57 protein-coding genes, 4 tRNA genes and 1 pseudogene are annotated in these 46,918 nt (G+C 55.3%); 6 read left to right on the top strand and 56 right to left on the bottom strand.

Features of this window, described 5'->3' with window-relative positions; genetic code table 11:
* Positions 1-151: 151 nt before the first annotated feature.
* From DYL59_RS26255 to DYL59_RS26240, 4 genes are read right to left on the bottom strand one after another with little or no spacing between them, the layout of a single operon-like run.
* Positions 152-427: a type II toxin-antitoxin system RelE/ParE family toxin gene (locus tag DYL59_RS26255; protein WP_016502317.1), complete on the bottom strand. Its 276-nt coding sequence runs from the start codon at positions 425-427 to the stop codon at positions 152-154.
* The gene (locus DYL59_RS26250; protein WP_016502318.1) at positions 427-699 is read right to left on the bottom strand and encodes a CopG family ribbon-helix-helix protein; all 273 of its coding nucleotides are present in this window, start codon (positions 697-699) and stop codon (positions 427-429) included. Before DYL59_RS26250 ends, DYL59_RS26255 begins: the two co-directional genes overlap by 1 nt.
* A 13-nt stretch (positions 700-712) precedes the next feature.
* Positions 713-1,126 (bottom strand): hypothetical protein, encoded by a 414-nt coding sequence (locus DYL59_RS26245; RefSeq protein WP_033901201.1) that lies wholly within the window; start codon positions 1,124-1,126, stop codon positions 713-715.
* Between the two features lie 6 nt (positions 1,127-1,132).
* Positions 1,133-1,873, bottom strand: coding sequence for a GIN domain-containing protein (locus DYL59_RS26240; protein WP_019334897.1), 741 nt, complete (start codon positions 1,871-1,873; stop codon positions 1,133-1,135).
* A gap of 230 nt (positions 1,874-2,103) precedes the next feature.
* Here DYL59_RS26240 and DYL59_RS26235 point away from each other — a divergent pair, with 230 nt between their 5' ends.
* The 5 genes and pseudogenes from DYL59_RS26235 to tnpC form a co-directional block, all read left to right on the top strand.
* Positions 2,104-2,667 (top strand): recombinase family protein, encoded by a 564-nt coding sequence (locus tag DYL59_RS26235; protein WP_019334898.1) that lies wholly within the window; start codon positions 2,104-2,106, stop codon positions 2,665-2,667.
* Positions 2,668-2,700: 33 nt separating this feature from the next.
* On the top strand, positions 2,701-3,165 hold the full coding sequence (locus DYL59_RS26230) for a hypothetical protein (protein ID WP_033901202.1): 465 nt from the start codon (positions 2,701-2,703) through the stop codon (positions 3,163-3,165).
* A gap of 10 nt (positions 3,166-3,175) precedes the next feature.
* The gene (locus DYL59_RS26225) at positions 3,176-3,520 is read left to right on the top strand and encodes a hypothetical protein (RefSeq protein ID WP_033901203.1); all 345 of its coding nucleotides are present in this window, start codon (positions 3,176-3,178) and stop codon (positions 3,518-3,520) included.
* An 85-nt stretch (positions 3,521-3,605) separates the two neighbouring features.
* Positions 3,606-3,761 carry a hypothetical protein gene (locus DYL59_RS31450; protein ID WP_156717506.1) on the top strand — a complete coding sequence of 52 codons (156 nt, stop codon included), beginning with the start codon at positions 3,606-3,608 and terminating at the stop codon, positions 3,759-3,761.
* A pseudogene (tnpC, locus tag DYL59_RS26220) lies at positions 3,749-4,515 on the top strand (IS66 family transposase); the annotation flags it as partial. The gene DYL59_RS31450 and the pseudogene tnpC, both read left to right, overlap by 13 nt.
* Before the next feature lie 51 nt (positions 4,516-4,566).
* On the opposite strand, the gene DYL59_RS26215 reads toward tnpC, so the two are convergent.
* The 3 genes from DYL59_RS26215 to DYL59_RS26200 all read right to left on the bottom strand — a co-directional run bounded on the left by DYL59_RS26215 (position 4,567) and on the right by DYL59_RS26200 (position 8,303).
* Entirely contained in the window at positions 4,567-5,004 is a 438-nt protein-coding gene (locus tag DYL59_RS26215) for an acetyltransferase (RefSeq protein WP_014717580.1), read from the bottom strand.
* Between the two features lie 450 nt (positions 5,005-5,454).
* Positions 5,455-6,219 carry an SIR2 family NAD-dependent protein deacylase gene (locus tag DYL59_RS26210; RefSeq protein ID WP_135291765.1) on the bottom strand — a complete coding sequence of 255 codons (765 nt, stop codon included), beginning with the start codon at positions 6,217-6,219 and terminating at the stop codon, positions 5,455-5,457.
* 683 nt (positions 6,220-6,902) lie between these two features.
* On the bottom strand, positions 6,903-8,303 hold the full coding sequence (locus DYL59_RS26200) for an MFS transporter (RefSeq protein WP_135291764.1): 1,401 nt from the start codon (positions 8,301-8,303) through the stop codon (positions 6,903-6,905).
* Between the two features lie 178 nt (positions 8,304-8,481).
* Here DYL59_RS26200 and uvrA point away from each other — a divergent pair, with 178 nt between their 5' ends.
* Positions 8,482-11,316: an excinuclease ABC subunit UvrA gene (uvrA, locus tag DYL59_RS26195; RefSeq protein ID WP_135291763.1), complete on the top strand. Its 2,835-nt coding sequence runs from the start codon at positions 8,482-8,484 to the stop codon at positions 11,314-11,316.
* Between the two features lie 64 nt (positions 11,317-11,380).
* Here the strand turns inward: uvrA and bfr are convergent, their stop codons facing one another.
* The 49 genes from bfr to birA all read right to left on the bottom strand — a co-directional run bounded on the left by bfr (position 11,381) and on the right by birA (position 46,801).
* Complete coding sequence (bfr, locus tag DYL59_RS26190; RefSeq protein ID WP_029299402.1) at positions 11,381-11,845, bottom strand: bacterioferritin; 465 nt, start codon at positions 11,843-11,845, stop codon at positions 11,381-11,383.
* 155 nt (positions 11,846-12,000) lie between these two features.
* Positions 12,001-13,449: a catalase gene (locus DYL59_RS26185; RefSeq protein WP_135291762.1), complete on the bottom strand. Its 1,449-nt coding sequence runs from the start codon at positions 13,447-13,449 to the stop codon at positions 12,001-12,003.
* Between the two features lie 238 nt (positions 13,450-13,687).
* Positions 13,688-14,074, bottom strand: coding sequence for a 50S ribosomal protein L17 (rplQ, locus tag DYL59_RS26180; RefSeq protein ID WP_003176402.1), 387 nt, complete (start codon positions 14,072-14,074; stop codon positions 13,688-13,690).
* Between the two features lie 41 nt (positions 14,075-14,115).
* Positions 14,116-15,117: a DNA-directed RNA polymerase subunit alpha gene (locus DYL59_RS26175; protein ID WP_003176403.1), complete on the bottom strand. Its 1,002-nt coding sequence runs from the start codon at positions 15,115-15,117 to the stop codon at positions 14,116-14,118.
* A 22-nt stretch (positions 15,118-15,139) separates the two neighbouring features.
* The gene (gene rpsD / locus DYL59_RS26170; protein WP_003176404.1) at positions 15,140-15,760 is read right to left on the bottom strand and encodes a 30S ribosomal protein S4; all 621 of its coding nucleotides are present in this window, start codon (positions 15,758-15,760) and stop codon (positions 15,140-15,142) included.
* An 18-nt stretch (positions 15,761-15,778) separates the two neighbouring features.
* Positions 15,779-16,168 (bottom strand): 30S ribosomal protein S11, encoded by a 390-nt coding sequence (gene rpsK / locus DYL59_RS26165; protein WP_002555466.1) that lies wholly within the window; start codon positions 16,166-16,168, stop codon positions 15,779-15,781.
* A gap of 30 nt (positions 16,169-16,198) precedes the next feature.
* Entirely contained in the window at positions 16,199-16,555 is a 357-nt protein-coding gene (rpsM, locus tag DYL59_RS26160; RefSeq protein WP_003194635.1) for a 30S ribosomal protein S13, read from the bottom strand.
* A gap of 129 nt (positions 16,556-16,684) precedes the next feature.
* Complete coding sequence (gene rpmJ, locus DYL59_RS26155) at positions 16,685-16,801, bottom strand: 50S ribosomal protein L36 (protein WP_002555468.1); 117 nt, start codon at positions 16,799-16,801, stop codon at positions 16,685-16,687.
* Between the two features lie 28 nt (positions 16,802-16,829).
* Positions 16,830-18,158 carry a preprotein translocase subunit SecY gene (secY, locus tag DYL59_RS26150; RefSeq protein WP_003176406.1) on the bottom strand — a complete coding sequence of 443 codons (1,329 nt, stop codon included), beginning with the start codon at positions 18,156-18,158 and terminating at the stop codon, positions 16,830-16,832.
* Positions 18,159-18,596 carry a 50S ribosomal protein L15 gene (gene rplO, locus DYL59_RS26145; RefSeq protein ID WP_003176407.1) on the bottom strand — a complete coding sequence of 146 codons (438 nt, stop codon included), beginning with the start codon at positions 18,594-18,596 and terminating at the stop codon, positions 18,159-18,161.
* Positions 18,597-18,599: 3 nt separating this feature from the next.
* The gene (rpmD, locus tag DYL59_RS26140) at positions 18,600-18,776 is read right to left on the bottom strand and encodes a 50S ribosomal protein L30 (RefSeq protein ID WP_003176408.1); all 177 of its coding nucleotides are present in this window, start codon (positions 18,774-18,776) and stop codon (positions 18,600-18,602) included.
* 2 nt (positions 18,777-18,778) lie between these two features.
* Positions 18,779-19,279 carry a 30S ribosomal protein S5 gene (gene rpsE, locus DYL59_RS26135; RefSeq protein WP_003176409.1) on the bottom strand — a complete coding sequence of 167 codons (501 nt, stop codon included), beginning with the start codon at positions 19,277-19,279 and terminating at the stop codon, positions 18,779-18,781.
* 3 nt (positions 19,280-19,282) lie between these two features.
* Entirely contained in the window at positions 19,283-19,633 is a 351-nt protein-coding gene (rplR, locus tag DYL59_RS26130; RefSeq protein WP_003186037.1) for a 50S ribosomal protein L18, read from the bottom strand.
* A gap of 10 nt (positions 19,634-19,643) precedes the next feature.
* Positions 19,644-20,177, bottom strand: coding sequence for a 50S ribosomal protein L6 (gene rplF / locus DYL59_RS26125; RefSeq protein ID WP_003176412.1), 534 nt, complete (start codon positions 20,175-20,177; stop codon positions 19,644-19,646).
* A 12-nt stretch (positions 20,178-20,189) separates the two neighbouring features.
* A complete protein-coding gene (gene rpsH, locus DYL59_RS26120) occupies positions 20,190-20,582 on the bottom strand; it encodes a 30S ribosomal protein S8 (RefSeq protein ID WP_010206883.1) in 393 nt (130 codons plus the stop codon).
* A 206-nt stretch (positions 20,583-20,788) separates the two neighbouring features.
* Positions 20,789-21,094 carry a 30S ribosomal protein S14 gene (rpsN, locus tag DYL59_RS26115; RefSeq protein WP_003176414.1) on the bottom strand — a complete coding sequence of 102 codons (306 nt, stop codon included), beginning with the start codon at positions 21,092-21,094 and terminating at the stop codon, positions 20,789-20,791.
* Between the two features lie 13 nt (positions 21,095-21,107).
* Positions 21,108-21,647, bottom strand: a complete 540-nt coding sequence (gene rplE / locus DYL59_RS26110; RefSeq protein ID WP_003194642.1) for a 50S ribosomal protein L5 — start codon at positions 21,645-21,647, stop codon at positions 21,108-21,110.
* A gap of 22 nt (positions 21,648-21,669) precedes the next feature.
* A complete protein-coding gene (gene rplX, locus DYL59_RS26105) occupies positions 21,670-21,984 on the bottom strand; it encodes a 50S ribosomal protein L24 (RefSeq protein WP_003176416.1) in 315 nt (104 codons plus the stop codon).
* 11 nt (positions 21,985-21,995) lie between these two features.
* Positions 21,996-22,364, bottom strand: a complete 369-nt coding sequence (gene rplN, locus DYL59_RS26100; protein ID WP_002555479.1) for a 50S ribosomal protein L14 — start codon at positions 22,362-22,364, stop codon at positions 21,996-21,998.
* Between the two features lie 23 nt (positions 22,365-22,387).
* Positions 22,388-22,654 carry a 30S ribosomal protein S17 gene (gene rpsQ / locus DYL59_RS26095; RefSeq protein ID WP_003176419.1) on the bottom strand — a complete coding sequence of 89 codons (267 nt, stop codon included), beginning with the start codon at positions 22,652-22,654 and terminating at the stop codon, positions 22,388-22,390.
* Between the two features lie 2 nt (positions 22,655-22,656).
* Entirely contained in the window at positions 22,657-22,848 is a 192-nt protein-coding gene (gene rpmC, locus DYL59_RS26090; RefSeq protein WP_002555481.1) for a 50S ribosomal protein L29, read from the bottom strand.
* Complete coding sequence (gene rplP, locus DYL59_RS26085) at positions 22,848-23,261, bottom strand: 50S ribosomal protein L16 (protein ID WP_003176421.1); 414 nt, start codon at positions 23,259-23,261, stop codon at positions 22,848-22,850. The genes rpmC and rplP overlap by 1 nt, the downstream gene beginning before the upstream one ends.
* A 12-nt stretch (positions 23,262-23,273) precedes the next feature.
* Positions 23,274-23,960 (bottom strand): 30S ribosomal protein S3, encoded by a 687-nt coding sequence (gene rpsC, locus DYL59_RS26080; RefSeq protein ID WP_003176422.1) that lies wholly within the window; start codon positions 23,958-23,960, stop codon positions 23,274-23,276.
* Positions 23,961-23,973: 13 nt separating this feature from the next.
* Positions 23,974-24,306 (bottom strand): 50S ribosomal protein L22, encoded by a 333-nt coding sequence (gene rplV, locus DYL59_RS26075; protein WP_003103908.1) that lies wholly within the window; start codon positions 24,304-24,306, stop codon positions 23,974-23,976.
* 11 nt (positions 24,307-24,317) lie between these two features.
* The gene (gene rpsS, locus DYL59_RS26070; RefSeq protein ID WP_002555486.1) at positions 24,318-24,593 is read right to left on the bottom strand and encodes a 30S ribosomal protein S19; all 276 of its coding nucleotides are present in this window, start codon (positions 24,591-24,593) and stop codon (positions 24,318-24,320) included.
* A 16-nt stretch (positions 24,594-24,609) separates the two neighbouring features.
* Positions 24,610-25,434 carry a 50S ribosomal protein L2 gene (gene rplB / locus DYL59_RS26065; RefSeq protein ID WP_003186055.1) on the bottom strand — a complete coding sequence of 275 codons (825 nt, stop codon included), beginning with the start codon at positions 25,432-25,434 and terminating at the stop codon, positions 24,610-24,612.
* A 14-nt stretch (positions 25,435-25,448) separates the two neighbouring features.
* Positions 25,449-25,748: a 50S ribosomal protein L23 gene (gene rplW / locus DYL59_RS26060; protein WP_002555488.1), complete on the bottom strand. Its 300-nt coding sequence runs from the start codon at positions 25,746-25,748 to the stop codon at positions 25,449-25,451.
* Complete coding sequence (gene rplD, locus DYL59_RS26055; RefSeq protein ID WP_003176424.1) at positions 25,745-26,347, bottom strand: 50S ribosomal protein L4; 603 nt, start codon at positions 26,345-26,347, stop codon at positions 25,745-25,747. Before rplD ends, rplW begins: the two co-directional genes overlap by 4 nt.
* A 12-nt stretch (positions 26,348-26,359) precedes the next feature.
* Positions 26,360-26,995: a 50S ribosomal protein L3 gene (rplC, locus tag DYL59_RS26050; RefSeq protein WP_003194649.1), complete on the bottom strand. Its 636-nt coding sequence runs from the start codon at positions 26,993-26,995 to the stop codon at positions 26,360-26,362.
* An 81-nt stretch (positions 26,996-27,076) separates the two neighbouring features.
* On the bottom strand, positions 27,077-27,388 hold the full coding sequence (rpsJ, locus tag DYL59_RS26045; RefSeq protein ID WP_003186070.1) for a 30S ribosomal protein S10: 312 nt from the start codon (positions 27,386-27,388) through the stop codon (positions 27,077-27,079).
* A 156-nt stretch (positions 27,389-27,544) separates the two neighbouring features.
* Positions 27,545-28,738 carry an elongation factor Tu gene (tuf, locus tag DYL59_RS26040; protein WP_135291761.1) on the bottom strand — a complete coding sequence of 398 codons (1,194 nt, stop codon included), beginning with the start codon at positions 28,736-28,738 and terminating at the stop codon, positions 27,545-27,547.
* 30 nt (positions 28,739-28,768) lie between these two features.
* The gene (fusA, locus tag DYL59_RS26035) at positions 28,769-30,874 is read right to left on the bottom strand and encodes an elongation factor G (protein WP_135291760.1); all 2,106 of its coding nucleotides are present in this window, start codon (positions 30,872-30,874) and stop codon (positions 28,769-28,771) included.
* A gap of 30 nt (positions 30,875-30,904) precedes the next feature.
* Positions 30,905-31,375 (bottom strand): 30S ribosomal protein S7, encoded by a 471-nt coding sequence (gene rpsG / locus DYL59_RS26030; protein WP_002555493.1) that lies wholly within the window; start codon positions 31,373-31,375, stop codon positions 30,905-30,907.
* 118 nt (positions 31,376-31,493) lie between these two features.
* Positions 31,494-31,865, bottom strand: coding sequence for a 30S ribosomal protein S12 (rpsL, locus tag DYL59_RS26025; protein WP_002555494.1), 372 nt, complete (start codon positions 31,863-31,865; stop codon positions 31,494-31,496).
* A 216-nt stretch (positions 31,866-32,081) separates the two neighbouring features.
* The gene (gene rpoC / locus DYL59_RS26020; protein ID WP_135291759.1) at positions 32,082-36,281 is read right to left on the bottom strand and encodes a DNA-directed RNA polymerase subunit beta'; all 4,200 of its coding nucleotides are present in this window, start codon (positions 36,279-36,281) and stop codon (positions 32,082-32,084) included.
* A 64-nt stretch (positions 36,282-36,345) separates the two neighbouring features.
* A complete protein-coding gene (rpoB, locus tag DYL59_RS26015; protein ID WP_135291758.1) occupies positions 36,346-40,419 on the bottom strand; it encodes a DNA-directed RNA polymerase subunit beta in 4,074 nt (1,357 codons plus the stop codon).
* 219 nt (positions 40,420-40,638) lie between these two features.
* Positions 40,639-41,004, bottom strand: coding sequence for a 50S ribosomal protein L7/L12 (gene rplL, locus DYL59_RS26010; RefSeq protein WP_017736673.1), 366 nt, complete (start codon positions 41,002-41,004; stop codon positions 40,639-40,641).
* A gap of 78 nt (positions 41,005-41,082) precedes the next feature.
* Positions 41,083-41,583, bottom strand: coding sequence for a 50S ribosomal protein L10 (rplJ, locus tag DYL59_RS26005; RefSeq protein WP_003232405.1), 501 nt, complete (start codon positions 41,581-41,583; stop codon positions 41,083-41,085).
* A 199-nt stretch (positions 41,584-41,782) separates the two neighbouring features.
* A complete protein-coding gene (rplA, locus tag DYL59_RS26000) occupies positions 41,783-42,478 on the bottom strand; it encodes a 50S ribosomal protein L1 (RefSeq protein WP_003232403.1) in 696 nt (231 codons plus the stop codon).
* A complete protein-coding gene (gene rplK, locus DYL59_RS25995; protein ID WP_003176435.1) occupies positions 42,478-42,909 on the bottom strand; it encodes a 50S ribosomal protein L11 in 432 nt (143 codons plus the stop codon). The genes rplA and rplK overlap by 1 nt, the downstream gene beginning before the upstream one ends.
* 117 nt (positions 42,910-43,026) lie before the next feature.
* On the bottom strand, positions 43,027-43,560 hold the full coding sequence (nusG, locus tag DYL59_RS25990; protein WP_003176436.1) for a transcription termination/antitermination protein NusG: 534 nt from the start codon (positions 43,558-43,560) through the stop codon (positions 43,027-43,029).
* A 9-nt stretch (positions 43,561-43,569) separates the two neighbouring features.
* Positions 43,570-43,938 (bottom strand): preprotein translocase subunit SecE, encoded by a 369-nt coding sequence (gene secE, locus DYL59_RS25985; protein WP_003194658.1) that lies wholly within the window; start codon positions 43,936-43,938, stop codon positions 43,570-43,572.
* A 45-nt stretch (positions 43,939-43,983) separates the two neighbouring features.
* A tRNA-Trp gene (locus DYL59_RS25980) sits at positions 43,984-44,059 on the bottom strand.
* Positions 44,060-44,220: 161 nt separating this feature from the next.
* Positions 44,221-44,296 (bottom strand) — tRNA-Thr (locus DYL59_RS25975).
* Between the two features lie 26 nt (positions 44,297-44,322).
* Positions 44,323-44,396: transfer RNA gene (locus DYL59_RS25970), tRNA-Gly, on the bottom strand.
* A 24-nt stretch (positions 44,397-44,420) separates the two neighbouring features.
* Positions 44,421-44,505, bottom strand: a tRNA-Tyr gene (locus DYL59_RS25965).
* Positions 44,506-44,647: 142 nt separating this feature from the next.
* Complete coding sequence (locus tag DYL59_RS25960) at positions 44,648-45,094, bottom strand: hypothetical protein (RefSeq protein WP_135291757.1); 447 nt, start codon at positions 45,092-45,094, stop codon at positions 44,648-44,650.
* A gap of 8 nt (positions 45,095-45,102) precedes the next feature.
* Positions 45,103-45,852 (bottom strand): pantothenate kinase, encoded by a 750-nt coding sequence (locus tag DYL59_RS25955; RefSeq protein ID WP_135291756.1) that lies wholly within the window; start codon positions 45,850-45,852, stop codon positions 45,103-45,105.
* A complete protein-coding gene (gene birA / locus DYL59_RS25950) occupies positions 45,842-46,801 on the bottom strand; it encodes a bifunctional biotin--[acetyl-CoA-carboxylase] ligase/biotin operon repressor BirA (RefSeq protein WP_135291755.1) in 960 nt (319 codons plus the stop codon). The genes DYL59_RS25955 and birA overlap by 11 nt, the downstream gene beginning before the upstream one ends.
* Between the last annotated feature and the right edge of the window lie 117 nt (positions 46,802-46,918).

Below are 46,918 nucleotides of genomic sequence, written 5' to 3'. Positions count from 1 at the left end.
ATCTATAGCCCCCTAGACTGGGCGAATTAGCACAGGAGGTTGGCCTTGGATTAGGGGAGCCTACAGAATTCGGAAAAAATCGTACGCTAAGGTTTTCTGATCAGTCGTAGGCTCGCCAGTTTGATGTATTCCGTTCCTGGCCCAGCCAAACCTATCGGTCTTCGCGGGTGTGCCACAGGCGCAGTAGGTAGATAGTGGAATCCACTATCTCGTAACGCATCTCGTAATGGCCGATCTGAATTCGGCGCACATCCCGTGGATCGAATTCTTCCAGGCGTTCGCCAATGCGCGGGTTGGCCAGCAGCGTGGAAGGTGCGGCTGTGAGTTGCTGCACTGTTCGTGCGGCGGCAGGCTGATTCACCGACGCCAGAAACTCATACAACCGGGCAATGTCGGAAAGCGCCTTGCTTGTCCACTTCAACTCCATCAGCGCGGTACCGGCAACGGAGTGTCAGTGCTGAGGCTTTCAGCCCAGGCCTGGACAGCTTGATGATCGATCACGCGACCAGCATCCACATCGGCCAATGCCTCACGGGTCAGGCGACTACGTTCTTCTTCCTGGTCTATCCAGGCGGCCAGAGCCTGCTTGACGATCCAGTTCTTGGAGCGTTCCAGGCGCTCAGCCATCAAATCGACCTTTTCGGCCAGTTGCACAGGGACGTGAGCCGTGACGGATCGGGTTTTCGCGGTGGTTGCCATGATGGGGTTACTCCTAATCAATGGTAGGTACAAGGTGCATGCTCTGCCGGCGTTCAGTAACCGCCGCTTCCGATGCCATCCGGCGCAGAGTGACGGCATGTTCGCTGGCCTGGCGGGCACCGGCCTCATCGCCATTAGTTTTGAGCTTGTTGGCCTGCCATTCAGACGCTTCAGCGCCGGCAAGTAACGACGTGGCCAGCGTTACTTTTGGACGAGACTTTTCACGCTGCTCCTGCGCGCCTCGCTGACGTTCGACAACCTGCGCGGCCTCGTTGGCCGTGATACGCAAGTTGGTGCGAGCAATGTCAAAGCCGCCATCGGCGTTTGTGGCCTCGGGCGCTTCGAGGCAGGTTTGCATCGAATCCACTGCCGTCAACAGCTTGTCGATCTGCTGCAACAGCTCGGTTCGTTCTTGGTCATTCTTCATGGAGCGTCACTTCTTCTTGAACTTGATGTCGCCTGAGCCGGCAACGGAATGGTCGCGGGTCGGCGGGTTACCGCGCACCACGATGTCACCGGAACCCGCCACGCGTGCCTTCACTGAGTCGCTGACATAGGCGTCGATATCACCGGAGCCGACTACCGACAGTTTGGCGGACGTAGCGACCAGCTCGCTGGCGTCCACGTCGCCCGAACCGGCTATCTCGGCGTCCAGAAGACCCACGCGACCAAAGGCCGTGATATCGCCCGAACCTTGGATGCCTAGATCGAGGACGGTCTGCTGAAGGTCGTACAGGGTCACGTCGCCACTGCCCTTGATGCGGATACTGGGGGCTTCAGGCAATGCGATTCCAACGATGCTTCGCCCCTTGGACTGCATAGTGACGCCGCCGTGGCGTCCACCGACATTGATCGTTCCGCCCACGAAAATGTTGCCGGTACCAGAAACGTGAATATTGCCCCCATAGCCGCTAATGGAAATGCCCTCCTGCTCGATGATCAGCTTGTCACCCTCGAAGCGGGTCTTGATGTTACGAATGGCTTCCACGTTTTCCCCTGCCACGACCAGGTGCGCTGATGACGAGCGAAAGAACACAACATCAACCGCCCCCTTGATCACAATTTTGCTAACTGGGTGGATGGGGCGCTCTTCCTTCTCGTAGTTGGCAGCACGCTCCCATGCGGAATCGCGATGGTTGGCATCCTGGTGCGTCAAAGGGCTGGATTGGCTCATCATCTATCCTTTGTGATTTATTTTGAGTGACTTTGCCATAGCTCGACTCAGGGTTAATCATAGTGAATAATAATGAGCTGTCAATCGATCCGTCAGGTTGGGCTATGCCCTAACCTGACGTCAGGACAGCCTACCCAGAAACGTCCGGATAGACTCCATCGCTTAATTTATTGACACAAGCTACGCAAGGTCATAGATTTATTCCTGACACTTTTCTGTTTGGGGGCATCTTGCAAGGTCAACGTATCGGCTACGTCCGGGTCAGCAGCTTCGACCAAAACCCGAAGCGGCAACTGGAACAGGTCGAAGTCGGAAAGGTATTCACCGACAAGGCATCGGGCAAGGACACCCAGCGCCCAGAACTTGACTCGCTGCTGGCCTTCGTGCGCGAAGGAGATACGGTGGTGGTGCACAGCATGGATCGCTTGGCCCGCAACCTCGATGACCTGCGCCGCCTTGTGCAAAAGCTGACCAGGCGCGGTGTGCGCATCGAGTTCGTCAAAGAATGCCTGACCTTCACCGGTGAGGATTCGCCGATGGCAAACTTGATGTTGTCGGTCATGGGCGCGTTCGCCGAGTTCGAGCGAGCATTGATCCGCGAGCGACAGAGGGAAGGCATCGCGCTCGCCAAACAGCGCGGAGCATACAGGGGCCGCAAGAAAGCGCTTTCGCCCGAACGCGCCGCTGAACTTCTGCAACGCGTCAAGGCCGGCGAGCAAAAGGCAAAGCTGGCCCGTGAATTTGGCATCAGCCGCGAAACGTTGTACCAGTACCTGCGCGAAATTGGAGCTTAACGTGCTTTATTTTCCGTTTTCTGAGACGACCCCTTGAAGCTCTTTCGAGAAGCTGGCCGCGCTTGGAATGCAACCACCTTGGAAGAGATGGGAGATCACCTTTTCAATTTCTGTGTAACCAATTCCTCGTTGCGGGACTGGATACTGCAATCAAAAGATGAAAAGGGGGATGCGGCTTTTCATAGTGCTTGGAGGGAAAAGGCGGATGGGCTGTTTGGCGAATGTGCCGATATAGCTAACGCCTCGAAGCACCTGGTGGTAAAGCCTGTTTCGGTCAGTGTTGGAAATCAGAAACTGTCCGCGTTAGGCCCAAATGGTGTGATCGAAGGACTTGAGAAAGAACGGCAAGCCTTTAGCATCGTTCGGTCAAGCGGCGAGGACATAGACCTGTTCATGTTTTTCTTCAAGATTTGCCGGGCATGGGAAGAGCATTTTGAAAATGATCCAACCCTTGATGCGCTCCCCTTCCATGGTGAGTTTTTGCTCACGACTGTCTAGGAAAACACTCATGAACGATATGCCCCAAGGTCACTCACCAGCCCACGATCGCAAGATTCGCTTCGGCTACGTCGTCGCTGCCAAGCTCACTTCCAGGCACTGCCTCATGGGGGTGCATGAGGACAAAGAGGTTGCTGATGCCCATCGCGACCGATTGCAGGCTTACCACGACGCCAAGCCCGAACTCGGTAATGTGGGCCAGATCAGCATCGATGACGCCTTCACCCGACGCGAGGCGTTGGCAGCATGGCGAAAAAATCATCCGTTCAGCACCTCTCTGGATCATTTTAAATGCTATGAAGTGCTCGTTGTGCCCTGGCTTGATCCGGCCATTCTGACCAATTCCGTCATCTAATCTGATCACGGAAAACGTGCGCAGCATCGCGAAACGGCTTAGGGTGTCATTTCGCCTCCAGCCGGAACCGACCTCAGGTAGACCCATGATTGATGACAGCTCCGAAAAAATAGTGATCGATGCCGGCCTGTTTAGATTTCCCGGGCAGGACTTGATGAAGAACATCAATAAGGCCTACACGCTGTATTACGACGAAACGAACAATAACCGAAGCCTAAACGGCCAGCCGAAGCGTCAGTGATCATCGAGTTGCCCATGCCGGCGCAGGTTATCGACAAAGGTATTCCGACAGCAGGCTTGCTGGCCCAAGTAATGGTGGCCAAGTTTGCCGATCACTTGCCACTGTACCGGCAGGAGAAAATCTTTGGTCGTGCCGGACTGACAATCGCTCGCTCGACCTTGGCCCGATGGGTTGGACAGACCGGCATGCGACTCCAGCCGCTGGTCGATGCGCTGCGTGAAGCTGTGCTGAACCAGGGCGTGATTCACGCTGATGAAACGCCTGTGCAAATGCTTGCGCCGGGAGAGAAGAAAACCCACCGGGCCTACGTCTGGGCCTACAGCACTACGCCGTTTTCGGCGCTCAACGCGGTGGTTTACGACTTCAGCCCAAGCCGTGCTGGCGAACATCCGCGCAACTTCTTGGGTGACTGGAACGGCAAGCTGGTCTGCGATGATTTCGCTGGCTACAAGGCTGGATTTGAGCAAGGCATCACTGAAATCGGCTGCATGGCCCACGCCCGTCGCAAGTTTTTCGATCTGCACGTGACGAACAAAAGTCAGCTGGCCGAACACTCGGACGTTCGAACTGGTTATTTGCCGGGTCGCTACGTAGCGGTAAGCGGGCGGCTGCAATCATGAGCCTGATCCAGTCGGCGCGTATGAATGGACATGATCCCTATGCCTATCTCAAGGATGTGCTGACACGGTTGCCGACACAGCGAGCCAGTGAGGTCGGGCAATTGCTACCGAATCAATGGATGCCGTCCTACTGAATAATGAATCGCCCCGAAGCAGAAGCGTAGGAGCGATTCACTACTACAGCTCTAGCCGGGCAGGCTCAAGTGCAGCAAGGGGAAGGGGCGGCCCTCGCCATCCAGCGGAGAACGACCTGTTTGAACAAAACCGTAATGTAAATAGAACCCTACCGCTTCGGGGTTCTGTTCATTCACATCAACACTCATCTGACTGCGCGAACTGCGGGCATGATCCAGCAGTGCGCGGCCAATCCCTTTCCCTCGCAGATCTGGTTCGATGAAGAGCATCTCTACATGATTTTCATTGAGCCCGATGAACCCTAGCGGGCAGTCCTCGGCATCTACCGCAACCCATAGTTCGACAGCGGGTAGGTAAATATCGCGGAGCTGAGGGAGTAATGCCTCAATATCGGATTCTTGCAGGAAGTGATGTGTGGCGCGAACGGAGCGCAGCCAGATGTTGAGCAGTTGCGGATGGTCGGCGTTAGTAGCCTGACGAATGATCATAGAATCATCCTTAACACTTGATATCGGAAATGAGGCGCGCTACTAGATAGCGACCGTATAAGTGGCGGCAACTGTATGACCGCTTCGCGATTTAACGCCTGGGCGGTTCACGGCAGAGGTAGCCGGAAAGGAGGGAGGAATGACGATACTGAGAGGCTTTTGGGGTCTCAATAAAAAATTACGGAAGGGATTGTGGATGAAGCATACCTGACAGATGGTGGCCGGGCCGGTAGGGATCTCACGCGGGACGCTAGAACCGGATGATGTCAGGAGCTTATGGTGACTTACCCGGACGCTTACCCAATATCCTCACTCGATGACACTCAGACGGCCCAAGTGGTTGACTGCTTTGGGTCGACCTTAACCAGTTATGGATACGATGTACACTGGTCAAGTCCGATGCAAACGCCTGGTCAAGTCGAATGCAAATGGGTGGTCAAGTCCATGCAATTACGCATCACTCTCCAAAAATTCAGAAAGTTGCGCGAGAACACCTGTCGCATTACCGATCAGCATGATCTCGTTGTGTTCCCCCAGACTTACATCTTCCGTATTCACATGAATTAATAAAGCGCCCGACGCCAAAGCGAGCCTCGGAATATCTGCGGCAGGTGTGACAATCCCGGATGTGCCTACAGATATCAGGATGTCGCAGCCTCGCACCAATGACATCGCAGACTTCCAAACATCTCTCGACAGATCCTCTCCATACCAAACCACTCCTGGGCGCAGTTTGCCACCGCATCGTCTGCAGCGTGGCGGTTCGATCAACGCGCCTTCAACGGGTACAGCTAATTGATCCTGCGCCAGCTCTGCGGGTCGATGACAAGCGAAACACTTTGGGGTAGCCAGACTGCCATGCAAATGAAGGACACCATGAGACCCGGCCCGCTCATGCAGATCGTCAACATTCTGAGTGATGATAGAAACGGTACGCCCCGTTGCCGCCATTTGACAGAATGCTCGGTGCGCAACATTGGGCTGCGACCGAGCCACTTGTTGTCGCCGCCACAAGTACCACCCCCAAACCAGACGAGGATTCTCTCGAAAGGCCTTCGCGGTCTCCAGCTTCTCAGGGTCATACTGTGACCAAAGCCCGGCCAGCGGGTCTCGGTACGTAGAGATTCCGCTTTCAGCCGAAATCCCAGCGCCGGAGAAGCAGGTAATAGTTCTGGCTTTCAGTAACGATATCTTCGCTCGTTCCTGGGCTAGCATGTGCCCCTCAGATGGTTTGGCTCAAATAATGAAACAGGCTTCCGCGCCTTCATCAGGGCACCGCCGCATAGAGGTATGGCTCATTCGGATCGATCACGCGATTGGATACCCGAGGTATGTGAGCACGAAGCCGCTGCTCTGAGTACCAGATCTGACGAGTTTTCCTCTTCCACGAATCGAGATCACCAAGCTTATAGGTGCCCATCGACGCCTCATAGATCACTGCTCCTTGATCGGTCCCAATCCCTCGATAACAATTCTCTGAATAAGCTCATCCAAGCACCAGTGCTCCCGACCGGTCAGGTTCGGTGGACATAACATCTGCACTGCCTCAATGGCGACATCTTGGGCGAGAGAGAGATAGTGCTGCAGCTAGGAAGCGCAACGAGTCAATACACCTCTGTTGCGCCTGCTTGTGAACGGAGGTAATCGTTGGGAGAAAGCATAAACCATCTACCTCGCAATTCATCCATACGCGTACATCGCGGCTCTTATGACCAAGCACGTAAATCACTGTTTACACAATTGCGAGTGAGTCGGCCGCCTGACAAGGCTTAAGGGAGAATAAATCGCCCAAACATAACTTGAGACAAAGGCCTTTCGGAAAAATCAATTGGCCCTTGCCAGTTTTGACCAGTCCAGGATTGGCCTTTGAACGCTATTTTGACCAAAATAAATTGGCCCTAGCCATAAGCTGGGCGCGCGGTTGGCACTGGGTTGACCAGTTGCTCAAGCGTCGCGCGATCCAATAGTTCGGTGTCCAATTTGATGTAAATGGCCGCTTCTTCAGCAACCACGACTGCATCGGTTACCCCAACGACTGCCTTCAGGCGCTCTACCAGACCGCTTTCGCGGATCGCCTCGGGCGATAGCGGCAAACGCAGACTTGTGACGTAGGGAGGTTCGCGCATGGTAACAGCAAAGGCGAGCCAGAGGGCAGCCAGACCTGAGCATCCCAGGAACACAACCGACAAACCGCCATGCTGAAACATCCAGCCACCCATGATGCCGCCCAGTGCAGAACCCAGGAACTGGCTGGTGGAATACACCCCCATCGCCGTGCCCTTGCCACCGGCCGGTGAAACTTTACTGATCAGCGAAGGCAGCGAAGCCTCCAGCAGGTTGAACGCGGTAAAAAACACCACGGTGCCGATTACGAGTGCCCGCAGGCTGTCGCCGAACTGCCAGAAGAATAGCTCAGTGAGCATCAGCGTCGTGACGGCGCCAAGAAGAACTCGTTTCATTTTGCGTTTCTTCTCGCCATAGATGATGAACGGGATCATGGCGAAGAACGAAATCAACAACGCAGTGAGGTAGACCCACCAGTGCTGCTCCTTGGGCAGCCCGGCTTTTTCCACCAGGGCCAGGGGCAAGGCGACGAAGCTGCACATCAACATTGCGTGCAACACGAAGATACCTAAATCCAGGCGCAGCAGGTCGGGGTGCTTGAGCGTCGGCAACAATGCCTTGCGCGCAACGCCCGACTCGCGGTGCTGCAGCGTACCGGTGGAACGCGGCACCATGAAGGCCACGATCACAATGCCGAACAACGCCATGCCGCCGGTGGCCAGGAATAACCCGTGCAAGCCAAACGCGCGGGTCAGCAAGGGGCCCACCACCATGGCCACGGCAAACGACAGGCCGATGGTCATGCCGATCATGGCCATGGCCTTGGTGCGGTGTTGTTCGCGGGTAAGGTCCGACAGCAATGCCATGACCGCAGCGGAAATCGCTCCGGCGCCCTGTAGGACACGACCGGCGATCACGCCCCAGATGGAATCCGATTGGGCGGCAAGCACACTGCCAAGGGCAAACACGATCAGCCCGAGGTAAATCACCGGACGACGGCCAATTCGGTCGGAAATGATCCCGAACGGAATCTGGAACAGCGCCTGGGTCAGGCCATAGGCACCAATGGCCAGGCCGATCAAGGCAGGGGTTGCGCCGGCGAGATCCATCCCATAGGTCGCCAGTACCGGCAACACCATGAACATGCCAAGCATACGGAAGGCGAACACCAGGGCCAGACCGCTTGCCGCTCGGGTCTCGCCGCTACTCATGCGTTCGCTGTGGGGATCGTGCATGGAAAAACCTCGTGTGAACCGGCGGCGATTCTACCAGTCCCATCGATTGAGAGGGTATATGCGGCGGTTTGCCGCGCAGCTTTCATGTAAGGCTGCAAGCGGCCTTTTGACAGTGTATATTCATCCAGTCTTTAGCCGTATACTCCGGCATTATTTACGCCCGCCGTGCGAGGCCATCTTGGACAAGATCCTGATTCGTGGGGCTAGAACCCACAACCTGAAGAACATCGACCTGACCCTGCCCCGGGACAAGCTGATCGTCATCACCGGCTTGTCCGGCTCCGGCAAATCGTCCCTGGCGTTCGACACGCTGTATGCCGAAGGCCAGCGTCGCTATGTGGAATCCCTGTCGGCCTATGCCCGCCAGTTCCTGTCGATGATGGAAAAGCCCGACGTCGACACCATCGAAGGCCTGTCGCCGGCGATCTCCATCGAGCAAAAGTCGACCTCCCACAACCCGCGTTCCACCGTGGGCACCATTACCGAAATCTACGACTACCTGCGCCTGCTGTACGCGCGCGTGGGTATTCCCCGTTGCCCGGACCACGACATTCCACTGGAAGCCCAGACCGTCAGCCAGATGGTTGACCTGGTGCTGGCCCAGCCGGAAGGCGCCAAGCTGATGTTGTTGGCCCCAGTGATTCGCGAGCGCAAGGGCGAACACCTTTCCGTCTTCGAAGAGTTGCGCGCCCAGGGTTTTGTACGCGCACGCATCAACGGCAAGCTCTACGAGCTGGACGAAGCACCGAAGCTCGACAAACAGAAGAAGCACTCCATTGATGTGGTGGTCGACCGCTTCAAGGTGCGCGCAGACCTGCAACAGCGCCTGGCGGAGTCGTTCGAGACCGCTCTGAAACTGGCAGACGGCATTGCCCTGGTGGCGCCGATGGATGATGAGCCCGGCGAAGAGATCATCTTCTCTGCACGCTTTGCCTGCCCGATCTGTGGGCATGCCATCAGTGAACTGGAGCCCAAGCTGTTCTCCTTCAACAACCCGGCCGGTGCTTGCCCGACTTGTGATGGCCTGGGGGTCAAACAGTTCTTCGACATCAAGCGGCTGGTCAATGGTGAGCTGACCTTGGCGGAGGGCGCGATTCGCGGCTGGGACAGGCGTAACGTCTATTACTTCCAGATGCTCGGGTCCTTGGCGTCCCACTACAAGTTCAGCCTGGAAGTCCCCTTCAACCAACTGCCGGCGGATCAGCAAAAAGTCATCTTGCATGGCAGCGGTTCGCAGAACGTTGACTTCAAGTACCTGAACGACCGTGGCGATATCGTCAAGCGCTCCCACCCGTTCGAAGGCATCGTGCCGAACCTGGAGCGTCGCTACCGCGAGACCGAATCGGCCAGCGTGCGCGAAGAACTGGCCAAATTCCTCAGCACCCAGCCGTGCCCGGATTGCCGTGGCACTCGCCTGCGGCGTGAGGCGCGGCATGTGTGGGTGGGCGAGAAGACATTGCCAGCGGTGACCAATCTGCCGATTGGCGATGCCTGTGAATACTTTGGCGTGCTCAAGCTGACCGGGCGCCGGGGGGAAATTGCCGACAAGATCCTCAAGGAAATTCGCGAGCGACTGCAGTTCCTGGTTAACGTCGGCCTGGATTACCTGTCGCTGGATCGCAGCGCGGATACGCTGTCCGGCGGTGAAGCCCAGCGCATTCGACTGGCCAGCCAGATTGGTGCAGGTCTTGTGGGCGTGCTGTACATCCTTGATGAACCGTCGATTGGCTTGCACCAACGGGACAACGATCGCCTGCTCGGCACACTGAAACACCTGCGGGACATCGGCAACACGGTGATCGTGGTCGAGCACGATGAGGACGCGATTCGCCTGGCCGATTACGTGGTGGATATCGGCCCGGGCGCGGGCGTACATGGCGGGCATATTGTTGCCGAAGGTACGCCGGCCGAGGTCATGGCACACCCCGATTCCTTGACGGGTAAATACCTGTCTGGTCGCGTGAAAATTGAAGTGCCGGCCAAGCGCACACCGCGCAACAAGAAGCTGGCATTGCACCTCAAAGGCGCGCGGGGCAACAACCTGCGCAATGTTGACCTGGAGATCCCGCTGGGTCTGCTCACCTGTGTGACCGGAGTTTCCGGCTCAGGCAAGTCGACACTGATCAACAACACGCTGTTCCCATTGAGTGCCACCGCCCTGAACGGCGCAACGACCCTTGAAGCCGCGGCACACGACAGCATCAAGGGGCTTGAGCATCTGGATAAAGTGGTCGATATCGACCAGAGCCCTATCGGCCGTACACCACGCTCAAACCCGGCAACCTACACCGGGTTGTTCACGCCGATTCGAGAGTTGTTCGCTGGCGTACCGGAATCCCGCTCGCGAGGCTATGGGCCAGGTCGGTTCTCGTTCAACGTCAAGGGCGGGCGCTGCGAAGCGTGCCAGGGCGATGGCTTGATCAAGGTGGAAATGCACTTCCTGCCGGATATCTACGTGCCGTGCGACGTATGCAAGAGCAAGCGTTATAACCGAGAAACCCTGGAGATCAAGTACAAGGGCAAGAGCATCCACGAAACCCTCGAGATGACCATCGAGGAAGCCCGGGTGTTCTTCGACGCGGTTCCGGCACTGGCGCGCAAGCTGCAGACCTTGATGGATGTGGGCCTGTCGTATATCAAGCTGGGGCAATCGGCGACCACGTTGTCCGGCGGCGAAGCGCAACGGGTGAAGCTGTCGCGTGAGTTGTCCAAGCGTGATACCGGCAAGACGCTGTATATCCTGGATGAGCCTACAACGGGCCTTCACTTCGCCGATATTCAGCAACTGCTGGACGTGTTGCATCGCCTACGCGACCACGGCAACACCGTGGTGGTAATTGAGCACAACCTGGATGTGATCAAGACTGCCGACTGGCTGGTGGACCTCGGGCCGGAAGGTGGTTCCAAAGGTGGACAGATCATCGCGGTAGGCACGCCGGAGCAGGTTGCCGAGATGCCACAATCCCATACCGGTTACTACTTGAAACCCTTGCTGGAACGCGACCGGGCCTGATTTAGCGGGCCAATGAAAAGCCCCTGTCACTTTGCAGTGAAAGGGGCTTTTTTGTAGCCGGGAATCAGAACTGCGATTGCAGGTAATTCTCCAGGCCAATCAGCTTGATCAGGCCCAACTGTTTTTCCAACCAGTAGGTGTGATCCTCTTCGGTGTCATTCAACTGCACGCGCAGAATTTCACGGGTGACATAGTCATTGTGCTTCTCGCAGAGCTCGATGCCCTTGCAGAGTGCCGCACGCACCTTATATTCCAGACGCAGGTCGCTGGCGAGCATCTCAGGCACTGTGGTGCCAGTGTCCAGGTCGTCGGGACGCATGCGCGGCGTGCCTTCGAGCATCAGGATACGGCGCATCAATGCGTCGGCGTGCTGTGCCTCTTCTTCCATTTCGTGATTGATACGTTCATAGAGCTCAGTAAAGCCCCAGTCTTCGTACATGCGCGAATGGATGAAATATTGGTCACGAGCTGCCAGTTCGCCCGTCAGCAACGTGTTGAGGTAATCGATTACGTCGGGGTGACCTTGCATCGCCCTACATCTCCCTGCTTGAAAGTCTGTAGTTTGAACCATGATGACTCGGAGGTCACGGGATCAACGGCAGAAAAGTGAAGATTTCCTGAGAAAAGTAGCTGAAATAACGCAAAAACCGCCCAAATGAGGGCGGTTCTGCTTATCGTTTAGAGTCAGTTAAGCGATACACCCAGTGCCTTTGCGATTGCTTCTCCATAAGCCGGGTCGGCCTTGTAGAAGTGCTGCAACTGGCGCTGAACCACATCACTGGACACCCCACCCATCGCGCCGGCGATATTACTGGTGAGCAGAGCTTTCTGCTCATCATTCATCAGGCGAAACAGCGCTCCGGCGTGGCTGTAATAATCCGTATCTTCACGATGATCGTAACGATCAGCGACACCGCTCAGGGCCAGGGAAGGCTCTGCGTACTGCGGCGCTTGCTTTGGTGCGTCCGAGTAGCTGTTAGGTTCATAGTTAGGTGCTGCACCACCATTACTGCCGAAAGCCATCGAACCATCACGCTGGTAGCTATTCACGGCGTTACGTGGAGCGTTTACCGGCAACTGTTGGTGATTGGTACCAACGCGGTAGCGGTGGGCATCTGCGTAGGCAAACACGCGGCCTTGCAGCATACGGTCCGGCGACAGACCAACACCTGGCACCATGTTGCTTGGGCCGAATGCAGCTTGCTCAACTTCTGCAAAGTAGTTCTGTGGATTACGGTTGAGTTCCAGTTCACCAACTTCGATCAGTGGGAACTCCTTTTGCGACCAGGTTTTGGTCACGTCAAAGGGGTTCTCATAATGAGCGTTGGCCTGAGCTTCAGTCATGATCTGGATGCAAACCCGCCATTTGGGGAAATCACCGCGCTCAATCGCCCCAAACAAATCGCGCTGCGCGTAGTCAGGGTCAGTACCCGCCAGGCGTGCTGCTTCGGCTGGCGCCAGGTTCTTGATACCTTGCTTGGTCTTGTAGTGCCACTTTACCCAATGACGCTCGCCCTTGGCGTTGATCAGGCTGTAAGTGTGGCTACCAAAGCCGTGCATGTGACGGTAGCCATCAGGAATGCCACGGTCCGAAAACAGGATGGTGACCTGGTGCAGTGCCTCTGGGGAGTGAGACCAGAAGTCCCACATCATCTGTGCGCTTTTCAGATTGCTTTGCGGCAGGCGTTTCTGGGTGTGGATGAAGTCGGGGAATTTCAGTGGGTCGCGAATGAAGAACACAGGGGTATTGTTACCCACGATGTCCCAGTTGCCTTCTTCGGTATAGAACTTCAGGGCGAAACCGCGTGGATCGCGCTCGGTATCAGCCGAGCCACGCTCACCACCTACCGTGGAAAACCGTAGGAATGTCGGGGTTTGCTTGCCAACAGACTCGAACAACTTGGCGCTGGTGTACTGGGTAATGTCCTTGGTCACGGTGAACGTACCGTAGGCACCTGAACCTTTAGCGTGCACACGGCGCTCAGGAATATTTTCACGGTTGAAGTGAGCAAGCTTCTCGATCAGGTGAAAGTCGTCGAGCAGCAACGGGCCACGGGGGCCAGCGGAGCGGGAATTCTGGTTGTCCGCAACGGGAGCACCGCTGGCGGTCGTAAGGATTTTATTCTGGCTCATGTGCGTATTCCTCAGGTCGGGCTTGGAACTGCCGGCTAATCGGCTTGGTGGAGAGTATTGATCATCAACATGACGCCCACAAATTCATTAAATTGCGAACATCAATAGAAAATTACTACCAACAACTCCATTGACCATAGTGACGAGCACCGCCTGGGGAAGCTTGTACGAATCGCGCTTTTGTTACGCGCACAAAAAACCGGGCACTAGGCCCGGTTCTTCGTTGCAGACTGTCGTCTTACTCGGCGCTTACAGCTTCGCCAGCAGTAGCACGATCAACCAACTCGACGTACGCCATAGGCGCGTTGTCGCCAGCGCGGAAACCGCACTTGAGGATGCGCAGGTAGCCACCCTCACGGGTAGCGTAACGCTTGCCCAGGTCGTTGAAGAGCTTACCAACGATAGCTTTCGAACGAGTACGGTCGAAAGCCAGACGGCGGTTAGCCAGGCTGTCTGTCTTGGCCAAAGTGATCAGCGGCTCAGCAACGCGACGCAGTTCTTTAGCTTTCGGCAGTGTAGTTTTGATCAGCTCGTGCTCGAACAGCGACACCGCCATGTTTTGGAACATGGCCTTGCGGTGCGAGCTGGTACGGCTCAGGTGACGACCACTTTTACGATGACGCATGGTTCATTCCTTACCAAACTCACGTTCGGTGATTACGACGATCAGGCAGTCGCCTTGTCGTCCTTCTTAAGACTTGCAGGCGGCCAGTTGTCGAGGCGCATGCCGAGGGACAGACCGCGGGAGGCCAGAACGTCCTTGATTTCAGTCAAGGATTTCTTGCCCAGGTTCGGAGTCTTCAACAGTTCTACTTCGGTACGCTGAATCAGGTCGCCGATGTAGTAAATGTTTTCCGCCTTAAGGCAGTTAGCCGAACGTACAGTCAGTTCCAGATCGTCAACCGGGCGAAGCAGGATCGGATCGATCTCGTCTTCCTGCTCGATTACCACTGGTTCGCTGTCACCTTTGAGGTCGACGAACGCAGCCAACTGCTGTTGCAGAATGGTTGCAGCGCGGCGGATAGCCTCTTCAGGATCCAGAGTACCGTTGGTTTCCAGATCAATAACCAGCTTGTCCAGGTTAGTACGCTGCTCGACACGGGCGTTTTCCACCACGTATGCGATACGGCGAACCGGGCTGAACGAAGAGTCAAGCTGCAAGCGACCAATGCTGCGGCTTTCGTCTTCATCGCTCTGACGCGAGTCGGCCGGTTCATAACCACGACCACGAGCTACGGTGAGCTTCATGTTCAGGGCGCCGTTAGACGCCAGGTTAGCGATTACGTGATCGGGGTTAACGATCTCGACATCATGATCCAGCTGAATATCGGCAGCGGTAACCACCCCCGAACCCTTCTTCGACAAGGTCAGCGTAACTTCGTCACGGCCGTGCAGCTTGATAGCCAGACCTTTAAGGTTCAACAGGATTTCAATTACGTCTTCCTGTACACCTTCGATGGCGCTGTACTCGTGGAGCACACCGTCAATCTCGGCCTCGACTACTGCACAGCCGGGCATTGAGGACAACAGGATGCGGCGCAGCGCGTTGCCCAGGGTGTGGCCAAAACCACGCTCGAGAGGCTCGAGAGTGATTTTGGCGCGGGTTGGACTGACAACCTGCACATCAATGTGGCGGGGTGTCAGGAACTCATTTACCGAAATCTGCATGGATGCACCTATTTTCTAGCCCTTACTTGGAGTAGAGCTCGACAATCAGGCTTTCGTTGATGTCGGCGGACAGATCACTGCGAGCAGGAACGTTCTTGAAAACGCCCGACTTCTTCTCAGTGTCTACTTCTACCCATTCTACGCGGCCACGTTGGGCACACAGATCGAGAGCTTGGACAATGCGAAGTTGGTTTTTTGCTTTCTCGCGAACTGCGACCACGTCACCAGCACGAACCTGGTAGGACGGAACGTTTACGGTCTGACCGTTAACGCTGATCGACTTGTGCGATACCAGCTGACGGGATTCGGCACGAGTCGAACCAAAGCCCATACGGTATACAACGTTGTCCAGACGGCATTCGAGCAGTTGCAGCAGGTTTTCACCGGTTGCACCTTTCTTGCCAGCAGCTTCTTTGTAGTAGCCGCTGAACTGACGCTCGAGAACGCCGTAGATACGACGGACCTTCTGCTTTTCACGCAGTTGGGTGCCGTAATCGGACTGGCGACCGCGGCGTTGGCCGTGGATACCAGGTGCTGCTTCAATGTTGCACTTCGATTCGATCGCGCGCACGCCGCTCTTCAGGAAGAGATCGGTGCCTTCGCGACGAGCGAGTTTGCATTTTGGACCAATGTAACGAGCCATTCTTTACAATCTCCTGGATTACACGCGGCGCTTCTTCGGCGGACGGCACCCGTTGTGCGGGATTGGCGTCACGTCGGTGATGCTGGCGATCTTATAGCCACAGCCGTTCAAAGCACGGACAGCAGACTCACGACCTGGACCTGGACCTTTGACGTTAACGTCGAGGTTTTTCAGGCCATATTCCAGCGCAGCTTGACCAGCACGTTCAGCAGCTACTTGAGCAGCAAACGGGGTGGACTTGCGGGAACCGCGGAAACCCGAACCACCGGAGGTAGCCCAAGAAAGCGCGTTACCTTGACGGTCGGTGATGGTCACGATGGTGTTGTTAAAAGAAGCATGGATGTGGGCGATGCCATCAACCACTGTCTTTTTAACTTTTTTACGAGGACGAGCAGCAGGTTTTGCCATGATAATTTTCCTGTCGATTCGCTGGGGCGATTACTTGCGGATCGGCTTACGCGGACCTTTACGGGTACGCGCGTTAGTCTTGGTACGCTGACCGCGTACTGGAAGACCACGACGATGACGCAGACCGCGATAGCAACCGAGGTCCATCAAACGCTTGATTTTCATGTTGATTTCGCGACGCAGGTCACCTTCAGTGGTGAACTTCGCCACTTCGCCACGCAGCTGTTCAATCTGCTCGTCGCTCAGATCCTTGATCTTAGCGGCTGGGTTTACCCCAGCAACTGCGCAAATTTTCTGCGCAGTAGTGCGACCAACACCATAGATGTAGGTCAGCGAGATAACAGTGTGCTTGTTATCTGGAATGTTAACGCCTGCAATACGGGCCATTCAGTGGGACTCCAATTGACAGCTACCTACGCCCCGGAAGCCAAGAAATAGGGCGCGAGATAATATCGCTGTAATAACAAATAATCAACCCGGCAGCGCACTAGCTGCCGGGCTTCAAGCGGATCACACTCAGCCTTGGCGCTGTTTGTGACGCGGTTCCGCGCTGCAAATTACTCGAACAACACCTTCGCGGCGAATAATCTTGCAGTTACGGCACAGCTTTTTCACCGATGCACGAACTTTCATCACCAACTCCTCGAACCTTATGGGGTACTCAGCGCAACATGCCGCTGCCGTAGCCCTTCAGGTTGGCTTTCTTCATCAGGGATTCGTACTGGTGCGAAACGAGGTGCGATTGTACTTGGGACATGAAGTCCATCACAACCACGACCACGATCAGCAACGAGGTCCCGCCAAGGTAGAACGGAACGTTTGCTGCAACCACCAGGAACTGGGGCAGCAAGCACACGGCCGTCATATATAGAGCACCGAACAGGGTCAAACGAGTCAGAACGCCATCAATGTAGCGTGCCGACTGCTCACCTGGACGGATGCCCGGAATAAAGGCACCGGACTTCTTCAGGTTTTCCGCTACGTCTTTCGGATTGAACATCAACGCCGTATAGAAGAAGCAGAAGAAAATAATCCCTGCACTAAACAGCAGAATATTCAACGGCTGACCAGGAGCGATCGACTGAGAGAGGTCCTGCAGCCAGCCCATATTTTCAGACTGACCAAACCAGGTACCCAACGAAGCCGGAAACAGCAAAATGCTGCTCGCGAAAATTGCCGGGATAACACCGGCCATATTCACTTTCAGCGGCAAGTGGCTGGTCTGCGCAGCAAAGACCTTACGGCCCTGCTGACGCTTGGCGTAGTGAACAGCAATACGACGCTGGCCACGCTCAATGAACACCACAAAACCGATAATCGCTACTGCCAGCAAACCGATGGCAACCAGGGCAAAGATATTGATATCACCCTGACGTGCAGACTCGAAAGACTGCCCGATTGCTCTCGGAAGACCGGCGACGATACCTGCGAAAATCAACATCGAGATACCGTTACCAACACCACGCTCAGTAATCTGCTCACCCAGCCACATCATGAACATCGCACCAGCCACAAACGTGGATACCGCGACGAAATGGAAGCCAAAGTCACCAGTGAACGCAACACCCTGCCCTGCCAGGCCAACGGACATGCCGATAGCTTGAACCAGGGCGAGGATGACAGTGCCGTAGCGGGTGTACTGGCTAATCTTGCGACGGCCAGCTTCACCTTCCTTCTTCAACTGCTCCAACTGCGGGCTGACGGCGGTCATCAACTGCATGATGATCGATGCCGAAATGTACGGCATGATCCCCAGTGCAAAGATGCTCATCCGCTCCAGCGCGCCGCCGGAAAACATGTTGAACAAGCTAAGAATGGTCCCCTCATTCTGTCGAAACAGGTCTGCGAGTCGGTCCGGGTTGATACCTGGAACCGGGATGTGTGCGCCTATTCGGTAGACGATAATCGCCAGGAACAGAAAACGCAGACGAGCCCAAAGTTCAGACATACCGCCTTTGCCGAGCGCTGAGAGAGCACCTTGCTTAGCCATTTATTCCTCGAACTTGCCGCCAGCTGCTTCGATAGCCGAACGCGCACCTTTGGTGGCGCCGATTCCCTTGCCGATAGTGACAGCGCGAGTCACTTCACCGGACAGCATGATTTTCACACGCTGTACGTTGACGTTGATCACGTTGGCATCTTTCAGGGTCTGCACAGTAACGATATCGCCTTCCACTTTAGCCAGCTCGGACAGACGCACTTCTGCGCGATCCATGGCCTTCAGGGAAACGAAACCGAACTTAGGCAGGCGACGATGCAGCGGCTGTTGACCGCCTTCAAAGCCTGGAGCAATGGTGCCACCGGAGCGGGAGGTTTGACCTTTGTGGCCACGGCCACCAGTCTTACCCAAACCGCTACCGATACCACGGCCCGGACGATGCTTTTCGCGACGGGAACCCGGCGCTGGACTCAGATCATTGAGTTTCATCGATTAACCCTCTACACGCAGCATGTAGTAAGCCTTGTTGATCATCCCGCGATTCTCGGGAGTATCCTGGACTTCTACAGTGTGACCGATGCGACGCAGACCCAAACCTTTAACGCACAGTTTGTGGTTAGGGATGCGGCCGGTCATGCTTTTGATCAGCGTTACTTTAACGGTAGCCATGATCAGAAGATCTCCTTGACAGTCAGACCACGCTTAGCAGCGATGGACTCAGGAGATTGCATAGCTTTCAAACCTTTGAAAGTGGCGTGAACCACGTTTACCGGGTTAGTCGAGCCGTAGCACTTGGCCAGAACGTTCTGAACGCCAGCAACTTCGAGGACAGCACGCATAGCGCCGCCAGCGATGATACCGGTACCTTCAGAAGCAGGCTGCATGTACACCTTCGAAGCGCCATGGGCGGACTTCATTGCGTACTGCAGAGTGGTGCCGTTCAGATCAACTTGGATCATGTTGCGACGAGCAGCTTCCATTGCCTTCTGGATCGCAGCAGGCACTTCACGCGACTTGCCACGGCCGAAGCCAACACGGCCCTTACCATCACCAACCACGGTCAACGCGGTGAAAGTGAAGATACGGCCGCCTTTAACGGTTTTGGCTACGCGGTTAACTTGAACCAGCTTCTCAATGTAGCCTTCGTCGCGCTTTTGGTCGTTATTTGACATAACTTAGAACTCCAGCCCAGCTTCACGAGCAGCATCAGCCAGCGCTTTCACGCGACCGTGGTACTTGAAGCCAGAGCGGTCGAAAGCCACTTGCGAGACGCCAGCGGCCTTAGCACGCGTAGCGACCAGCTGGCCAACCTTAGTGGCCGCGTCGATGTTGCCAGTGGCACCATCACGCAGTTCTTTATCCAAAGTCGAGGCGCTTGCCAGGACTTTGTTGCCGTCGGCCGAGATGACCTGGGCGTAGATGTGCTGCGACGAGCGGAACACGCAGAGACGCACGACTTCGAGTTCGTGCATTTTCAGGCGTGCTTTGCGAGCGCGACGCAGTCGAGTAACTTTTTTGTCGGTCATTTGCTATGCCCTACTTCTTCTTGGCTTCTTTACGACGGACGACTTCGTCCGCGTAGCGCACACCTTTGCCTTTGTACGGCTCTGGTGGACGGAAGTCGCGGATCTCAGCGGCCACTTGACCTACCAGCTGCTTATCGATGCCCTTGATCAGGATATCGGTTTGGCTAGGGGTCTCAGCGGTGATGCCTTCCGGCAGTTCGTAATCCACTGGGTGCGAGAAGCCAAGGGCCAGGTTCAAAACCGTGCCTTTTGCTTGCGCTTTGTAACCAACACCGACCAGCTGGAGCTTACGCTCGAAGCCTTGGCTTACGCCTTGGACCATGTTGTTTACCAACGCACGCGTGGTACCGGCCATTGCGCGAGTTTGTTGATCGCCATTGCGAGCAGCGAAACGCAGCTCACCAGCTTCTTCAACGATCTCAACGGACGAATGGATGTTCAGTTCAAGAGTACCCTTGGCACCCTTCACCGAAAGCTGTTGGCCTGCGAATTTGACTTCGACACCGGCTGGCAGCTTAACGGGGTTCTTAGCGACGCGAGACATGCTTATCCCCCCTTAGAACACAGTGCAAAGAACTTCGCCGCCGACACCGGCAGCGCGCGCAGCACGATCCGTCATCACACCTTTGTTGGTGGAGACGATAGACACGCCCAGACCGCCACGAACTTTCGGCAGATCTTCAGCGGACTTGTACTGACGCAGGCCTGGACGGCTAACGCGCTTCACTTCCTCGATGACCGAACGGCCTTCGAAGTACTTCAGCTCGATGGACAGCAGTGCTTTAACATCGCTGCTGATCTGATAACCCGCAATGTAGCCTTCGTCTTTCAGGACTTTGGCAACAGCTACCTTCAACTTGGAAGATGGCATGCTTACGACGGACTTTTCAGCCATCTGGGCATTACGGATACGAGTTAGCATGTCCGCTAACGGGTCCTGCATACTCATGGGCTAGACGCTCCTAATACAAAAAAATTAGCCTTGCGGCTACATATGTCGCCGAGAATCTCCGGGTAAAAAACACGGGCTCAGGCGAGCCGCGTATTTTAGACACACTCCGGAAATGAAACAAGCCCCAAAAGGGGCTTGTTCCAGATTCAAGGTCACCGGCGGTCGTTATCTTGCGAAACCAACCACCAGGACGTTGAAAGTACTTACCAGCTGGCTTTAACCAGACCTGGTACGTCACCACGCATTGCCGCTTCACGCAGTTTGTTACGGCCGAGGCCGAACTTGCGGTAAACGCCGTGTGGACGACCGGTCAGGCGGCAGCGGTTACGCATGCGCGAAGCGCTTGCGTCACGTGGCTGCTTCTGCAGAGCAACTGTTGCTTCCCAACGCGCTTCTGGACTTGCGTTCAGATCAACGATGATTGCTTTCAGTGCTGCACGCTTCTTGGCGTACTTGGCAACCGTGAGCTGACGTTTCAGCTCGCGGTTTTTCATGCTCATCTTGGCCATGGTCCTACTCCAATCAGTTGCGGAACGGGAATTTGAAAGCACGCAACAGGGCGCGACCTTCATCATCGTTCTTGGCAGTGGTGGTCAGGGTGATGTCCAGACCGCGGAGAGCATCGATCTTGTCGTAGTCGATTTCCGGGAAGATGATCTGCTCTTTCACGCCCATGCTGTAGTTACCACGACCATCGAAGGACTTGGCATTCAGGCCGCGGAAGTCGCGAACCCGAGGCAGGGAGATCGACAGCAGACGATCCAGGAATTCATACATACGCTCACGGCGCAGGGTCACTTTGACGCCGATCGGCCAACCTTCACGGACTTTAAAGCCAGCGATGGATTTGCGAGCGTAGGTCACAACGACTTTCTGGCCGGTGATCTTTTCCAGGTCAGCAACAGCGTGCTCGATGACTTTTTTGTCGCCGATCGCTTCGCCCAAACCCATGTTCAGGGTGATTTTGGTAACGCGCGGAACTTCCATCACGTTCCCAAGCTTAAGTTCTTCCTTAAGCTTAGGGGCGATTTCCTTCCGGTAAATCTCTTGTAGTCGTGCCATGGTCTAATCTACCTAGCAGTGTTCAAGCATCAACCGCTTTTTGGGTCGACTTGAAGACACGAATTTTCTTACCGTCTTCTACTTTGAAACCAACGCGGTCAGCCTTGTTGGTTTCGCCGTTGAAGATGGCGACGTTAGAAGCGTCCAGCGGAGCTTCTTTCTCGACGATACCGCCCTGCACGCCCGACATCGGGTTAGGCTTGGTATGACGCTTAACCAGGTTCAGACCACCGATAACCAGACGGTTATTAGCGAGAACCTTAAGCACCTTACCGCGCTTACCTTTGTCTTTGCCGGCGATCACGATGATCTCGTCGTCACGACGAATCTTTTGCATGTCGGATCTCCTTACAGCACTTCTGGGGCGAGCGAGACGATCTTCATGAACTTCTCAGTACGAAGTTCACGGGTCACTGGCCCAAAGATACGGGTGCCGATCGGCTCTTGCTTGTTGTTCAGAAGAACAGCAGCGTTGCCATCAAAGCGGATAATGGAGCCATCAGCACGACGTACGCCGTGACGAGTGCGGACTACAACAGCAGTCATCACTTGGCCTTTTTTCACTTTACCGCGAGGAATTGCTTCCTTCACGGTAACTTTGATGATGTCACCGATACCAGCGTAACGACGATGGGAGCCACCCAGCACCTTGATGCACATAACACGGCGAGCGCCGCTGTTATCGGCCACATCGAGCATGGATTGAGTCTGAATCATATAATTTCTCCGACCCCTAGTCCTTAGACTTCCACAGCGCGTTCGAGAACATCAACCAGTGCCCAAGACTTGGTCTTGGCCAGCGGACGAGTTTCACGAATAGTGACTTTGTCGCCGATGTGGCACTGATTGGTTTCGTCGTGCGCGTGCAGCTTAGTCGAACGCTTAACATATTTACCGTAGATCGGGTGCTTAACGCGACGCTCGATCAAAACGGTGATGGTTTTGTCCATCTTGTCGCTGACAACACGGCCAGTCAGCGTACGGACAGTCTTTTCGGCTTCAGCCATGATCACTTACCTGCCTGCTGGTTGAGCACAGTCTTCACGCGAGCGATGTCACGCTTAACTTGCGAGAGCAGATGAGACTGCCCCAACTGGCCAGTTGCTTTCTGCATACGCAGATTGAACTGGTCGCGCAGCAAGCCGAGCAGTTGCTCGTTCAGCTGCTGTGCGGATTTTTCACGAAGTTCATTCGCTTTCATCACATCACCGTCCGTTTAACAAAGGAGGTGGCGAGCGGCAGCTTTGCAGCAGCCAGGGCGAAAGCCTCACGCGCCAGCTCTTCAGAAACACCCTCGATTTCATACAGGACTTTGCCTGGCTGAATCTGGGCTACCCAGTATTCCACGTTACCCTTACCTTTACCCATCCGCACTTCGAGAGGCTTCTTGGAGATCGGCTTGTCCGGGAATACACGGATCCAGATCTTGCCGCCACGTTTTACGTGACGGGTCAGAGCACGACGCGCTGACTCGATCTGACGAGCGGTGAGACGACCACGAGCTACAGACTTCAGCGCGAACTCGCCGAAGCTGACTTTGCTACCGCGCTGAGCCAGACCACGGTTGTGGCCTGTCATCTGCTTGCGGAACTTCGTACGCTTAGGTTGCAACATTTGGCGTACCCCTTACTTAGCAGCTTTTTTACGAGGCGCTGGTGCTTGTGGTTTCAGTTCTTCTTGGCGACCACCAATTACTTCGCCTTTGAAGATCCAAACCTTTACACCGATCACACCGTAAGTGGTGTGAGCTTCGTAGTTGGCATAGTCGATGTCGGCACGCAGGGTGTGCAGTGGCACACGACCTTCGCGATACCATTCAGTACGTGCGATTTCAGCACCGCCGAGACGACCGCTCACTTGGATTTTGATGCCTTTGGCACCAATGCGCATGGCGTTCTGTACGGCGCGCTTCATAGCGCGACGGAACATTACGCGACGCTCCAGCTGCTGAGCTACGCTCTGCGCAACCAGCATACCGTCGAGCTCCGGCTTGCGGATCTCTTCGATATTGATGTGCACAGGCACACCCATTTGCTTGGTCAGGTCCTGACGCAGTTTCTCAACATCTTCACCTTTCTTCCCGATAACGATACCTGGACGAGCGGTGTGGATGGTGATACGTGCAGTTTGGGCCGGACGATGGATATCGATACGGCTTACGGACGCGCTTTTTAGTTTGTCTTGGAGATACTCACGCACCTTCAGATCAGCGAACAAGTAGTCCGCATAAGTCCGACCGTCTGCGTACCAGACGGAGGTGTGCTCCTTGACGATTCCCAGGCGAATGCCAATGGGATGTACTTTCTGACCCATCTCTTCGACTCCGTTACTTGTCAGCAACCTTGACAGTGATATGGCAAGACCGCTTGACGATGCGATCAGCACGGCCTTTGGCTCGTGGCATGATGCGCTTCAGCGAACGCCCTTCGTTGACGAAAACGGTGCTGACCTTCAGGTCATCAACGTCTGCGCCTTCGTTATGCTCGGCGTTGGCTACGGCCGACTCCAGCACTTTCTTCATGATCTCGGCGGCTTTCTTACTGCTGAAAGCCAACAGGTTGAGCGCTTCGCCCACCTTCTTCCCGCGGATCTGGTCGGCGACCAAGCGGGCTTTCTGGGCGGAGATTCGAGCGCCCGACAACTTAGCGGCTACTTCCATTTCCTAACCCCTTAACGCTTGGCTTTCTTGTCAGCCACGTGCCCACGATAAGTGCGGGTACCGGCGAACTCGCCCAGTTTGTGGCCGACCATGTCTTCGTTAACGAGAACTGGGACGTGTTGACGACCGTTGTGTACTGCGATGGTCAGACCGACCATTTGTGGCAGGATCATCGAACGACGCGACCAGGTCTTAACTGGTTTGCGATCGTTCTTTTCCGCCGCCACTTCGATCTTCTTCAGTAGGTGAAGATCAATAAAAGGACCTTTTTTCAGAGAACGTGGCACTGTCGTATCCCTCTATTTACTTGCGACGACGGACGATCATTTTGTCGGTACGCTTATTACCACGAGTCTTCGCGCCCTTAGTCGGGAAGCCCCATGGCGATACCGGATGACGACCACCAGAGGTACGACCTTCACCACCACCGTGTGGGTGGTCAACCGGGTTCATGGCAACACCACGAACGGTTGGGCGAACGCCACGCCAGCGTTTGGCACCAGCTTTACCCAGCGAACGCAGGCTATGCTCGGAGTTCGAGACTTCGCCCAGGGTCGCGCGGCATTCAGCCAGCACTTTACGCATCTCACCAGAACGCAGACGCAGGGTCACGTAGACACCTTCACGAGCGATCAGCTGAGCCGAAGCACCAGCGGAACGAGCGATTTGCGCGCCTTTACCTGGCTTCAATTCGATGCCGTGTACGGTGCTACCAACTGGAATGTTACGCAGTTGCAGAGCGTTGCCCGGCTTGATCGGTGCCAGAGCACCTGCGATCAGCTGGTCGCCAGCACTCACGCCTTTAGGGGCGATGATGTAGCGACGCTCGCCATCTGCGTACAGCAGCAGAGCGATGTGAGCAGTACGGTTTGGATCGTATTCGATACGCTCGACAGTGGCAGCGATGCCATCTTTGTCGTTACGACGGAAGTCGACCAGACGATAATGCTGCTTATGGCCACCACCGATGTGACGAGTGGTAATACGACCATTGTTGTTACGACCACCAGACTTCGATTTTTTCTCGAGCAGCGGTGCGTGAGGAGCGCCTTTATGCAGCTCCTGGTTGACCACCTTGACCACAAAACGGCGGCCAGGGGAAGTCGGTTTGCATTTAACGATTGCCATGATGCACCCCTTCCTTACTCAGCACTGCTGCTGAAATCGAGATCTTGGCCTGGCTGAAGGGAGATAACTGCCTTCTTCCAGTCATTACGCTTGCCCAGACCGCGAGCAGTGCGCTTGCTCTTACCCAGAACGTTCAGGGTAGTAACACGCTCTACTTTCACGCTGAACAGGCTTTCGACGGCCTTCTTGATTTCCAGCTTGGTTGCGTCAGTTGCAACCTTGAAAACGAACTGGCCTTTCTTGTCAGCCAGAACCGTAGCCTTTTCGGAAACGTGCGGGCCAAGCAGAACTTTAAATACGCGTTCCTGGTTCATCCCAGCAGCTCCTCGAATTTCTTCACGGCCGACACGGTGATCAACACCTTGTCGTATGCGATCAGACTAACTGGATCGGAACCTTGCACGTCACGTACATCAACGTGTGGCAGGTTACGAGCAGCCAGGTACAGGTTCTGATCAACAGCTTCCGACACGATCAAAACGTCGGTCAGGCTCATGTTGTTCAGTTTGCCCAGCAGATCTTTGGTTTTCGGGCTTTCAACAGCGAAGTCCTGAACCACGACCAGACGGTCAGTACGCACGAGTTCAGCAAGGATGGAGCGCAGAGCTGCGCGATACATCTTCTTGTTGAGCTTCTGCGAGTGATCCTGCGGACGAGCTGCGAAAGTGGTACCGCCGCCACGCCAGATTGGGCTACGGATAGTACCGGCACGAGCACGGCCAGTACCTTTCTGACGCCAAGGGCGCTTACCGCCACCACGTACGTCGGAACGGGTCTTTTGCTGCTTGCTACCTTGACGGCCGCCGGCCATGTAGGCCACGACTGCTTGGTGAACCAGCGTCTCGTTGAATTCGCCGCCAAATGTCAGTTCGGAAACTTCGATCGCTTGAGCGTCATTTACATTTAATTGCATGTCAGCTTCCCCTTAACCGCGAGCCTTGGCCGCTGGACGTACAACCAGGTTGCCGCCAGTAGCGCCAGGAACAGCACCCTTGACCAACAACAGATTGCGTTCAGCGTCGACGCGCACTACTTCGAGGGACTGCACGGTCACGCGCTCAGCGCCCATATGACCGGACATTTTTTTGCCCTTGAATACACGACCAGGAGTCTGGCACTGGCCAATAGAGCCCGGGACGCGGTGGGAAACGGAGTTACCGTGAGTGTTGTCTTGGCCACGGAAATTCCAACGCTTGATCGTACCCTGGAAGCCTTTACCTTTGGACTGACCGGTTACATCAACCAGTTGACCAGCAGCGAAGATTTCAGCGTTGATCAGATCGCCAGCCTGGTAGTCGCCGTCTTCGAGACGGAACTCCATAACAGTGCGACCAGCTGCAACGTTTGCTTTAGCGAAGTGACCTGCTTGAGCAGCAGTCACGCGCGAAGCACGACGCTCGCCGACAGTGACTTGCACTGCACGATAGCCATCGGTTTCTTCAGTTTTGAACTGGGTGACGCGATTCGGCTCGATCTCAATGACCGTGACCGGAATGGAGACACCTTCTTCGGTGAAAATACGGGTCATACCGCATTTACGACCGACTACACCAATAGTCATGTTGTAAACCTCATGAGTGTACGGGGCTTTCACCCGCTATGGCCGCCCATTTCAGAGCGTTACACGACTAAGACCCAAGTCTTAGCCGAGGCTGATCTGTACTTCCACACCGGCCGCCAGATCAAGCTTCATAAGTGCATCAACGGTTTTATCCGTTGGCTGGACGATGTCCAGAACGCGCTTATGAGTACGGATCTCGTACTGGTCACGCGCGTCTTTGTTGACGTGCGGGGAGACCAGAACGGTGAACCGCTCTTTACGGGTAGGCAGTGGAATTGGACCACGCACTTGAGCACCAGTACGTTTCGCGGTTTCCACGATTTCCTGGGTGGATTGGTCGATCAGGCGATGGTCAAAAGCCTTCAACCTGATACGGATTTGCTGATTTTGCATTGGATTTCAGACTCCGGCTGCTATTCCCACCGAGCGCAATACGCCCGTTAAAAGGAGGCGCAATTCTATAGACGGCCCAGATAGGTGTCAACCCAATAAAAAAAGCCCCCGCTGAGCGGGGGCTTTTTCAAAGCATCAAGCTAACTCAAAAAGAGCTTACTCGATGATTTTAGCTACAACACCAGCACCAACGGTACGGCCGCCTTCACGAATAGCGAAGCGCAGACCGTCTTCCATTGCGATGGTTTTGATCAGGGTAACTTCCATTTGGATGTTATCGCCTGGCATTACCATTTCAACGCCTTCTGGCAGCTGGCAGTTACCAGTCACGTCAGTAGTACGGAAGTAGAACTGAGGACGGTAGCCTTTGAAGAACGGAGTGTGACGACCGCCTTCTTCTTTGCTCAGAACGTAAACTTCTGCGGTGAACTTGGTGTGCGGCTTAACCGAACCCGGCTTAACCAGAACCTGGCCACGCTCAACGTCGTCACGCTTGGTACCACGCAGCAGAACGCCGCAGTTCTCGCCAGCACGACCTTCGTCGAGCAGCTTGCGGAACATTTCAACACCGGTGCAGGTGGTGGTAGTGGTGTCACGCAGACCAACGATTTCCAGCGGATCTTGAACGCGAACGATACCGCGCTCGATACGACCAGTCACAACAGTACCGCGACCGGAGATCGAGAACACGTCTTCGATTGGCATCAGGAACGGCTTGTCGGTCAGACGAACTGGCTCTGGGATGTAGCTGTCCAGAGTTTCTACCAGACGCTTAACAGCGGTGGTACCCATTTCGTTGTCGTCTTTGCCTTCCAGAGCCATACGAGCGGAACCGATGATGATCGGAGTGTCGTCGCCTGGGAAGTCGTAAGTGCTCAGCAGATCGCGCACTTCCATCTCAACCAGTTCCAGCAGCTCAGCGTCGTCTACCAGGTCAGCCTTGTTCAGGAAAACCACGATGTACGGAACGCCTACCTGACGGGACAGCAGGATGTGCTCACGGGTTTGTGGCATCGGACCATCAGCGGCCGAGCAAACCAGGATCGCGCCGTCCATCTGGGCAGCACCAGTGATCATGTTCTTCACGTAGTCAGCGTGACCTGGGCAGTCAACGTGAGCGTAGTGACGAATCGAAGAGTTGTACTCTACGTGCGCGGTGTTGATGGTGATACCACGAGCTTTTTCTTCTGGAGCGCTGTCGATTTTATCGAAATCAACGACTGCGGAACCGAAAACTTCGGAGCAGACGCGAGTCAGAGCTGCGGTCAGAGTGGTTTTACCGTGGTCAACGTGGCCGATGGTGCCAACGTTTACGTGCGGTAGGGAACGATCAAATTTTTCTTTAGCCACGACAATTAACTCCTTGCCTAAAGGACTGAATCAGCCTTGTTTTTTGGATACAGTTTCAGCGATGTGCGCCGGAGCTGTGTTGTATTTTTTGAATTCCATAGAGTAGCTTGCGCGACCCTGGGACATGGAACGAACGTCGGTCGCATAACCGAACATCTCACCCAGCGGAACCTCGGCGCGAATCACTTTGCCGGAAACCGTGTCTTCCATACCCAAGATCATGCCGCGACGACGGTTAAGGTCGCCCATGACATCACCCATATAGTCTTCAGGTGTAACAACTTCTACCGCCATGATTGGCTCAAGCAACTCACCACCGCCCTTCTGGGCCAGTTGCTTGGTTGCCATGGAGGCAGCCACCTTAAACGCCATCTCGTTGGAGTCGACGTCGTGGTAAGAACCGTCAAAAACGGTTGCTTTCAGGCCGATCAGCGGATAGCCGGCAACAACGCCGTTCTTCATCTGCTCTTCGATACCCTTCTGGATAGCCGGGATGTATTCCTTAGGAACAACACCACCAACTACTTCGTTCACGAATTGCAGACCTTCCTGACCTTCGTCAGCAGGAGCAAAACGGATCCAGCAGTGACCGAACTGACCACGACCGCCGGACTGACGAACGAACTTGCCTTCGATTTCACAGTTCTTCGTGATGCGCTCACGATAGGAAACCTGAGGCTTACCGATGTTGGCTTCGACGTTGAACTCACGGCGCATCCGGTCAACCAGGATGTCCAGGTGCAGCTCGCCCATGCCGGAGATGATCGTCTGACCAGTCTCTTCATCGGTTTTAACGCGGAAAGATGGATCTTCCTGAGCAAGCTTGCCCAGAGCGATACCCATTTTTTCCTGGTCATCCTTGGTCTTAGGCTCAACGGCAACCGAAATAACCGGCTCCGGGAAGTCCATGCGAACCAGGATGATTGGCTTGGCAGCGTCGCACAAGGTTTCACCAGTGGTGACGTCCTTCATGCCGATCAGGGCCGCGATGTCACCAGCGCGAACTTCCTTGATCTCTTCACGGGCGTTTGCGTGCATTTGCACCATACGACCCACGCGCTCTTTCTTGCCTTTAACCGAGTTGATCACGCCGTCGCCGGATGCCAACACGCCCGAGTAAACACGGACGAAGGTCAAAGTACCCACGAATGGGTCAGTAGCGATCTTGAACGCCAGAGCCGAGAACGGCTCGCTGTCGTCAGCATGACGCTCCATCTCTTCTTCTTCGTTATCAGGGTTGGAACCCTTGATAGCTGGAATGTCGGTTGGAGCAGGCAGGAAGTCGATAACGGCGTCGAGAACCAGGGGAACGCCCTTGTTCTTGAAGGAAGAACCGCAAACAGCCAAGACGATTTCGCCAGCGATAGTACGCTGACGCAGAGCAGCCTTGATTTCCACGTTGGTGAGTTCTTCACCTTCGAGGTACTTGTTCATCAGCTCTTCGCTGGCTTCGGCAGCAGCCTCAACCATGTTGTTACGCCACTCGTCAGCCAGTTCCTGAAGCTCTTCAGGGATAGGCTTGCGAACAGGAACCATACCTTTGTCGGAATCATTCCAATAGACCGCTTCCATGTTGATCAGATCGATCTGACCCTGGAAGTTGTCTTCGGAACCGATGGCCAATTGAATTGGCACCGGAGTGTGACCCAGACGCTGCTTGATCTGACCGATCACGCGCAGGAAGTTGGCACCAGCACGGTCCATCTTGTTTACGTAAACAAGACGTGGAACGCCGTACTTGTTGGCTTGACGCCATACGGTTTCCGACTGAGGCTCAACACCCGAGGTACCGCAGAACACAACGACAGCGCCGTCGAGTACACGCAGGGAACGCTCAACTTCAATGGTGAAGTCTACGTGGCCCGGGGTATCGATTACGTTGAAGCGGTGCTCATCTTTGTACTGCTTCTCGGAACCTTTCCAGAAGGCGGTAATAGCAGCAGAAGTAATGGTAATACCACGCTCCTGCTCCTGAACCATCCAGTCTGTGGTCGCGGCGCCATCATGCACCTCGCCCATTTTGTGACTTTTGCCGGTGTAAAACAGTACGCGCTCGGTGGTGGTGGTTTTACCAGCATCCACGTGAGCAACGATACCGATGTTACGGTAGCGGCTAATCGGAGTAGTACGAGCCATAAAGCCCTCGCAAAATTAGTGAAGCTAAGATTAGAAGCGGTAGTGCGAGAAAGCTTTGTTGGCTTCAGCCATACGGTGCACGTCTTCACGCTTCTTAACAGCAGCACCTTTACCTTCGGCAGCGTCCAACAGTTCGCCGGCCAAACGCAGAGCCATAGACTTCTCGCCGCGCTTACGGGCGAAGTCTACCAACCAGCGCATTGCCAGAGCGTTACGACGGGACGGACGAACTTCAACCGGAACCTGGTAAGTAGCACCGCCTACACGGCGCGACTTCACTTCGACCAGCGGAGCGATGGCGTCGAGAGCTTTCTCGAAGATTTCCAGGGGGTCGCTGTTCTTGCGTTCTTTAACCTTTTCCAGCGCGCCATAAACGATACGCTCGGCAACGGCTTTCTTGCCGCTTTCCATTACGTGGTTCATGAACTTGGCCAGGATTTGGCTTCCGTATTTTGGATCGTCAAGCACTTCGCGCTTGGCTGCTACGCGTCTTCTTGGCATGGATAAGCCCTCAAACGGTCTTCAGGTTCGCTCGGAATCGGTGCCCTTTCGGGACGCCTCCGACCTTACTCTTATCGACTCAGAAAATAAGATGATTCAGTTTTACAAAAAGCCGCTACTACTTAGGCTTCTTGGTACCGTACTTCGAACGACCCTGGTTACGACCTTTAACGCCGGAAGTATCCAAGGAGCCGCGTACGGTGTGGTAACGAACACCTGGCAAGTCTTTTACACGACCGCCGCGGATCAGTACCACGCTGTGCTCTTGCAGGTTGTGACCTTCACCACCGATGTACGAGGAAACCTCGAAACCGTTGGTCAGGCGCACACGGCATACTTTACGCAGTGCCGAGTTAGGTTTTTTCGGCGTAGTGGTATACACACGGGTGCATACGCCACGACGTTGCGGGCAGTTCTGCAGCGCAGGTACGTCGGATTTCTCGACGATACGCTTACGCGGCTGACGTACCAGCTGGTTGATAGTTGCCATCTACTAGCTCCACTGTTGTCTTGCGACGCTATTGTCTTGCAAGAAAAGCAAAATGGCAGGAACGAATTCCCGCCAAATTTAGGGGTACAAGAGTCTAAAGAGGATCTTGCCCCCAGTCAAGGCAAGGCCCCGACCTCCCCTCTCGTCGAACCGGGGCAAAACTGCCTCGATCCGACGAATGGGGCTGCCAGGGCCCAGACTTATTTATCGCAGAACTCAGTTACCGCTTGAGTTCAGCGCTTCGGTCAGTGCAGCTTCCACTTCACTGGCGCTTACGCGCAGCGGCTTGTCAGCATCACGGCGGCGTTTACGCTCGCTGTGGTAAGCCAAACCGGTACCAGCCGGGATCAGACGACCCACAACCACGTTTTCTTTCAGGCCGCGCAGGTAATCGCGCTTGCCGGTTACCGCTGCTTCGGTCAGTACGCGAGTGGTCTCCTGGAAGGAGGCCGCCGAGATGAACGACTCAGTGGACAACGACGCCTTGGTGATACCCAGCAACACGCGAGTGAACTTGGAAACGAATTTCTCGTCGTTCGCCAGGCGCTCGTTCTCTACCAGTACGTGAGTCAGTTCCATCTGGTCGCCCTTGATGAAACTGGAATCGCCGGATTCAGCGATTTCAACTTTACGCAGCATCTGACGCAGGATGGTCTCGATGTGCTTATCGTTGATCTTCACGCCTTGCAGGCGGTAAACGTCCTGGATCTCGTTAACGATGTACTTGGCCAGCGCACTCACACCCAACAGACGCAGGATGTCGTGTGGATCGCTCGGGCCGTCGGAGATAACTTCGCCGCGGTTTACCTGTTCGCCTTCGAACACGTTCAGGTGACGCCACTTCGGAATCAGCTCTTCGTACGGATCGGTACCGTCGTTCGGGGTAATGACCAGACGGCGCTTGCCCTTGGTCTCTTTACCGAACGCGATGGTGCCGCTGACTTCAGCCAGAATCGACGCTTCTTTCGGACGACGAGCTTCGAACAAGTCGGCAACACGCGGCAGACCACCGGTGATGTCTCGCGTTTTCGAAGTTTCTTGCGGGATACGCGCGATAACATCACCGATCGCGATCTTCGCACCATCCGCTACACCGACCAGGGCGTTGGCTGGCAGGAAGTACTGAGCGATTACGTCAGTGCCTGGCAGCAACAAGTCCTTGCCGTTGTCATCGACCATCTTCACGGCAGGACGGATGTCTTTACCGGCAGCTGGACGATCTTTCGCGTCGAGTACTTCAATGTTGGTCATACCGGTCAATTCGTCAGTCTGACGCTTGATCGTGATGCCTTCTTCCATGCCCACGTAGGTCACGGTACCTTTCATTTCGGTAACGATTGGGTGAGTGTGCGGATCCCACTTGGCCACGATAGCGCCAGCGTCGACCTTGTCACCCTCTTTAACCGAGATCACGGCACCGTACGGCAGCTTGTAACGCTCACGCTCACGACCGTAGTCATCAGCGATAGCCAGCTCACCGGAACGGGACACAGCAACCAGGTGGCCATCCACTCGCTCAACGTGCTTCAGGTTGTGCAGACGGACAGTACCGCCATTCTTCACCTGAACGCTGTCGGCTGCAGAAGTCCGGCTTGCCGCACCACCGATGTGGAACGTACGCATGGTCAGCTGGGTACCCGGCTCACCGATGGACTGGGCAGCGATAACGCCGACCGCTTCACCGATGTTCACCTGGTGACCACGAGCCAAGTCACGCCCGTAGCACTTGGCGCAAATGCCGTAGCGGGTTTCGCAGCTGATCGGCGAGCGAACAATCACTTCGTCGATGCTGTTGAGCTCGATGAACTCGACCCACTTCTCGTCTACCAGCGTACCGGCAGGAACGATGATTTCTTCGGTACCTGGCTTGAATACGTCACGGGCGATTACTCGACCCAGTACGCGCTCACCCAATGGCTCTACAACGTCACCGCCTTCAATGTGCGGAGTCATCAGCAGGCCATGCTCGGTGCCGCAGTCGATCTCGGTAACTACCAGATCTTGTGCAACGTCTACCAGACGACGAGTCAGGTAACCGGAGTTAGCGGTTTTCAACGCGGTATCCGCAAGACCCTTACGAGCACCGTGAGTGGAGATGAAGTACTGAAGTACGCTCAAACCTTCACGGAAGTTCGCAGTAATCGGCGTTTCGATGATGGAACCGTCCGGCTTGGCCATCAGGCCACGCATACCGGCGAGCTGACGGATCTGCGCAGCAGAACCCCGTGCACCCGAGTCGGCCATCATGTACATCGAGTTGAAGGACTCTTGGTCAACTTCATCGCCATGACGGTCGATGACTTTCTCTTTCGAGAGGTTGGCCATCATCGCCTTGGAAACTTCGTCGTTCGCCTTGGACCAAAGGTCGATTACCTTGTTGTACTTCTCGCCCTGGGTTACCAGGCCGGAGGCGTACTGGCTTTCGATCTCTTTCACTTCGTCGGTGGCAGCACCGATGATGCGGGCTTTTTCATCCGGGATAACGAAGTCGTTAACACCGATTGAAACGCCGGAGATGGTCGAATAAGCAAAACCGGTGTACATCAACTGGTCAGCGAAGATCACGGTCTCTTTCAAACCAACCACGCGGTAGCACTGGTTGATCAGCTTGGAGATCGCTTTTTTCTTCATCGGCAGGTTGACGACGTCGTACGACAGACCTTTTGGCACAACTTGATACAACAGCGCACGGCCGACGGTGGTGTCGACAATACGGGTGTTGGTCACGCTGCCGCCATCACGGTCGTTGACGGTTTCGTTGATCCGCACTTTGACCTTCGCGTGCAGAGCGGCTTCGCCGGCACGGAACACACGGTCGACTTCTTGCAGGTCAGCGAACACACGACCTTCGCCCTTGGCGTTGATCGCTTCACGAGTCATGTAGTACAGACCCAATACAACGTCCTGCGACGGAACGATGATTGGCTCACCGTTGGCTGGCGACAGAATGTTGTTGGTCGACATCATCAACGCACGCGCTTCCAACTGGGCTTCCAGTGTCAGCGGTACGTGCACGGCCATTTGGTCACCGTCGAAGTCGGCGTTGTACGCAGCACAGACCAGCGGGTGCAGCTGGATGGCCTTACCTTCGATCAGTACCGGTTCAAACGCCTGGATACCCAGACGGTGAAGGGTCGGCGCACGGTTGAGGAGAACCGGGTGTTCGCGGATCACTTCAGCGAGAACGTCCCAAACCTCTGGCAGTTCGCGCTCGACCATTTTCTTGGCCGCTTTGATAGTGGTCGCGAGACCGCGCATTTCCAGCTTGCCGAAGATGAATGGCTTGAACAGCTCAAGCGCCATCTTCTTAGGCAGACCGCACTGGTGCAGACGCAGGGTCGGGCCTACGGTAATTACCGAACGACCGGAGTAGTCAACACGCTTACCGAGCAAGTTCTGACGGAAACGACCTTGCTTACCCTTGATCATGTCAGCCAAGGATTTCAGAGGACGCTTGTTGGAACCGGTGATAGCGCGGCCACGACGACCGTTGTCGAGCAGAGCATCGACAGCTTCTTGCAACATACGCTTTTCGTTGCGCACGATGATGTCCGGTGCGGACAGATCGAGCAGGCGCTTCAAGCGGTTGTTACGGTTGATCACGCGGCGGTACAGGTCGTTGAGGTCGGACGTCGCGAAACGACCACCGTCCAACGGTACCAGCGGACGCAGGTCTGGCGGCAGAACCGGCAGAACGGTCAGCACCATCCACTCTGGCAGGTTGCCGGAACCCTGGAAGGCTTCCATCAACTTCAGACGCTTGGACAGCTTCTTGATTTTGGTTTCGGAGTTGGTTTGCGGAATTTCTTCGCGCAGGCGGCCAATCTCGTGCTCCAGGTCGATAGCGTGCAGCAGCTCGCGGACAGCTTCAGCACCCATGCGGGCATCGAAATCGTCGCCGAACTCTTCCAGCGCTTCGAAGTACTGCTCGTCGTTCAGCAGCTGGCCCTTTTCAAGGGTGGTCATGCCTGGATCGATAACGACATAGCTCTCGAAGTAGAGAACGCGTTCGATATCACGCAGGGTCATGTCCATCAGCAAGCCGATACGGGACGGCAGCGATTTCAGGAACCAGATGTGGGCAACCGGCGAAGCCAGTTCGATGTGCGCCATGCGCTCACGACGAACCTTGGCCAGTGCAACTTCAACGCCGCACTTCTCGCAGATCACACCACGGTGCTTCAAGCGCTTGTACTTACCGCACAGGCACTCGTAATCCTTTACCGGGCCAAAGATCTTGGCGCAGAACAGGCCGTCACGTTCAGGTTTGAACGTACGGTAGTTGATGGTTTCCGGCTTTTTAACTTCACCGAACGACCACGAACGGATCATCTCAGGCGATGCCAATCCAATACGGATGGCGTCGAACTCTTCGACTTGACCCTGGTTTTTCAGCAAATTCAGTAGGTCTTTCAAGGCCTTTCCTCCTGGCGGAGCAGAGAGCGGGCTAAACAGCCCCGCTCTCGATTCGCGTCACGTGTTATTCGGTTTCCAGATCGATATCGATGCCGAGGGAACGAATTTCTTTGATCAACACGTTGAAGGACTCGGGCATGCCCGGCTCCATACGGTGATCGCCGTCCACGATGTTTTTGTACATCTTGGTCCGACCGTTCACATCGTCCGACTTCACTGTGAGCATTTCTTGCAGAGTGTAAGCAGCACCGTATGCTTCCAGTGCCCAGACCTCCATCTCCCCGAAACGCTGACCACCGAACTGAGCCTTACCACCCAGCGGTTGCTGGGTAACCAGGCTGTACGAACCGGTAGAACGAGCGTGCATCTTGTCGTCTACCAAGTGGTTCAGCTTCAGCATGTACATGTAGCCAACAGTAACCGGGCGCTCGAACTTGTTGCCGGTACGGCCGTCGAACAGCTGCATCTGGCCACTTTCTGGCAGGTCTGCCAGTTTCAGCATGGCCTTGATTTCGCTTTCCTTGGCACCGTCGAATACCGGGGTAGCCATTGGAACGCCGCCGCGCAGGTTCTTCGCCAGATCCAGGATTTCCTGGTCGGAGAAGGTGTCCAGCTCTTCATTGCGACCGCCGATCTCGTTGTAGATCTCGTGCAGGAACTTACGCAGGTCAGCGACCTTGCGCTGCTCTTCGATCATGCGGTTGATCTTCTCACCCAGACCTTTGGCCGCGAGGCCCAGGTGGGTTTCAAGGATCTGACCAACGTTCATACGCGAAGGTACGCCCAACGGGTTGAGGACGACGTCGACCGGGGTGCCATTGGCATCGTGCGGCATGTCTTCAACCGGCATGATCACGGAGACCACACCTTTGTTACCGTGACGACCGGCCATCTTGTCGCCCGGCTGGATGCGACGACGGATTGCCAGGTAAACCTTGACGATTTTCAGCACGCCTGGAGCCAGGTCATCGCCCTGCTGCAGTTTGCGCTTCTTGTCTTCGAACTTGTCGTCCAGCAGACGGCGGCGATCAACGATGTAGGCCTGGGCCTTCTCGAGCTGCTCGTTCAGAGCATCTTCAGCCATGCGCAGTTTGAACCACTGGCCGTGCTCAAGACCGTCGAGGATTTCGTCGGTGATGTCCTGACCTTTCTTCAGACCTGCGCCGCCTTCGGCCTTGTGGCCTACCAGGGCGGAACGCAGACGTTCGAAGGTCGCGCCTTCAACGATACGGAACTCTTCGTTCAGGTCCTTGCGGATCTCGTCGAGTTGAGTCTTCTCGATGGACAGTGCACGAGCATCACGCTCAACGCCGTCACGGGTGAAGACCTGTACGTCGATGACAGTACCCTTGGTACCGGTAGGTACGCGCAGGGAGGTGTCTTTAACGTCGCTGGCTTTTTCACCGAAGATGGCACGCAGCAGTTTTTCTTCCGGAGTCAGTTGGGTCTCGCCTTTCGGAGTGACCTTACCAACCAGGATGTCGCCTGCGCCTACTTCAGCACCTACGTAAACGATACCGGCTTCGTCCAGCTTGTTCAGTGCCGCTTCACCCACGTTCGGGATGTCGGCAGTGATCTCTTCAGGCCCAAGCTTGGTGTCACGCGCCACACAGGTCAGTTCCTGGATGTGGATCGTGGTGAAGCGGTCTTCTTGAACAACACGCTCGGACAAGCAGATGGAGTCTTCGAAGTTGAAGCCGTTCCACGCCATGAACGCGATGCGCATGTTCTGACCCAGAGCCAGCTCACCCATGTCGGTGGACGGGCCGTCGGCCATGATGTCGCTACGCTGAACGCGATCACCCTTGCTCACCAGCGGACGCTGGTTGATGCAGGTGTTCTGGTTCGAGCGGGTGTATTTGGTCAGGTTGTAGATGTCGACACCGGCTTCGCCAGTTTCAACTTCGTCATCGGCAACACGAACCACGATACGGCTTGCATCCACGGAGTCGATCACGCCGCCACGACGAGCCACGACGCAAACGCCGGAGTCACGGGCTACGTTACGCTCCATGCCAGTACCTACCAGCGGCTTGTCAGCGCGCAGGGTCGGTACAGCTTGACGCTGCATGTTGGAACCCATCAACGCACGGTTGGCGTCATCGTGCTCCAGGAACGGGATCAGCGACGCTGCAACCGAAACTACCTGCTTCGGCGAAACGTCCATCAAGGTGACGTCTTCCGGCGCCTTAACGGTGAACTCGTTCAAGTGACGAACAGCTACCAGCTCGTCGATCAGGACTTTCTTGTCGTTCATCGTGGCCGAAGCCTGGGCGATCACGTGATCGGCCTCTTCGATGGCGGACAGGAACACGATCTCGTCGGTGACCAGAGCGTCTTTCACCACACGGTACGGGCTCTCTAGGAAGCCGTACTGGTTGGTACGCGCATAAGCGGCCAGGGAGTTGATCAGACCGATGTTCGGACCTTCCGGCGTTTCGATCGGGCAAACACGACCGTAGTGCGTCGGGTGTACGTCACGAACCTCAAAGCCCGCACGCTCACGGGTCAGACCGCCCGGGCCCAGTGCAGATACACGGCGCTTGTGGGTAATCTCCGAGAGTGGGTTGTTCTGGTCCATGAACTGGGAAAGCTGGCTGGAACCGAAGAACTCTTTCACCGCTGCAGCCACTGGCTTGGCGTTGATCAGGTCTTGCGGCATCAGGCCTTCGCTTTCAGCCATCGACAGACGCTCTTTGACCGCACGCTCAACACGTACCAGGCCAACGCGGAACTGGTTCTCGGCCATTTCGCCTACGCAGCGAACACGACGGTTACCCAAGTGGTCGATGTCATCGACGATGCCTTTGCCGTTACGGATGTCGACCAGGGTCTTCAGGACCGCAACGATGTCTTCCTTGCACAACACGCCCGAACCTTCGATCTCGGTACGACCGATACGACGGTTGAACTTCATCCGGCCGACCGCAGACAGGTCATAGCGCTCAGGGCTGAAGAACAGGTTGTTGAACAGGGTCTCGGCAGCGTCTTTGGTTGGTGGCTCGCCAGGACGCATCATGCGATAGATCTCGACCAGCGCTTCCAATTGGTTGCTGGTGGAGTCGATCTTCAGAGTGTCGGAGACGAACGGACCGCAGTCGATATCGTTGGTGTACAGGGTCTCGATGCGAACTACCTGGGCCTTGGCGATTTTCGCCAGGATTTCGGTGTTCAGCTCGGTGTTGCACTCAGCCAGGATTTCGCCTGTAGCCGGGTGAACGATGACCTTGGCGGTAGTGCGACCCAGGACGTAGTCCAAAGGCACTTCCAGCGACTTGATACCGGCCTTCTCGATCTGGTTGATGTGGCGTGCAGTAATACGGCGGCCAGCTTCAACGATCACCTTGCCGCTTTCATCCTGGATATCCAGGACGGCAATTTCACCACGCAGACGCGAAGCGATCAGCTCCAGCTTGAGGGTTTCGCCGCTCAGGCTGAATACGTTGGTGGTGTAGAAAGCGTCCAGCACTTGCTCAGTGGTATAGCCGAGCGCACGCAGCAGTACCGAAGCCGGCAGCTTGCGACGACGGTCGATACGCACGAACACGCAGTCTTTCGGGTCGAACTCGAAGTCCAACCACGAACCGCGGTACGGAATGATCCGCGCGGAGTACAGGAGTTTGCCAGAGCTGTGCGTCTTGCCGCGGTCGTGGTCGAAGAACACGCCCGGGGAACGGTGCAGCTGGGAAACGATTACACGCTCGGTACCGTTGATAACGAAGGTACCGTTTTCAGTCATCAGTGGGATTTCGCCCATGTAGACTTCTTGCTCTTTGATGTCCTTGATCGCTTTGTTCGACGATTCTTTGTCGAAAATGATCAGGCGGACTTTTACCCGCAAAGGTACGGCGTACGTAACACCGCGCAACACGCATTCTTTGACATCAAATGCCGGTTCGCCCAGGCGATAACCCACGTACTCCAGCGCAGCATTGCCGGAGTAGCTGATGATCGGGAAAACGGATTTGAAGGCCGCATGCAGGCCCACGTCGCGGAACTGATCTTTGGTCGCTCCCGCCTGCAAGAATTCACGATACGAATCCAGCTGGATAGCCAGAAGGTACGGGACATCCATGACGTCCGGCAACTTGCTAAAGTCCTTGCGGATACGTTTTTTCTCAGTATATGAGTAAGCCATCAGCGTTCCCCAGCTTGGTCACCTGCTTGTTTGGCCCCTCCGACGGGAGCAGCCAGAAAATCTCGCAAACCCCATGGTTTGCACCACCGCATCGGGTGGCTACAGCGCGTTAATGGCGGCGACCGAGTCGACAGCCAAGAACGGAAAAAGGCCGGTGGCAAGAGCCACCAGCCATCAGCCTTCAGCTTAACGCTTGGGCTGGAGACGCAAGGTCGATGCTTACTTCAGCTCGACTTTAGCGCCTGCTTCTTCCAGAGTAGCTTTGGCTTTGTCAGCTGCGTCTTTGGAGACAGCTTCCAGAACCACGGCAGGAGCGCCGTCAACTACAGCCTTGGCTTCTTTCAGGCCCAGACCGGTCAGTTCACGTACTGCCTTGATCACGTTTACTTTCTTCTCGCCAGCTTCGGTCAGCATGACGTTGAATTCGGTTTGCTCTTCAACAACGGCAGCAGCAGCAGCTGGGCCAGCGGAAGCAGCGGCAGCGGAAACGCCGAATTTTTCTTCGAAAGCTTTGATCAGCTCAACAACCTGCAGAACCGACATTTCAGCTACGGCGTTGAGGATATCGTCTTGGGAGATAGACATTGCTGTATTTCCTGAATTGGGGGACGGCCTACTCGGCCATCGAAATAAACAAAAATACGCGAGAGACGTTGCTCAGCCTTAGGCTGCGGCAGCTTCTTTTTGCTCGCGAACTGCGGCCAGAGTACGAGCCAGCTTGCTGGTAGCGCCTTGAATCACGCTCATCAGCTGCGAAATGGCTTCGTCGCGGGTCGGCAGTGTTGCCAGTACGTCGATTTGGTTAGCTGCGAGGAACTTGCCCTCGAACGCAGCTGCCTTGATCTCGAACTTATCCTGACTCTTGGCGAATTCCTTGAACAAACGGGCAGCAGCGCCTGGATGGTCTTTGGAGAACGCGATCAGAGTCGGGCCGGTGAACACGTCGTTGAGAACACTGTATTCAGTGTCAGCAACGGCGCGCTTGAGCAGGGTGTTACGTACAACACGTACGTATACGCCAGCTTCACGAGCCTCTTTACGGAGTCCGGTCATAGCGCCTACTGTCACACCACGGGCATCAGCCACGACAGCGGACAGAGCAGCTTTGGCAGCCTCGTTGACTTCAGCGACGATGGCCTTCTTGTCTTCGAGATTAATTGCCACGGGTTTAACTCCTGCTTGTTACCGTTTCATCTGGCCGGAGCCGGATGTCGTTTTGGTGTCTGATTCGGTAAGGAACCGGGAGCACCATCTGCGTAGGCTTATGGTTTAAGACTTGCGTCGCCTACGGTCTTGGATAGCCCCCGCCAGGCAGGGACCCCAATTTTTTCAATTGGCGCAATCGCTTGCGCCAATCTATGTCTTATACGTCCAGCGAACCTTGGTCGATGACCAGACCCGGGCCCATAGTGGTGCTCAGGGTAACGCGCTTGACGTAGATACCTTTCGAAGAAGCTGGCTTGATACGCTTCAGATCAGCGATCAGGGCTTCAACGTTTTCCTTCAGCTTGACGGCATCAAAGCCGACTTTGCCAACGGAAGTGTGAATGATGCCGTTTTTGTCGGTGCGATAACGAACCTGACCAGCTTTAGCGTTTTTAACCGCAGTAGCTACGTCTGGAGTTACGGTGCCGACTTTAGGGTTAGGCATCAGGCCGCGCGGGCCGAGGATCTGACCCAACTGACCTACAACACGCATTGCGTCCGGGGAGGCAATTACTACGTCGTAGTTCAGGTCGCCGCCTTTCATTTCGGCAGCCAGGTCGTCCATACCAACGCGATCAGCGCCAGCAGCCAGAGCAGCTTCAGCCGCCGGGCCTTGGGTGAAGACAGCAACACGTACAGTCTTGCCAGTACCGTGTGGCAGCACAGTAGCGCTACGTACGACCTGGTCAGATTTACGTGGGTCAACGCCCAGGTTTACAGCAACGTCTACAGACTCGCTGAACTTGACAGTCGACAGCTCGGTCAGCAGGGCAGCAGCGTCTACAAAGTTGTAGGCCTTGCCTGCTTCGATTTTGCCAGCGATAGCCTTTTGGCGCTTGGTCAGCTTAGCCATTACACACCCTCCACGTTAAGGCCCATGCTACGAGCAGAACCGGCGATGGTACGCACGGCTGCATCCATATCAGCTGCAGTCAGATCCGCGTTTTTGGTTTTCGCGATTTCTTCCAGCTGAGCACGAGTTACAGTGCCGACTTTAACGGTGTTAGGACGAGCGGAACCGCTAGTCAGACCAGCAGCTTTCTTCAGCAGAACCGAAGCCGGGGTCGACTTGGTTTCGAAAGTGAAGCTACGGTCGCTGTATACAGTGATGATAACTGGAGTCGGCAGACCTGGCTCAAGACCCTGAGTACGGGCGTTAAAGGCCTTGCAGAATTCCATGATGTTCACGCCGTGCTGACCCAGAGCTGGACCGACGGGTGGACTTGGGTTGGCCTGAGCGGCCTTCACTTGCAGCTTGATGTAAGCGGTAATCTTCTTGGCCATGAGGCACTCCAATTACGGGTTCAATCGCCTCGAAAGGCTCCCCGGTTACTTGCGCGTTTATCCCAGTGACGACAAAACCCCACAGCCTAAGGCTGCGGGGTTGGGATGCTTGCTCAGCTAGACCTTCTCGACCTGGCTGAACTCCAACTCTACCGGAGTAGAGCGACCGAAAATGAGCACTGCCACTTGGATCCGGCTCTTTTCGTAGTTAACTTCTTCGACAGTGCCGTTAAAATCAGCAAACGGACCATCAGTGACACGAACAACCTCACCCGGCTCGAACAACGTCTTCGGCTTAGGCTTGTCGCTACCATCAGCAACACGTCGCAGAATTGCTTCTGCTTCTTTGTCAGTGATTGGAGCAGGCTTATCAGCGGTACCGCCAATGAAACCCATGACACGAGGAGTGTCCTTGACCAAGTGCCAAGTACCTTCATTCATGTCCATCTGAACCAGCACGTAGCCAGGGAAGAACTTGCGTTCACTCTTGCGCTTCTGACCATTCCGCATTTCAACCACTTCTTCAGTGGGAACCAGAATTTCGCCGAAGCCATCTTCCATGCCTGCCAGCTTTACGCGCTCCAGCAAAGAGCGCATAACATGCTTCTCGTAACCCGAGTAAGCATGCACAACGTACCAACGCTTAGCCACGGGACACCCTTAGCCAACAATCAAGGAAACAAGCCAGCCGAGCAGGGAATCGAGACCCCACAACAGCAACGCCATAACCAGAACAACAGCCACAACAATCAATGTGGTCTGCGTGGTTTCTTGGCGAGTTGGCCAAACGACTTTACGAATTTCGGTGCGAGCTTCCTTTACCAGGACCGCGAAAGACTTACCTTTTGCAGTCTGCAGGCCCACAAAGGCAGCTACAGCAGCAAGAGCAAGCAAAGCGAGGACGCGGTACAGGATCGGCGAAGCAGAATAATACTGATTGCCAACAACGCCTACGACCACCAAGGCGACCACTGCGAGCCACTTGACCAGATCGAAACGAGAGCTTTGAGCTTCAGCCTTAGGAGTCATCTATGAAGATCCTGTGAAAAGAAAGCCAGATACACCACGTGAATCTGGCAGGTCAGGAGGGAATCGAACCCCCAACCTACGGTTTTGGAGACCGTCGCTCTGCCAATTGAGCTACTGACCTAAAACAAAATCAGGCCGACCATTATGCAGGCCTGAAAAAGACTTTACAACAACCAACCCCTAGAGACTCGAAACCGCCCGATAACAACACCGAACAAAACACCATCAAGCCGAGGCAGCTGTTAAAACAAAGGCAGATATTTTCATATCTGCCTTGTTATATGGAGCTCTTGAGCGGATTTGAACCGCTGACCTCACCCTTACCAAGGGTGTGCTCTACCAACTGAGCTACAAGAGCGAAACACATTGCACAACCTGCAAACTTGGAGCGGGTAGCGGGAATCGAACCCGCATCATCAGCTTGGAAGGCTGAGGTTCTACCACTAAACTATACCCGCGGAGCTTGCAGCTCACGCTAAAAATGGTGGAGGGGGAAGGATTCGAACCTTCGAAGTCGTAGACGTCAGATTTACAGTCTGATCCCTTTGGCCGCTCGGGAACCCCTCCTAAGCGAGCCGGCATTTTACATTACGCCGACCTTCTGTCAAGCATTTTCTCATTTAAATTATGAGGTTAGCTGCATTGACGTTTGCTCCACCCTGTAGACCCGTAAGGTCTTCACTGCGAAGCGGGCGCCATTCTATGCAAACTATTCGAGAGTTGCAACGCCTTCGCACAACATTATTTTATGTTTTAACTCATTGAATTCCTTAGCAAGGTTTTCAAAGGGCAGATCGTCCGCCAAGCGTCGGCTATCGGGGGCAACACGAAGCCAGTAGCCAGAGGCATCTGGACCGCTCAACAACTGGACCTTGACCTTTATATCCAGGCTAATGAGCCGCTGCTCCAGAGCCTGGGCCTGGCGCTGATCCGCAAAACCACCCACATACAGACACATATTTTGCTGCTCAGAAGCCTTTAACCGGTCCTTCCGAGCAATCGCATCCGATGACTCACTCAGGAGTCGAATATCGTGCTGAGAGCCCTTATAGAGACTCAGAGGGGTAACGTCCTTGGCACGCAACGGAGCCTCTTGTTGATGCCATACGTAGTAGAAGGCGTTGAGAACGAGCAGAAGCAAAAACAGCCAACGCATATAAGACCTCAAGACAAAGGGCACGCCATCGCCAAACCAACAAAAACCAAGTCGGGAACGAGGCGAGCATGGGGCACGGCATCCGCGACCAACTCAGCATCCCCCCCCGTCAGAAATATGGTGAAATCATCCCCCCAATAGCTTCTGGCTAGCTCAAGCTGGGTCAATACAAATCCCCTGAGCATCAGCATACAGCCTCGCTCCACCGCCTCTGCCGTTGTATGCCCAGGAGAGAGCCGCTCCAACGCCCTTTCAGCGGCCACGTCGTCGTATCGAATCTTCCGGGTATGCGTTCTTAGCTGATTGCGCATCAGCGGCATTCCGGGACAAATGAAGCCCCCCAAATGCTCACCGTCTGCAGCAACGAAGTCGGCAGTAGCTGCGGTACCAAAATCCAAGACCAAGCATGCACCAGGTGCCAACTTATATCCGCCGAGCATCGCCAGCCAGCGATCGAGACCGAGGCGCTCGAAATCCTCGTAACCGTTGCGCACTCCAGCCACTTCTCGAGCAGATACCGCGCAAGAAACAACCACACCAAAGGCAGCCACGAGGGCGTCAACCAGCTTATCCGTCTCCTCCAGCGCCCTGACGCTCACCAATCGGCACCGCGTAAGTAATAGGCCCGGGAGCGCGATCAAACTATCAATCAACGCAATATCCGAACCTACAACACCTTCTGCGCGGATCGTCGAACACTGCGATTCGAGCACCCGCCACTTGATAAAGCTGTTCCCACAGTCAAGCTCAAGAATCATCACGCAACCTCAGGCTTAGCTCACCACCGCTGTATATCTTTTCGACACCTTCAACACTAAGGCGCAGTGCGCCCTGATGATCTACGCCGAGCACTTCACCATCAATCTGGCTAGCACCCGCAATCAGCGATACCGCCCGCCCTTGCCACAAATGACTCTGCTCCCACTCTGCCTGGAGGGCAGAAAAACCAGACTCCTTATGCCGCGCCAGGTAGCCTTGCAATTGCACACTCAGTCTCGCTACCAAGTGATTACGGTCAACAGAAGCGCCCGCCTCCAGCCTAACCGAAGTCCATCGCTGATCGACCTCTTCGGCCTTTTGCATATTTACGTTGATACCTACCCCGATCACAACATGGCAAATGTCGGCAGGATCCCCCACCAACTCAAGCAAAATACCGGCAACTTTCTTATCACCCACCAGCACATCATTCGGCCATTTCAGCGCCGCGCCCTGCACCCCGGACTCACGAAGGGTCTGCATGACGGCCAGCCCCACTACAAGGCTCAACCCTTCCAATTGCCTCACCCCCCCCTCAACGCGCAAGACAAGGCTGTAATAGACATTCTGGGCAAATGGGCTGACCCATTTGCGGCCACGCCGCCCCCTTCCCGCTGTTTGTTGCTCCGCAAGAACTAGAAACGGCGCGATATGACCAGCATCAACAAGACGCAGGGCTTCCGCATTAGTGGAGTCGATCGTATCGAAGATATGTACAGGCCAAGTCAGACCAGGTGCATTTAGCCCGATAGACTCAGAATTCAAGAATACCAATGGCGAAGCCAACTGGTAGCCCTTTCCACGAACCTTATGGATAGGCAGATTTAACTCAGCCTCAAGATGCTGGAGTTGCTTCCATACTGCGCTGCGGCTGACGCCCAAGGCAGCGCCAAGCGCTTCTCCAGAGTGGAAATGGCCGTCTTTCAGTAGTGTTAACAACGTCAGCATGCAGTTTCGCCTCACAATGAGGCAGGCATAATAGCCATGCGTAAAGCTATTGCATAGAAATGGCGGACTTTAGCACCTGGGAAGACCGCTTGGTCTCTTCGCACTTTTCCCGCGCCC

The sequence above is a fragment of the Pseudomonas kairouanensis genome (genome assembly GCF_004682055.1).
GTDB lineage: Bacteria > Pseudomonadota > Gammaproteobacteria > Pseudomonadales > Pseudomonadaceae > Aquipseudomonas > Aquipseudomonas kairouanensis.
The sequence above is the reverse complement of the archived record's forward strand: the minus strand, read 5'-3'. Positions and strand labels throughout refer to the sequence as shown.

What these genes read in the sequence shown, in the direction of transcription:
- DYL59_RS26255 (WP_016502317.1), bottom strand. Translation starts at nt 427, where the DNA reads ATGGAGTTGAAGTGGACAAGCAAGGCGCTTTCCGACATTGCCCGGTTG.
- DYL59_RS26250 (WP_016502318.1), bottom strand. Translation starts at nt 699, where the DNA reads ATGGCAACCACCGCGAAAACCCGATCCGTCACGGCTCACGTCCCTGTG.
- DYL59_RS26245 (WP_033901201.1), bottom strand. Translation starts at nt 1,126, where the DNA reads ATGAAGAATGACCAAGAACGAACCGAGCTGTTGCAGCAGATCGACAAG.
- DYL59_RS26240 (WP_019334897.1), bottom strand. Translation starts at nt 1,873, where the DNA reads ATGAGCCAATCCAGCCCTTTGACGCACCAGGATGCCAACCATCGCGAT.
- DYL59_RS26225 (WP_033901203.1), top strand. Translation starts at nt 3,176, where the DNA reads ATGAACGATATGCCCCAAGGTCACTCACCAGCCCACGATCGCAAGATT.
- DYL59_RS31450 (WP_156717506.1), top strand. Translation starts at nt 3,606, where the DNA reads ATGATTGATGACAGCTCCGAAAAAATAGTGATCGATGCCGGCCTGTTT.
- DYL59_RS26215 (WP_014717580.1), bottom strand. Translation starts at nt 5,004, where the DNA reads ATGATCATTCGTCAGGCTACTAACGCCGACCATCCGCAACTGCTCAAC.
- DYL59_RS26210 (WP_135291765.1), bottom strand. Translation starts at nt 6,219, where the DNA reads ATGCTAGCCCAGGAACGAGCGAAGATATCGTTACTGAAAGCCAGAACT.
- DYL59_RS26200 (WP_135291764.1), bottom strand. Translation starts at nt 8,303, where the DNA reads ATGCACGATCCCCACAGCGAACGCATGAGTAGCGGCGAGACCCGAGCG.
- bfr (WP_029299402.1), bottom strand. Translation starts at nt 11,845, where the DNA reads ATGCAAGGTCACCCCGACGTAATCGATTACCTCAACACGTTGCTGACG.
- DYL59_RS26185 (WP_135291762.1), bottom strand. Translation starts at nt 13,449, where the DNA reads ATGAGCCAGAATAAAATCCTTACGACCGCCAGCGGTGCTCCCGTTGCG.
- rplQ (WP_003176402.1), bottom strand. Translation starts at nt 14,074, where the DNA reads ATGCGTCATCGTAAAAGTGGTCGTCACCTGAGCCGTACCAGCTCGCAC.
- DYL59_RS26175 (WP_003176403.1), bottom strand. Translation starts at nt 15,117, where the DNA reads ATGCAGATTTCGGTAAATGAGTTCCTGACACCCCGCCACATTGATGTG.
- rpsD (WP_003176404.1), bottom strand. Translation starts at nt 15,760, where the DNA reads ATGGCTCGTTACATTGGTCCAAAATGCAAACTCGCTCGTCGCGAAGGC.
- rpsK (WP_002555466.1), bottom strand. Translation starts at nt 16,168, where the DNA reads ATGGCAAAACCTGCTGCTCGTCCTCGTAAAAAAGTTAAAAAGACAGTG.
- rpsM (WP_003194635.1), bottom strand. Translation starts at nt 16,555, where the DNA reads ATGGCCCGTATTGCAGGCGTTAACATTCCAGATAACAAGCACACTGTT.
- rpmJ (WP_002555468.1), bottom strand. Translation starts at nt 16,801, where the DNA reads ATGAAAGTTCGTGCATCGGTGAAAAAGCTGTGCCGTAACTGCAAGATT.
- secY (WP_003176406.1), bottom strand. Translation starts at nt 18,158, where the DNA reads ATGGCTAAGCAAGGTGCTCTCTCAGCGCTCGGCAAAGGCGGTATGTCT.
- rplO (WP_003176407.1), bottom strand. Translation starts at nt 18,596, where the DNA reads ATGAAACTCAATGATCTGAGTCCAGCGCCGGGTTCCCGTCGCGAAAAG.
- rpmD (WP_003176408.1), bottom strand. Translation starts at nt 18,776, where the DNA reads ATGGCTACCGTTAAAGTAACGCTGATCAAAAGCATGACCGGCCGCATC.
- rpsE (WP_003176409.1), bottom strand. Translation starts at nt 19,279, where the DNA reads ATGTCAAATAACGACCAAAAGCGCGACGAAGGCTACATTGAGAAGCTG.
- rplR (WP_003186037.1), bottom strand. Translation starts at nt 19,633, where the DNA reads ATGACCGACAAAAAAGTTACTCGACTGCGTCGCGCTCGCAAAGCACGC.
- rplF (WP_003176412.1), bottom strand. Translation starts at nt 20,177, where the DNA reads ATGTCTCGCGTCGCTAAGAACCCCGTTAAGCTGCCAGCCGGTGTCGAA.
- rpsH (WP_010206883.1), bottom strand. Translation starts at nt 20,582, where the DNA reads ATGAGTATGCAGGACCCGTTAGCGGACATGCTAACTCGTATCCGTAAT.
- rpsN (WP_003176414.1), bottom strand. Translation starts at nt 21,094, where the DNA reads ATGGCCAAGATGAGCATGAAAAACCGCGAGCTGAAACGTCAGCTCACG.
- rplE (WP_003194642.1), bottom strand. Translation starts at nt 21,647, where the DNA reads ATGGCACGACTACAAGAGATTTACCGGAAGGAAATCGCCCCTAAGCTT.
- rplX (WP_003176416.1), bottom strand. Translation starts at nt 21,984, where the DNA reads ATGCAAAAGATTCGTCGTGACGACGAGATCATCGTGATCGCCGGCAAA.
- rplN (WP_002555479.1), bottom strand. Translation starts at nt 22,364, where the DNA reads ATGATTCAGACTCAATCCATGCTCGATGTGGCCGATAACAGCGGCGCT.
- rpsQ (WP_003176419.1), bottom strand. Translation starts at nt 22,654, where the DNA reads ATGGCTGAAGCCGAAAAGACTGTCCGTACGCTGACTGGCCGTGTTGTC.
- rpmC (WP_002555481.1), bottom strand. Translation starts at nt 22,848, where the DNA reads ATGAAAGCGAATGAACTTCGTGAAAAATCCGCACAGCAGCTGAACGAG.
- rplP (WP_003176421.1), bottom strand. Translation starts at nt 23,261, where the DNA reads ATGTTGCAACCTAAGCGTACGAAGTTCCGCAAGCAGATGACAGGCCAC.
- rpsC (WP_003176422.1), bottom strand. Translation starts at nt 23,960, where the DNA reads ATGGGTCAGAAAGTACATCCCATTGGCATTCGCCTGGGAATCGTCAAG.
- rplV (WP_003103908.1), bottom strand. Translation starts at nt 24,306, where the DNA reads ATGGAAGTAGCCGCTAAGTTGTCGGGCGCTCGAATCTCCGCCCAGAAA.
- rplB (WP_003186055.1), bottom strand. Translation starts at nt 25,434, where the DNA reads ATGGCAATCGTTAAATGCAAACCGACTTCCCCTGGCCGCCGTTTTGTG.
- rplW (WP_002555488.1), bottom strand. Translation starts at nt 25,748, where the DNA reads ATGAACCAGGAACGCGTATTTAAAGTTCTGCTTGGCCCGCACGTTTCC.
- rplD (WP_003176424.1), bottom strand. Translation starts at nt 26,347, where the DNA reads ATGCAATTAAATGTAAATGACGCTCAAGCGATCGAAGTTTCCGAACTG.
- rplC (WP_003194649.1), bottom strand. Translation starts at nt 26,995, where the DNA reads ATGACTATTGGTGTAGTCGGTCGTAAATGCGGTATGACCCGTATTTTC.
- rpsJ (WP_003186070.1), bottom strand. Translation starts at nt 27,388, where the DNA reads ATGCAAAATCAGCAAATCCGTATCAGGTTGAAGGCTTTTGACCATCGC.
- fusA (WP_135291760.1), bottom strand. Translation starts at nt 30,874, where the DNA reads ATGGCTCGTACTACTCCGATTAGCCGCTACCGTAACATCGGTATCGTT.
- rpsG (WP_002555493.1), bottom strand. Translation starts at nt 31,375, where the DNA reads ATGCCAAGAAGACGCGTAGCAGCCAAGCGCGAAGTGCTTGACGATCCA.
- rpsL (WP_002555494.1), bottom strand. Translation starts at nt 31,865, where the DNA reads ATGGCAACTATCAACCAGCTGGTACGTCAGCCGCGTAAGCGTATCGTC.
- rpoB (WP_135291758.1), bottom strand. Translation starts at nt 40,419, where the DNA reads ATGGCTTACTCATATACTGAGAAAAAACGTATCCGCAAGGACTTTAGC.
- rplL (WP_017736673.1), bottom strand. Translation starts at nt 41,004, where the DNA reads ATGTCTATCTCCCAAGACGATATCCTCAACGCCGTAGCTGAAATGTCG.
- rplA (WP_003232403.1), bottom strand. Translation starts at nt 42,478, where the DNA reads ATGGCTAAGCTGACCAAGCGCCAAAAGGCTATCGCTGGCAAAATCGAA.
- rplK (WP_003176435.1), bottom strand. Translation starts at nt 42,909, where the DNA reads ATGGCCAAGAAGATTACCGCTTACATCAAGCTGCAAGTGAAGGCCGCT.
- secE (WP_003194658.1), bottom strand. Translation starts at nt 43,938, where the DNA reads ATGACTCCTAAGGCTGAAGCTCAAAGCTCTCGTTTCGATCTGGTCAAG.
- DYL59_RS25960 (WP_135291757.1), bottom strand. Translation starts at nt 45,094, where the DNA reads ATGCGTTGGCTGTTTTTGCTTCTGCTCGTTCTCAACGCCTTCTACTAC.
- DYL59_RS25955 (WP_135291756.1), bottom strand. Translation starts at nt 45,852, where the DNA reads ATGATTCTTGAGCTTGACTGTGGGAACAGCTTTATCAAGTGGCGGGTG.
- birA (WP_135291755.1), bottom strand. Translation starts at nt 46,801, where the DNA reads ATGCTGACGTTGTTAACACTACTGAAAGACGGCCATTTCCACTCTGGA.